Here is a 57,502-nt window from a genome sequence, read left to right on the forward strand (position 1 = left end):
CCCGCAAGCGCAGCTGAGGCGGCTCACCGCCCCACGGAAAGCAAGCATCCTGGAACGGAAATCAACCCCTTGTTTCATAGCAACAATGTTTGCGAAAACAGCATAAAAAACAGGATACTTCCCTGTTTATGGTCATACTGGCATTCCGTAAAGCCTGCATGGCAGGCTATTTACTATTTACAGCTGCAAAGAAGAAAGTGGGGAAGGTATTGGGATTTCAAGAGGATTATTTATTTTGGTCCGCGGTTAAAAATCTTTCGTCTCAATATAACTATCGGGTTATCACCATCTCTGACAATCATCAGGAAATCTGGCTCGAAAATTCGAAAGAAAAAAATTATCCTGTCATCAGGCTCATGCTCCGTGATTTGGATTGGGCAAGCTGGCTGAAAAGGGATATTGAACGGACTGTGCTGAATGGGGAGCAAATCAGGAAGAAGCTGTATCATAAGCCTCTTAAGGTATTGAATATCTATATCACATCACATGTTCCTGTGGATGATTATGATTTTGCAGATAAACCATTTGTGCACCGTAAAACAGAAGCGGAAACGTTTATATTGAATACGGATTCTTTTGGAGATAGATGGAGGCAGCTTGAAGAGCTGACCGGCATGCATCTGGATATCGTGGAATCAAAAATGGCGGCAGCTGAAGAAGATGACATTTCTTCCATAAAGCAGAGTGCTCTGACAGAAGCAGTCAAAAAGGCCAAAGAAGAGCAAATGATATTTGAGCGGGGAAAACCTGTTTTCACTTACATTTTTATAGCAATTGGAATTGCTGTATACTTTTTGATGGAGTGGGCTGGTTCAAGCACCAGGACTGATACACTGATTGATTTTGGTGCCAAGTACTCACCTCTTATTCTGCAGGGGGAGTGGTGGCGTTTTTTTACGCCGATGGTTATCCATATCGGAATGCTTCACTTGATCATGAATACTATTTCGCTTTATTTTATCGGTCCTGCTGTTGAGAAAATGTATGGAAGCAGCAGATTTTTGTTCATCTATTTATTAGCTGGTTTCTCTGGGACGCTTGGCAGCTTTTTGCTTAACCCTGCTTTATCTGCAGGTGCAAGCGGAGCCATATTTGGTTTGTTCGGTGCTCTTCTTTATTTTGGCATCAGCAACCCAAGACTGTTTTTCAGGACAATGGGTCTTAATGTTTTCATTTTAATCATTATCAATCTTGGCTACGGTTTTTCAAATGAAGGCATTGATAATGCAGCACATATCGGCGGTTTGATCGGCGGCTTTTTTGCGGCAGGCATCGTTCATCTGCCAAAGGATAAGCAGCCGTTCAGGCAGATATTATTTGCCGCTGCAGCTGCAGGGCTGATTTATTTCCTTCTTCAATATGGCTACGAGCATCAGGAAAGCTCTCCTGAGAATGACATGGCTGCTGTACAGATGGCGAGCGATGAAGTGAAAAAAGGAAATGTACCAGAAGCGAAAAAGCTGCTGGAAGGCTATGTGAATAGCTACGATGAGGCTCCATATTCCCATTTTATGCTGGGCAACATAAGCTTTGGCAAAGGGAATTATGAAGCAGCAAAGAAAGAATACCTAAAGGCGGCACAGCAGAACCCTGATATGTCTGAGGCTTACTATAACCTGGCGCTTAGCTATACCAAATTAAATCAATTTCAGGAAGCAAAAAAAGCTGCCGGAAAAGCAGTTGAAAGGAAGCCTTCGGAAGCTTCCTATAAGAAGCTTGAAGAAAATATCGATCATCTGCTTGATAATTCCTGACGGAGAAGTACTGGTGTTCCGTCGGAGGCAGTCAATAAAACAAGCAATTCACTTTTATTTTTAGAAAGAAGCAATTGGGGAATGGTGCTGCCTTCAGGGCTGATAACAGCGCCATTCTCTTTTTTTATTCCGAGGGCAATATTTTTATAAATGCCTTCCCACAGCTTGCCGATTATTTCTTCCCGCTTGGAGGGAGGAAAAGCGGAGAAAAAGACATTTTTTTGCTGCGGCAGATCGGTTAGGGATAATGTTGTATAGAGGTTTTCATTGATATGGAAAGCCTTCAGATTTTGATTCAGGTTTTTTTCTGCTTCAAGGGCTGCGGCCTTATCCAGTATTTCCTTCCACCTGATTTGTTTTGAGGATAATGGCTTTTCAAAATATTGATAGCCTGCTTCTGGAGGCAGTATTACATATAGGCTGCTATTGCTCATTTCCTGGGCGCTTCTATAGTTTGAACCCTTATGCACTTCAGCATAATGAAAAGTAATCGCCTGCAATTTGGAGCTATCTTTTTCCTTCCAGGTGCCCTCCTGATCCAAGGTTTTTTTATTTTGCCTCCATTCCTTGAGCACTCCCTGAAGCCTGCCATTCTGATAAAGCAGGGAAACATCCTGCCTTATATATGCTGAATGATTTAATTGGGAGGAAGATTTCAGCCGGACAGTGAGGGAGCTTTTTCCGGCTTTTTCAGATAGGAGATGTGTGCCTGCATAATCAAAGCTCAGCGAAGGATCGATCGGGAAAAACAGGATCGTTTCCTTTGCCTGCTGGCTATGAAAAAGATAAAGGACGGAAAAAAGCGAAGCCATCAGGATGAATGCTGCGGTTTTTAGCTGTCTTTTCATAGAAATCCTCCGTTTACAAGAGATATTGATATGTATGAGGACAGAGGGACAAGTATGTTGGAATTTGGATTTTACGCTAAAAAAAGAATATCTGTTATCCGGACTTGTGAGTTATGGAGTGTTCCGATATAATTTTAAGAGGAAATCGCTAGAAGCAAAGAGGGATTTTATGAAAACAATTTATGATATTCAGCAGTTTTTAAAAAGGTTTGGCACCTTTATTTATATAGGAGATAGAGTGGCAGAGCTTGAACTGATGGAGACGGAAATCAGGGAAATTTACCGGTCCCAGATGATGGACACAAAAGATTACCAAATGGCTCTCCTGCTGCTCAGGCAGCAGATCCAGATTGAAAGAGACAAAGAGAAACAATAGGGGTGAAGAAATGAACAAGTGGATTATGGGGATAGACTTAGGCGGTACGACAATAAAGCTTGCATTCATCAGTGTATATGGTGAAATCGTTCACAAATGGGAGATTCCTACAGATATATCTGAAAACGGAAAACACATTACAATTGATATTGCCAAAGCGATTGACGATAAGCTCAGTGAACTGGGCGAGTCTAAGAGTAAAATTGTTGGAATCGGCATGGGTGCGCCTGGACCTGTAAACTATGTGACAGGCTCCATTTATGAAGCAGTCAATCTCGGCTGGACCGATTATCCGCTGAAGGACCTGCTCGAGGTTGAAACCTCCCTGCCGGCTGTGATCGATAATGATGCAAACCTGGCAGCGGTTGGCGAGATGTGGAAGGGTGCCGGGAAAGGCGCCAAGGACATCGTCTGTGTCACACTGGGAACGGGAGTGGGCGGCGGAGTAATTGCCAATGGCATGCTGATCCACGGAATTTCAGGAGCTGCAGGCGAGATCGGGCATATTACAGTTGTTCCTGATGGCGGGGCACCTTGTAATTGCGGCAAAACAGGCTGCCTTGAAACCGTTACTTCTGCAACAGGCATTGTCCGTCTTGCAGCAGAAGCAATTAAAGAATCAGACGGAACCTCTCTGGCAGCAGAAAAAATTAAAAATGGAGAAATCCTTTCATCTAAATTAATTTTCGATTGTGCAGAAAAAGGAGATCAGCTTAGCCTTGCGGTGGTGGATAAGGTAGCAGGCTATCTTGGACTGGCTCTTGCTAATGTAGCAAATGTACTGAACCCTGAAAAAATTGTTATCGGCGGCGGTGTTTCAAAAGCTGGTGAAGTGCTGATTGCGCCTGTAAGGGAAGCCTTCAAGCGCCATGCCTTTACAAGGGTACGTGAATCGGCCGAGATTACTGCGGCTACCCTTGGCAATGATGCAGGAGTAATCGGTGCTGCCTGGCTCGTCAAAAATGCTTATATTGAATAGAATAGAGCTCCGCTATAAGGAGAAAATAACAAAGAAGCTTTCCGTTAATATGGAAAGCTTCTTTGTTTTTTGTTTATGGCCCTCAGTAAACCTGGAATCGAAAAAAGGCGAGAAGCCTTGTTTCAATACATGTAACAGAAAGGAGGGGGCATCCCTGAAGAATCTCATTATGCGCGGTTCATCGTTGTTATGGCTCACTGTTTTCACATTGTGGATGAAAACATATATTGCCTATAAAACAAGCTTTAATATCGATATAGACAGCATGATTCAGGAATTCATTTTACTTATTAATCCTTTGAGCTTTCTGCTGCTTGCTGCCGCTGTGAGTTTCTTTTTAAAAGATAAAAGGAAGAACATGTATCTGCTTCTGATGAATGTAGCCGTGACAGGAATTTTACTGGCCAATATTGTATTTTATCGTTTTTTCAATGACTTCCTGACCCTTCCTGTGTTATTTCAAACAAGCAATATGAGCGATCTTGGCGGCAGTGTAACTGAACTTGCCGAACCTTGGGATTTACTATATTTTTTGGATATTATATTTTTTGCTGTGATGAAAAAGTACAAAGCATCTGCTGTTTTGAAATTCCGCACTGTGAGCGGAAAGAGCTACCTGGTTTTTGCATTGTCGATTAGCGCTTTGAATTTAATTCTTGCTGAAACGGAGCGTCCGCAGCTGCTTTCAAGAACATTTGACAGAAAAATTCTCGTTAAGAACATCGGCACCTATAATTACCATTTATACGATGTGTATCTTCAGTCTAAGTCCTCCGCACAGCGGGCACTTGCAGATGGCAGTGAGCTGGCTGAAGTCAAAAATTATCTTGATGCAAATAGAAAAAAGAGCAGCCAGGATTTTTTCGGGATTGCGAAAGGAAAAAATGTCATCTGCGTTTCAATGGAGTCCCTGCAAAGCTTTGTGATCAATGAAAAGGCAATGGGAGAGGAAATCACCCCTTTCCTCAATCAATTCATCAAGGAAAGCTACTATTTCAATAATTTTTATCACCAGACAGGCCAGGGGAAAACCTCTGATTCAGAATTTATCGCAGAAAATTCCCTGTATCCTCTGGGAAGAGGAGCAGTATTTTTTACAAATTCACAGAACACCTATAAAGCAGCTCCGTCCATTCTAAACCATAGCGGATATTACACTGCTTCTTTGCATCCTAATAATAAGAGCTTCTGGAATCGCGATATCATGTATAAATCTTTAGGCTATCAGAGGTTTTATCATAGCCGGGATTATGTGATCAATGATGCTAATTCTGTCAATTGGGGTCTGAAGGATAAGGAATTCTTTAAGCAGTCCATACAGCATCTGAAAGGAATGCCGCAGCCTTTTTATGCAAAATTTATCACGCTGACCAATCATTATCCTTTTACACTTGGGAAAGAGGATCAATCCATTGGTGATATCGGGACAGGTTCAAAGACCCTTAATCGCTATATCATGTCTGTCCGCTATGCGGATGAAGCTCTTGGCCAGTTTATAACAGACCTGAAGGCATCCGGACTGTATGATAATTCGCTGATCATATTATACGGTGACCATTATGGGATTTCACAGAATCACCGTTCAGCCATGAAACAATTTCTTGGCCGAGAAATCACACCATATGAATCCATCCAGCTGCAGAGGGTACCGCTTTTTATCCGCATACCAGGAAAAGAAGGCAAAATCATGGATGCCATTGCAGGGCAGATTGATATACAGCCCACTCTTTTGCACCTTTTGGGAATTGAAACAAATCATAACATTTCGTTTGGAAATGATTTGTTTTCACCTAATCATGATGGAAGGGAAGTAATCCTCCGCGACAGCAGTTTCATTACGGACCGATATGTGTTTACAAAGGATATCTGTTACGACAGAAGGAGCGGCGGTGTTTTAAAGCATGATGACTGCAGGCTGTTTGAAGACAAAGCAAAGCAGGAGCTGCAATATTCAGACAGGATCATTTACGGCGATTTGCTTCGTTTTAATCATTAACTGTGTGCGGGGCCTGTTCCATCATTTTTCGCTTTCCGGTTTCATATGTTATTAAGGAAAAGCGGAGGGGATATTCATGAAAATCATGGGAAGGCCAGCCGATGCGTCAGAGTATTATCAGCTTCTTTTTGGAGTTCCTGCACAATTAATTGAAGATGCCAATCCGGGGCTTGGAGAAGGCGTCTCCTCTAGAGGCGGCCTGGTCATTCCGGGCTATACAGTGAGAAGGACTGCAAGTCAAAGCATGATGGAGGCAGCAGCCGCCAATCAGCTTTCACTTGATGCGCTGCTGGCTGTGAATGAAGGGAAAAAAGAAGCTGGCATATACATTCCCGAAAGAATCAGGGAACCTGTTATCATGACCAAAAAACCTTATGAATATGAACATTTGATATCAGATTTAAAAGCATTGAAGGAGTTCTATCCTTTTCTTAAAATAAAGGCCATTGGGAAAAGTGTGATGAAGCGTGAAATATTTGAGGTCCGCCTGGGCAGGGGGCCTAAGGTCATCCATTATAACGGGGCTTTTCATGCCAACGAGTGGATCACATCTGCCATATTGATGAAGTGGCTGAATGAACTTCTCCTGTCCATGGCGAATAGCACTCCGCTTTGTGGTTTGCGGTCCATGCCCTTTTACGATGACGTAACAATCTCCATTGTGCCAATGGTAAATCCAGATGGAGTAGAACTCGTCCATAAAGGGGAAACCGCAGCACAGGGCAAATTTGATGTAGCTGCCATGAATAACGGGTCAGGGGAATATTTGGCATGGAAGTCAAATATCCGTGGAGTTGACTTGAATAATCAGTTCCCCGCAGGCTGGGATATTGAAAAGCTCCGCAATGTCCCGCAGGCCCCTTCATTCCGCGATTATCCGGGAGATCGCTTCTTAACGGAACCTGAAGCCGTAGCAATGTGGAAACTGGCCAAGGAAAGCAGCTTTGACAAGGTTATCGCTCTGCACACCCAGGGAAAGGAGTTTTACTGGGGCTATGAATCGAAAGAACCGCATTACTCTTATTGCATTGCAAGTGAGTTCGAGCGGAAAAGTCCGTATCGCGCCGTTAAATATATTGACAGCCATGGAGGGTATAAGGATTGGTTCATCCAGGAATTCCGGCTGCCAGGCTTTACGCTGGAGCTTGGCTTTGGCATCAATCCGCTTCCGCTTTCACAAATGGAGGAAATATATAGAGACACATTAGGGATCTTAATGGCAGGATTATATATGTAGAGGACATGCAAATAATGAGGCTGGACCCATTTCAAATGGTGTCTCGATGAAAAAATAGTAAAAAAATCCCGTATTTTATTTCAGCGGCTTGAAGATTTTTGTTTTATAATGAAATCTATAAGTAAGCTGGGGGTGTGTTGAGATTTCATTATTTTGGTTATTGCTCAACAGGCGCCGGCAAAAAATGGGCGCCTTTTTTTACGAAAGCCACAGTGCTGTTATACTGCTCTATTGCTTCGTCTTGATCGTATTACTATCAGGATGCATGTTTCAGGGCCGTCTGGAAGATGATCCCAAGGATATGAAACCTGCTCCAAACATCCCCGTGCAGGCCGGCGATTTGAATGCTATTGCTTATGGATGGCTGGACTCCCATACGATTCTTTACTCTTCAGGGAAGAAAGTACATCAAAGGCAGGAGTTAATTTCCTGGAATATGAAGACGAACAAAAAAAGCGTTTTTTTTCGAAATGAAGCTCCCATATCGGATGTGAAAATCAGTCCCTCAAAATCATTTGTGCTGGTTAAATTGTCTTCTTCAAAAAAGAAGGCGGTCATTGAAATCCTGGATCACACAGGAAAATCCGTCTATTCTGCAGCAATTCCCTCTACAGAGCTTACCTATGAATGGAATCCTTACAGTGATGGTGTTTTGTTTATTTCCGGATTTAATGAAAATTGGACATACAGCAGTTATGTAGCGGACGTCACCCGCAAGAAAATGGACAAGGTTCCTTTTCCGCAGCCGTTTGCGCAATGGAGCTCTAAGGAAGAGCTGCTGTATTTGGACTGGGATAAAAAAAACCCCGGGCAGACAGCTCCGTTAATGAAAAGAAATCTTTCATCAGGAAAAACTGAAACCGTTATGCTGGACATAGGATATTTTAAAAAGTGGGGCAAAGGGCTAATGACCATAGCTGCCAGCAGTGAAAGCCCTGATAAGGCGGATTATATTTTTTACAATAATAAAGGCAAAGCATTATCCTCCATGTCTATGCCATTGCTCAAAACCTTTTCGGACTGGGTGATTCCCAAGATGGATGTAATCGGGAAAACAACTGAACTAATCACTTTCCGGCCTGAACGCGGGGGTGATGGCAGCGGGGCAGACAAACATTTCTCTTTAGTCAGTTTCAACTGGAAGACGGGAAAAGAAGAAGAGCTCATAAAGCATCAGGACAACGAGCCTTTGAGCTGTTCGCCAAATGGACAATGGTGTTTATATGGCACCCAATTAGAGAATATAATCAATATGAAGACGAATAAAAGCTATAAACTTTTTTCAAGGAAAAGAGGATGACTAAGAATGGCAATTGCAGATGTTACCGTTATACCAGTAGGAATGGAAGGTCCAAGCGTCAGCCAGTATGTGGCAGACATTCAGCGCATCTTAAAGAAGCATGAAGAAGAGGGTACGATACACTTCCAGCTGACCCCGATGAACACCATCATCGAAGGCAATCTGTCTGATATATTCACTGTGATACAGGAAATCCATGAATCTCCGTTTTCTAAGGGAGTTCCCCGTGTCGCAACATCAATCAGAATTGATGAGCGAAGAGATAAACCATCCACTATGGAAAGCAAAATGAAAAGTGTAAAAGAAAAGCTATAAGGAAAGAGGCGGCCATGACCGCCTCTTTCCTTATAGCCGAAGAACCTCTCTCTTTTAATGCGAAACCGGGAAACCATTATGAATGAGCGTCATGATGGTAAACCAGCCGAAAATTCCTGTGCTGATGACAGCAAACAGAAGACCAAGAATATTTTTGCTTTTAAGAGATTTTAAAATGCCTGCTAATGCCAATAGTGAAACAAGACCAAAGATAATAACCAATAGCATTTCATTAAGCCCCCTTGCGTTTCATAATGAGTCAGAGTCCTTTGCAGCACAAGGTCCATTTTGCGCTGTGAGGGAAAGCTGAAGAAAAATATGTAAAGAAGATTGCAATCACTTACATTTTACTGTTTTTTCTAAAAATTGTCCACATTAATCAAATACGAGTTTGGGCTCGCGGCATTAGCCCGCAGTATCCTGAAAGCCCCCGGCATCCGCCGCCTGCTTTATTTTAGATGGCCAGTCCCTTGTTTTTTGCGTGATCGGGGCAATAAGTCCATGGTTTTTATGCTTTTTGAAACTTTTTTATTTGACTAATGAAGAAACCGGGTACAGAATGTCTCTTAGGGAAAGATAAAAAGAATTCTGTTTGAAAAGGAGATGAAGAAGAACATGTTGATTATTCATGCATTTTTGAAGGTGGACCCAAACAAACGGCAAGATTTTTTGGCGCATACACAATCAGTGGTTTCAAGTTCCAGGGAAGAAGAGGGAAATATAAGCTATCAATTATTTGCGGACACCTCAATTAATAATGAGTTTGTTTTTTTAGAAGTGTGGAAGGATGAGAAAGCTATCGAAACCCATGAACAAACTGAGCATTTTAAATCGTTTGTCCAAGGTTTGGAACAATTCGTGCTTGAACCTTTACGTGTGGAGAAGTACCAGGCTGCTGCGAAATAGTAACGTTTGCTGTTATGATGCAGTTCGAGTTCGTTCTGATAAGCTTATTTATACAACTGGAGAGACTTAATAATGAAGCAGAAATATGCTCCTTTATTTGAGAATGTTTGTGCACCGATGACCAATTTTTCTTCCAATCCAGACGGAACGGTCCCTACTGGGGAAGTTGACTACTATGCCCGCTGTTCAAAGGGAGTCGGAATGGTGTTTAAAGCCTGTACATATGTAACTGAAAATGGAAAGATATTTTAACCTTCGTCGATGTGCAGGAACGCATTGATGAATTACAGAGGATTACCGATTCCCGCTGCCCGATCTATGCATCACTTTCAGCGGCAGGCATACCTATTGAAACGAATTGGACAAAAGTATAATATGTAATTCACTAGGCAGACACTCGATGTATATCATTTTGTGTCTGCCTTTTTCCTTTTTTTATCATAACAAAACTGGAATAGCTCTAATGAAAGCTACTCTAATTTTAAAAGCACGGGAAGAAAGGTTAATCATATCGAGCTGGGTAAAAAGGGCGTAAATGAATTCTATAAAATTATTGCAATTCAGAATGTAATCGATTACAATAATTTCATAAGATAGACATATGTCACTATACGTCCACAAGATGGACATTCGAAAGGAAATTATCTACTTATGGTAAGGATAGTTGATGTCGCTAAAAAAGCAAATGTTTCCACAGCTACTGTCTCCAGGGTAATCAGCAACTCAGGGACAGTGAAAAAAGATACAACAGAAAGAGTGTTAAAAGCGATCGATTCATTGAACTATCAACCTAATATTCTGGCAAGACAGCTTAGAAGACTGGAAACAAAAACGATTCTTGTAATTGTTCCTGATATCACAAATACATTTTTCTCCAAAGTGCTCCGTGGTATAGAAGCTGTAGCCATTGCAAACGGGTATCAAGTATTGCTGGGGGATGCCCAAAATGATGCTGATCGTGAAAGCGGGTATTTAAATATTCTTAAACAAAGAAAAGCGGATGGAATGCTGCTGCTGACAGCAAAAAACAATGGGCAAGCAATAGAAGAAATTGCAAAGCAATTTCCCGTTGTACTGGCATGTGAATATATTGAAGGATCACAAATACCGACTGTTTCAATTGATAATGTCAGTAGTGCAAGGAAGGCGACTAGACATTTAATTGAATTGGGCCATGAAAAAATCGGTTTTTTATCAGGCCCATTCAACAGCGTATTGGGCAGGGACCGTTACAAAGGATTTCAGCAGGCTTTGGCTCAGTCTGGTCTTCCGACTGACTCACTGTTGGTTCAGGAGGGCGATTTTTCATTTGAAAGCGGGATTAATTTAATGCAAAAGTTTTTAGCAATTGACGAGCCACCCACTGCTATTTTCGCTGCTAATGATGAAATGGCCATAGGAGCAATCAAAGCCATTAAAGCAAAGGGTCTTAGCGTGCCAGATGACATTTCAATAGTGGGATTTGATGATATAAAGTTCGCATCTATTTATGAACCCGCACTCACCACTATTGCCCAGCCGTCTTTTGAAATTGGCGAAAAGGCAATGGAACTTCTTCTCCAGTTAATTAACGATAATAGTATTGATAAAAAGCAATACATTTTAGAGGATAAACTGATTATAAGAGATTCCAGTAAAAAGTATAAAAAAGAAAAAAATTGAACATCTGTTTCAGGTGTAAAATTTTTTTAATATAATGTAATCGATTACATTTTGAAATTCATTATCCAATACTGAGTATTTTATCATCGGCTCCTAAAAGAGGGCTGATTTTGAAAAGACATCTAATCAAAGGAGGTGTTGCCGATTAGTTACTTATTCTAAACAATCGGCTAAAAATAAAAAAATAAAAGTGGAGGACATCCAATGAAAAAGAATTTATTCCTTTCTGTTATATTGATTTTTGTTCTTGCAGCAGCACTTATGGGTTGTGGTAATTCGGAAAAAACTTCAGGAGAGAAAGAAAGTACAAAAAAGAATGAAAATTATTCAGAGAAGACTTCCGGACCGCTGACAATCAATCCTAAAATTCCAGACTTGGAAGTCCAGGATAAGGGGCCGAATGGTGAAAAAGCAGTGTCTGCAAAGTCATTGCAGCTTACAGAAGAAGAGCTTCAGAAGATTAAAGATGGCAAGTATAAAGCTGCTATTGTCATGCATTACTCTGGGACTGACTATATGAAGGCAGCCGTAGGTGCGATGAAGGATACTTTTAAAAGAATGGGCATTGAAGTCATTGCCGTAACGGATGCACAGTTCAAAGCAGAAAAACAAGTAAACGATATTGAAACAGTATTAGCTAAAAAACCGGATATTATGATTTCAGTACCAGTTGACGCAGTTTCTACCGCACCGGCATATAAAAAGGCAGTTGCACAGGGAGTCAAATTAGTATTCATGGATGGAGCTGCAAAAGGCCTTAAGCCTGGAAAAGACTACATCAGCATTGTTTCAGGAGACAACTACGGAAACGGTGCACTTGCCGCTGACATCATGGCTGAAAAACTTGGTGGTAAAGGGAAAGTCGGAATCATTTATCACGATGTAAACTTTTTTGTTACGAAAAACCGCTCAGATGCTTTTGAAGCAAGAATCAAAGAAAAATATCCTAATATTAAAATTGTAGCGAAAGACGGTATTACAGATCCAAATAAAGGTGAAGAAGTAGCATCCGCTATGCTTACAAGAAATCCCGGCATAGATGGGATCTTTGCTCCATGGGACGTACCTGCCGAGGGAGTAATGTCTGCAATCCGTAACGCAGGCAAAGAAAAAGATGTAATAGTGACTACGGTTGACTTGGGAACTAACGTTGCAATCTCCATTGCTTCCGACGGAATTGTTAAAGGCCTTGGAGCTCAATTGCCGTATGATCAAGGCGTGGCTCAAGCCATTCTGGCAGGTTATGCCATTCTCGGCAAAGAGGCACCAGCTTATGTTGCCTCTCCAGCGATTAAAGTGACGAAGGATAATGTGCTGGATTCCTGGAAGCTGATCTATGGTACCGAGGCCCCATCTACTGTAAAGAATGCAATGAAATAAGTTAATTTGAATGACAACTATTTTATAGAGGCTGTCATAAAGCAGCCTCAAAAAAAAAAGAAGGTGAAAGAATGAATCAGCCTATACTTGAAATGAAGAACATATCTAAAGCGTTTAATGGAATTACTGTTCTTGATAATGTGGATTTCACTCTGAGAAAAGGTGAGGTTCACGCTTTGATGGGCGGAAATGGGGCCGGGAAATCAACATTAATGAAGATTCTCACCGGCATATATACTGCTGATAGCGGTGAAATATTGATAGAAGGAAAACCAGTAAGCATTAATAGCATTGACGATGCCAATAAAAATAATATCTCTATGATTTTCCAGGAGTTCAGTTTAATTCCAACATTGACGGTTGCTCAAAACATCTTTCTGACCCGTGAAAAAAGAACCCCGTTTGGTTTGCTTAATGATAAAGAAAGCGAGAAGAAAACAGAAGCGCTGCTAAAGGAATTAGGAGTGGATATTAAACCCTCTGATATTGTCCAAGAACTTGGTGTAGGATATTGGCAGATGACTGAAATCGCCAAAGCATTATCTCAAGAAGCAAAAATTTTAATAATGGATGAACCAACATCTTCTCTAACAAAAACAGAGACGGTAGTCTTATTCGACTTCATTAACAAATTGAAAGCAAAGGGTTATTCCATCATTTATATTTCCCACAGGATGGATGAAATTTTTCAAATATGCGACAGGATTACCATATTAAGGGACGGAAGATATATCACTACCGAAACATGCAGTGAAACTGATCTTGATACAGTCATTCAACATATTGTGGGCAGGGAGTTCGACAAGGCTTTTGAATGGCAAGAACGTCCATATTTAACAGATGTGCCGCCAATATTTGAAGTTAAAAACCTGAATGCCGGAGATAAACTTCAAGATATTAACCTTGCCATCCAGCCCGGTGAAATTGTGGGCATCGCTGGATTAATGGGAAGCGGGAGAACGGAATTAGTCCGCAGTCTTTTTGGCATTGACCCTATTGATAGCGGCGAAATTTACGTTGATGGCAAAAAAAGGCCTATTAAGAGTGCAGGGGATGCCATAAAAGCAGGAATTGCTTTAATTCCTGAAGATAGACGCATGCAAGGGCTGGTCCTTCAACATAGTGTGAAGGATAATATGATACTTCCGATCCTATCGAAAGTAAAAAGAGGATTATTTATTGATAATAAGAAATCAAATGAGATTAGTAATCAATTAGTTCAAAAGTTGAATATCAAAACGGATAATATTTTTAAAACATCCGGTTTGTTATCAGGCGGGAATCAGCAAAAAATTGTGCTTGCCAAGTGGCTGGCCAATGATCCCACCGTATTGCTTCTTGATGAACCGACAATCGGCGTTGATATTGGCGCAAAGACCGAGATTATAGATGTTATTAGAGAATTGGCTGAAAGCGGAAAAGCAATATTAGTTGTTTCTTCAGAACTTCCAGAACTATTAGCCATGAGCGATCGTGTCGTGGTTATGCATGAAGGGAAGATCAAAAAGGAGATAAAACGTAAAGAAATCAAATCAGAGGAGGATTTAGAGTATGCAATCCAAGGTTTCTAGCGAAGTAAAACAACCCTCAGTCTCCATATTAAAAAAATTCGACTGGCGGGACTACATAGTGTATATAGCCTTTGTTGGGGTATTAATCTACTTTTCAGTCACCCTTTTTGACCAAGGATTTTTAACATCAGGAAATCTATTAAATATCGTAAGGCAAACCGCAACAATTACATTAATGGCTCTTGCGATGACATTTGTCATCAGTTCCGGTGAAATTGACCTGTCTGTTGGTTCAATTGCTGCATTATCTTCACTGGCAGGAGCATTGGCTCTTCAGGCGGGATATGGAATATTTGGGGGATTGATTGCCGGTGTAGGTACAGGCCTTCTTGTTGGGATAGTTAACGGCTTGCTTGTAACAAAAGTAGCCATTCCTTCATTCCTTGTAACACTGGGTACAATGGGTGCAGTAAAAGGTATTGCGATGTGGGTCACTGACACTGCTCCGGTTCCTATTGTTGATGCAGATTTCAATTTCATTTTTGGATCTGGAGATATCGGTCCTATCCCTGTATTGCTTATTTGGACGCTGGTATTCGCCATTATCGCTCATATCTTGCTTCGTAAGACGTCATATGGGCGAAAAGTTTTAGCGACAGGCGGAAATGAAAATGCTGCAAGGTTCTCGGGAGTTAAAACAGCCAGGGTTAAGCTGATGGTTTTCGTTGGCACTGGCCTTATGGCAGGATTGGCCGGGCTTTTATATGCAGGCCGTATGAATGCGGGAAGATTTTCATTTGGTGAAGGAGATGAGCTCTCTGTAATTGCCGCTGTAATTTTGGGAGGAACAGCTCTAGCTGGCGGCGTCGGAACGATTATTGGAACGGTCATTGGTTCATTAATGATTGGCGTTATCAATAATGGCTTAATTATTATGGGCTTGGATGTCAGCCAACAGATGATCATAAGAGGTTTGATTATTATTTTGGCAGTAGCGCTGGGACGTAAAGCGGTAAGCAGATAAGAATGACCAGATACATTGTGTCATACAGACGCAAGTTTCCGTTTTTCAAATAAGTAGATTTAGGAGGATTAACATGACTATGCAAGCGGTATTCTTTCCAGGAGATAAAAAGGTAGAAGTTCGTCAGGTTGAAATTCCAAAGCCAGGCCCAGGAGAAGTTTTAATTCAAATGAAGGCTTCTGCGATTTGCCGCAGTGATATGAGTTTGTATTATGGTACATCCGTTTTTGAAGGGACAAAAACTGGTTTAGTCAGTCCGGGACATGAACCGGCCGGCATCATTACTCAGGTAGGAGATGGAGTTTCAAAATTCCAGGAAGGAGATCGTGTTGCCGTATATTTGGCCTTAGGATGCGGAGAATGTGCGCACTGTAAAAGCGGCTATAAAATGTTCTGCAAGGAGTTCAAGTGCATAGGTTTTGACGCGAATGGCGGAGATGCAGACTACATGGTTGTTCCTGCAGAAAACTGCATGCGCTTACCGGATGACATAAGCTTTGTAACGGCTGCCGTATCCACTGATGCTGTTGGTACACTATTCCATGCACAAAAGAGATTGGGCATCTCTGGAAGGGACAAGCTTGTTATCTTCGGAATGGGTCCTATGGGCGCAGCCGGAGTCATGATTGCACACGCGCTCGGTGCAACCGTAATTGCCGTCGATATGCTTGATGAGCGTTTGGAAATGGCAAAAGAGCTTGGCGCAGACTATGTTATCAATGGAAAAAACACGAACGTACAAGAGGAAATCGCTCGTATTACGAACGGGATTGGGGCTGATGCAGCCATCGATTGTTCAGGAAGCCCGTTCGCAGAAAATGACGCATTGGATTGTGTTCGGCCTCATGGACGTGTTGCCTTTGTCGGTGAAAGCAAGGAATCAACAATTAAACCGAGCCAGCAGCTAATCAGAAAACAAGTAACTTTAATCGGTTCATGGTATTTCCCTATCCAGGAATTTGATGAAATTGCCGAATTTATCGTTAGAAAAAAACTTCCGGTTGAAAAGCTGGTCACCCACAGATTTAAGCTGGAAGAAGCAGAAACAGCATTCCGCCTGTTTGATGAAAGAAAAACAGAAAAAGCGGTATTTGTTTGGGAGTAATAATTCCGTTTGCATTAACCATTCTATTAAACCTAAGGTTTTTAACCCTCAATCCTTCATTAAAAAGGTTTGAGGGTAATTATACATCACATTTGGAAAAGAGGTTATACAGATGAAAGGCATTTCTTTCAACACTTGGGCTTACAGCAGTTTTCCATCATGGGTTCCTTCATATCCGCTAGAGGAAGTCATCAAACGGCTATCTTCCTTCGGCTACGACGCAATCGAGATTGGCTGTGCTGCACCTCATGCCTGGCCGGACTATTTATCAAAGGAAAGAAGACAGGAGATTTTAAAGCTTTTAAAAGAAAAGAATTTAAAGGTTTCGTCCATGCTGCCTGCTCCGGGTGGCGGACCGGGGAATAACCCGAGCTCCCTTTTAGCTGAAGAACGGAAATTCACTATCAATCACTATAAAGATGTTGTCCGGTTGGCACATGACTGGGAATGTCCGACAGTGATGTGGATTGCAGGCTGGGCTTCTTTCGGGATGCAGCAGCAGGATGCTTGGAATTATAGCCTGGAAGGATTAATCGAAGTCGGAAACTATGCGAAAGATCTAGGTGTAACAATGGTAGTGGAACCTACCCCGGCAGACAGCAACTTAATTGAAACTGCTGATGATGCTTTACTATTGGCCGAACAAACTGGCTTATCAAATGTGAAGGTAATGTTTGATACGTTCCATGCTTTGTATCGAAATGACGTGCCTAGCGATTATGTATACCGTATGAAGGACAAGCTGCATCATGTCCACATAGCAGACAACGATCGCCTTCCTCCAGGGCAAGGAAGAGGAGATTTTGATGCTGTTATCAGAGCATTAAAGGATATTAACTATGATGGCTACCTGGCAATGGAAGTTGGTTTCCACACAAGACAAGCCGAGCCTGATTGGTATGCGAAAAAATCCATTGAATTCTTGAAAGCAAAAGTGAATGAGATTTTTAGTTAATTAACAATTAAATGGAGACTCTCTTAAGGATTGCCTTATTCAGCAAAGCTTTTTTAAACAAAGTATTAATCTATTCGTCTTGATATGTAATCGATTACAAGTGAACAACTTCATTTTATCGTTTCTCCTGGTATTTTAGGAGGTGGTTTATATCCCGAGGTAGTAGATTCTGGTTTTGGAATATTTATAGAGGGGAATTCTTGCTGAGTATCAGATGAATACCATAAGCAGAAGAGTGAACCTTACTACATGTATTTATTTAATTTCTGTTAATTGCACAGGGCCCATTTTTAAAAAAAATAATGATATGTTCACTAGAATTGAACTAGGGGGTTTATATGAAAAAGCTATTATCGGTATTCACTATAATGATGTTAATTGCAGTTCTGGCATTAGCAGGCTGCGGCCAAAAGAGCTCAACAGATTCTGGGGAGGAAAGCAGTCCGAAGACAAAAGAAGCAACAGCCACCACAGGTCCGCTAACGATTAACACTGAATTGCCTAGTGACCAGAAAATCCTAAGTAAAGGCCCACATGGGGAAACTGCGGTATCGGCTAAAACATTGCAACTCTCAGAACAGGACTTGAAAAAAATTAAACAAGGGAATTATACCGCTGCACTTGTTATGCACTATGCGGGTAATGACTGGGCCAAGGCACAAATCGACGGCTTGAAAGCTTCATTCAATAGGATGGGGATTAAAGTCGTAGCGGTTACGGATGCTCAATTTAAGGCGGAAAAGCAGGTTTCAGATATTGAAACAGTTCTAGCAAAGAAACCTGATCTTATCGTAAGTATTCCAGTAGACCCTGTCTCTACAGCAAGTGCATATAAGAAAGCAGCTGCAGCTGGAGTTAAACTCGTTTTCATGGATAATACACCAAGCGGTCTTGAAGCTGGCAAAGATTATGTGAGTGTTGTTTCTGCCGATAATTATGGAAATGGCGTTGCTGCAGCAGATATTATGGCTGAAAAATTAGGGAAGAAGGGGAAAATCGGTGTAATCTTCCATGAAGCGGACTTCTTTGTCACAAAACAGCGTACCGATGCATTTGAGGCAACACTAAAAGAAAAATACCCAGATATGAAAATCGTTGCACGTGGAGGGATCACTGACCCGAACCAGGGAGAAAAGGTAGCATCCGGAATGCTGACAAGAAATCCTGATTTGGATGGAATTTTTGTTGTCTGGGATGTACCGGCCGAAGGAGCATTAGCAGCTGTAAGAACAGCAGGAAAAAAAGATATTGTAATCACGACAATTGACCTTGGAACAAATGTAGCATTGGACATTGCACAGGGTGGGCCAATCAAAGGTCTGGGAGCACAGCTGCCATATGACCAGGGGATTGCAGAAGCTATCCTTGCTGGATATTCTTTATTAGGAAAAGAAGCACCTCCTTATGTAGCCGTGCCAGCTTTAACTGTAACAAAAGAAAATATTCTGGATGGATGGAAACTGGTTTACCATACTGAAGCCCCTAAAACTATTCAGGATGCAGCTAAGTAAATTTTATATCATTAATCTTTAAAACTTTACGATTTCGTAAATAGTTTAAGTGTTGGAAGTGGGTTAACTCTGTTCATTTTATAAACAGAGTTAACCCTTTTTGGCCCAATAAAGAATAGGGAAATAGATTTATTGAAATTTGTTTCTATGTATATCAGGGGCAATAGAAGGCAACCAATATAGTTCCTGATTCATTGAAAGGCGGCCCTTCTGTGTACAACAGACTCGTTAGAACAATCCCATACTTATTTACATTAGGAAAATTTGCACGATAAAAACGCACAAGGAGATGGTTACCCCCGAAAGTTAGACTTTTTCACACTAACTTTCGGGGTTCGGTACCTACTTGTGCGTTTTTCCCTGTATTCCCGGAAAACTTTAACGGACCGCCACAGCTTCTTCCTTCACGAAATCAATGTCAAACCCTAAATCCTTAAGCATCTGATGGTCAGCGGTACTTTCCTGGCCGGCGGTTGTCAGGTAGTCACCGACGAAGATGGAGTTTGCCGGATACAGTCCCAGCGGCTGCAGGCTTCTGAGGTTTACTTCCCGTCCGCCTGAGATGCGGATCTCCTTTGTTGGATTGATATAGCGCATCAGGCATAGCACCTTCAGACAATACCTTGGTTCAAGCTCATCGGTTCCTTGAAGAGGAGTGCCGTCAATAGCATGGAGGAAATTTACTGGGATGGAGTCAGCATCCAGTACCCTTAAGCTTCTTGCCATATCAACGACATCCTGTTTGGTTTCCCTCATTCCGACAATGACGCCTGAACACGGAGAAATACCGGATTGTTTAATAAGCTCAACGGTGTTTACCCTGTCCTGATATGTATGGGAGGTTGTAATGGATTCATGGTGGTTTTCTGAAGTGTTAATATTATGGTTGTAGCGGTCCACACCGGCTTCTTTCAGCCTGCTTGCTTGTTCAGGCTTGAGAAGCCCAAGACATGCACAGACTTTCAGATTGTACTTCTCTTTTATTTCCTCTACAGCGGATACAACGGTATCGACTTCTTTATTGCTAGGGCCTCTGCCGCTGGCAACGATACAATAGGTGCCTACGTTAAGGTTATAGGCTTGCTCGGCGCCCTTTAAAATTGAATCCTTGTCCATCATGCGGTATTTTTGGATCGGTGCTGTCGATACACTGGATTGGGAGCAATAACCGCAGTTCTCCGGACACAGGCCGGATTTTGTGTTGATAATCATATTTAATTTCACTTTGTTGCCATAGTAATGATGGCGTATGGTGTAAGCGCCCTGGAGAAGCTCCAGAAGTTGTTCGCCGGGACTTTCCAAAATCGATAAAGCCTCTTCATCGGTCAGTTCATAGCCATCCAAAACCCTAAATGCAAGTTGTTTCCAATCTCCCATTCCAAATTGCTCCCTTCTGATTTAAGCGACTTTTTTCACATTTCTGAATGTGCTTCTCGACAATATGGTTCTCTCCATACGGTGGGCAAAAAATGCTGCAGCTACAGACAGGATAATATCTTTTGGCAGCGGTGCCGCCATCCACAACCAGGCCATTTTATAAGAAAAACCTTCTGGCGCTCCCGCCCATAAATTATAAGCAAAGTACATCCAGTTCGTTCCAAACAAATAATTGACAGCCATCCCTATTAAAGAAGCGATCACATAGCTTGGCAGGGTTCTGTTTTTTTCAATCATTTTTCCTACGATGTATGCCACAAAAATAAAAGAAATGATAAACCCGAAAGTCGGTTTTATAATGATGGAGATACCGCCGGTAAATTGGGCGAATACAGGGGCCCCAACCATTCCAACCAGTGCATATACAATCATGGAAATGGCCCCGATCCTGCTTCCAAGGATTGCCCCGGCCAATATGGCGAAAAATGTTTGCAATGTAATCGGAACTCCGCCCACTACCAGGAACGACATATTCGCCCCTATCGCCATAAGGGCGACAAACACAGCCACAAGGGTTAAATCAATGGTTCTCATTTTTCCTTTCATGAAATAGTCTCCTTTTTAAAAGTTTTTTATAAATTCAGCATAATGGAATGATAAAATTAATGTCAACCAAATTTTAATTAAAGTTAACATATGTGATACTCTCAGATAAAATATACATTTCCATTTTCAATTAGTCTGCTGGCCATTAATAAAGATAAAGTGAAACTTTTTACGCCCAAAAATACAAAAGCAGCGAAGTCTATCAGTTGATGCTTGAAGGGATACAGCGAACCAAAGGATTATTTCAGTTTCAAAAAAGACGAGGGGGAAGCATTTCGGATAGAAAAGAAAATGAAAGAGCTCGAAAATCGTCCGTGTTATGAAAAAACCTGGGATACCGTCGCAGCCTTTGGTGGGGAAATCACAGGATTTATGATTATAAACGGCACGGAAGGCACAATCCTGTTACTGGTAAAAGACATCAGTCGCAACCGCCGGAGCGAAAAAATGAGGAATTTAATAAAATCGTTTAAAAGGGTTGAAATTTATAATGTAATCGATTACACTAATATCGTAGTCAGATGAATAAAAAACCTTATAAAACAACAAAATTTTTTATTCATCAATGTAATCGATTGCAGTAAACAGAAGATTTGTTTCTTTCGAAATTAATAGAATAATTTATTAGTAGATGTAATCGATTACATTTGATATCTAGTATTTCCGATTAGCGAATCTCGTTTTCAGCGTCAGAGAATACTCAGATAAAAGACATTTGTACTTAAAATCATCATTCGAAACGGAGGAGTAAAACAATGAAACTTGGCTATCAAACCAATACATGGGGCGGTGTGGTAGGACATCCTGCCGGGGTTACTTCGATAAGGGAACTGTATTATCTTGCAAATGGCTCAACTGAAGAGGCCCTGAAAGACATTTCGAAAGCCGGGTATGCAGGGTTTGAACTATTCGACGGAAACTTGATGCAATACAAGGATAAAAAAGAAGATTTTAAAGCTTTGCTTAAGCAATATTCATTAGAGTTCATCGGCGTTTATACTGGAGGAAATTTCATCTATCCGGATGTATTGGAAGAAGAATTGCAAAAAATCGAAGAAGTTGCCGCACTTGCTTCTGAGCTTGGTGCAAGACACCTGGTCATTGGCGGTGGCGCGGTCCGGGGAAATGGTATTAAAGAAAGCGATTACGCTGATTTGGCCAAAGCTCTTGATCAAGTGGCAGCGATTGCAGAAAAAAATAATCTCATTCCCAGCTATCACCCGCATCTGGGAACAAATGTGGAAGCACCGGACCAGCTGGACAAGCTTATGGCGCTTACAGATATTAACTTATGCCCTGATACCGCACATATCGAAGCAGGAGGCGGAGATCCGGTAGAGGTTATCAGAAAGTACGCGGACAGAATTAAATACGTCCACTTTAAGGATTTTGCAAACGGAGAATTTTTGCCATTAGGTGAAGGGCACCAGAAGTTCGATGAAATGGTGAAACTGTTAAACGAAAACAATTATGACGATTGGATTACCGTAGAACTTGACAGCTACGCGGATCCTGAAAAAGGGGCAGAAATCAGCCGCGAGTATTTATCAAAATTTGAAAAATAAGCTTGAATGCTTTTAGAGATAACCGTACTTAACAGATAAAGTTCAAATTTAGAGGAGGATATCAAAATGAAAAAATTAAACGTAGGTATGATCGGCGGAGGTTTCATGGGGAAAGCTCACTCACTTGCATATGCAGCAATGCCAATGTTCTTCTGGCCTGCTCCGGCTCTCCCGCACCGCCACACAGTAGTGGATGTAAGAGAAGAATTGGCGAAAGATGCAGCGGCAAGATTAGGGTTTGAACATTATTCAACTGATTGGAGAGAAGTTGTCAACAATCCGGAAATAGATGTCATCGATATCGTAACGCCAAACAATACACATGCTGAAATTGCAATCGCCGCAGCAAAAGCAGGCAAGCACATTATTTCTGAAAAGCCGTTGGCTCTTGGCGCTGCTGAAGCGAAAGAAATGCTCGACGCAGTTAAGGCTGCAGGCGTGAAACATGCGGTTGCCTTCAACTACAGAAGGACTCCTGCTGTTGCCCTGGCGAAAAAATACATTGAAGAAGGAAGAATCGGAAAAATCTTAAGCTTCCGGGGAACTTATTTGCAAGACTGGTCCGCTGATCAGAACTCACCGCTATCATGGCGTTTCCAAAAGAAAATTGCCGGTTCAGGCGCACTGGGTGACATCGGTACACACGTTGTAGATTTCGCACGTTACCTGGTTGGCGAAATTACAGATGTAAACGCAATGACGAGAACTTGGATTCCAGAAAGACCGGTCCAAACAGGCGGCATTGACAAACTTGGAACGGTAAAAAGCAACGATGCGGATGTTCCGAAAGGCAAAGTCGATGTAGATGACGAGTTCATCACAATGGTCAAATTTGAAAACGGAGCTATCGGATCCATCGAAGCAACCCGCAATGCATGGGGACGCAACAATTTCATTACATTTGAAATACATGGTGAAAAAGGATCTTTATTCTTCAATTATGAGCGCCGTGATGAACTGCAAGTAGCCTTCGCAGATGATCCAAGTGATGCAAAAGGTTTCAGAACAGTATACACAGGCCCATCGACACCGTACGGAGAAGCATTATGGCCAATCCCTGCATTGGGTATCGGTTACGGGGAAACAAAAATCATAGAAACTCATGATTTCTTTAAAGCAATTACAGAAGAAGGAACACAATTCTCTCCAAACTTCAACGACGGATACCGCATTGAGCTGATCGCTGATGCAATCCTTGACTCAGCCGATAAAGGCGAATGGGTGAATGTAAACGAATTGGAGAAAAAGTAAGGCATTAGCAATTTGAAGGCTGCTGCTCCGATGCGGCGGCCTTTCTTAAAAAAAGTACGAATTTACAATAACCGTTTAACGAAGGAGGATAAGGACCATGGAAAAAATTAAAGTCGGAGTCATCGGGATGGGTTTTATCGGACCTACCCATATAGAAGCCATCAGAAGGCTCGGATTTGTCGAAGTTGTCGCGCTGGCGGATTCCAGCCTGGAGTCAGCCGAAAAAAAGGCAGCTGATTTTGGCATTCCAAAAGCCTATGGAGATTATCGCGACATGCTGAAAGACGATGAAATTCAAGTCGTGCATAATTGCACACCCAATCACCTGCATTTCGCAATCAATAAAGCCATCATTTTAGCAGGCAAGCATGTATTATCTGAAAAACCGCTGGCCATGAACAGTGAAGAATCCGCAGAACTCCTGGCATTGGCCAAAAAACACAAGGTTGTTCACGGTGTAAACTTTAACTACCGTCAATACCCGATAGTTAAGCAGCTGGCCGCCATGGTCAACCATGAGCAGCTAGGGAAAGTTAATCTTGTTCACGGGAGCTATTTGCAGGACTGGCTTTTGTATGAGACTGATTTCAACTGGCGTCTCACACCAGAAGCAGGAGGCAAATCACGTGCCATTGCTGATATCGGTTCGCACTGGTGTGACACTGTTCAATATGTAACCGGAAAAAGAATTGTCGAAGTATTCGCTGATTTGGCCACAGTCATTCCTGTACGAAAAAAATCCAAATCAAATGAAGCCACTTTTGGCTTCGAAAACGATCAGGAACTCGAATATGAAGATGTTCCAATCAACACAGAAGACTATGCTTCAGTTCTGCTTAAGTTTGAAGATGGTTCAAGAGGCGTATTTACAGTTTCCCAGGTAAGTGCGGGCCGCAAAAATCGTTTAAGCTTTGAAATCAACGGAAGCAAAAGCTCTGCTTACTGGAATCAGGAAGAACCGGCAAAATTATGGATTGGGCACCGCGATAAACCAAATGAAAACATGCTTGCTGACCCATCTTTATTCTTGCTGGAAGCACAAAGTGGAATCCATCATCCAGGCGGACACAATGAAGGATGGCCGGATGCATTGAAAAATGCAATGCTGAATTTCTATTCATTCATACGCGATGGCAAAGATCCGGAACGTGATGAGGCTGATTTTGCTACTTTTGCGGATGGACATGTTTCCATGTGCATTACCGATGCTATCTTAACAAGCCACGAACAACAAAAGTGGATAAAAGTAAGCAGAGGCCAGGAGGGGGAATTATGAAATTAGGTGTATTTACGGTTCTTTATCAAAATCTGCCCTTTGAGGAAATGCTGGATAAGCTTGCCGGTATGGGCGTTGAAGCTGTGGAACTGGGTACAGGCAATTATCCGGGAAACAGCCATTGCAATCCTGACGAGCTCTTGGAAAGTCCTGAAAAGTTAAAGACGTTTAAAAAAGCTGTTGAAAGCAGGGGAATGATCATCAGCGGACTAAGCAACCATGGCAATCCGCTCCATCCCGATAAAAAGGCTGCTGCTGCTGCACATGAAACATGGAGAAAAACCGTATTGTTGGCTGAACGGCTCGAAATTCCTGTTATCAATGGATTTTCAGGCTGCCCGGGTGACCATGCCGAAGCGAAGTTTCCAAACTGGGTGACGTGCTCATGGCCGCCTGAATATACAGAGGTTTTGGACTGGCAGTGGAATGAAGTTGTAATTCCATACTGGAAAGAGGAAGCAAAGTTTGCCGAACAGCACGGAATCAAACAAATCGCTTTTGAAATGCATCCTGGTTTTGTCGTTTATAACCCTGAAACGCTTTTAAAATTAAGGGAACACGCAGGACCTTCCATTGGTGCCAATTTTGATCCGAGTCACCTATTGTGGCAAGGAATCAATCCTGTGGAAGCCATTAAAGTGCTGGGAAAAGAAGAAGCGATCTTCCATTTCCATGCCAAAGATACGTATTTGGACAAAGCAAATATCAGTGTGAACGGCGTATTGGACACGAAACATTATAGTGATATTTTAAAGCGTTCCTGGACATTCAGGTCAGTAGGGTATGGCCAGGATGAAAAGGCCTGGAAAGACATAATCAGCACTCTTCGCGCGGTTGGATATGACTATGTCGTTTCTATTGAGCATGAAGACATGCTGGCATCCGTTGATGAAGGATTGGGCAAGGCTATCTCTCTATTAAAAGGAGCGCTTTTCAAAGAGAAGCTAACCGAAATGTGGTGGGCATGATTCTTTCCGGGGATTCGATACAGGTACTTTCATCTAGGCGCCTGTCTCGAATCCCTGGGCCTGTCTGCCTTACCTTTAATAGGACTAAAAAACATCATCAGAAGTAAACATAAGATTCCGAGGTGAGTAAAATGAATGCGATTACAGAACAACAACAAAAAAGAGCCGGACTTCCCGGGAGAATGATTTTTGGCTTTGTTACGATTCTTATCTTCATGGCCGGCGATGGGCTGGAACACGCATGGCTATCTCCTTATTTGATTAACCACCAGGGATTGACTGTCCAGCAGGCAGCAACGCTTTTCACAGCATATGGAGCAATATTGGCGCTCGCTGCCTATTTCTCAGGAGTGCTAACAGAAATATGGGGTCCAAGAAAGGTCATGATAATTGGGCTGATCACTTGGCTGGCCGGCCAAATTCTTTTCATTGAATTGGGTTTAAAGCAGCATAATTACGCTGCGATGTTACCAACCTACGCACTGCGCGGGATTGGCTATCCTTTCTTTTGTTATTCGTTTTTAGTATGGGTAACCTATCGCAGTCCGCAGCGTATTCTGGCTTCAGCAGTCGGCTTTTTCTGGGCTGCATGGAGCGGCGGCTTATATGTAGTGGGAAGTTATTTTCCGGCTTTCATGACTGATAAGATTGGGTATATGGGCCTTTTGTGGAGTGCGGTTGCCTGGGTGCTTGTCGGCGGAATTGCAGGACTTATTATAGTCGGAAATGAAAAAGTCAGCGAGAATAACGGTGACGCAAAGGACAAACTCAAGAGCTTATTGAGCGGATTTACGATCTGTATTGAAAAACCAAAAGTGGCCATCGGGGGGCTGGTCCGGATCATCAATTCAGTTGGTGTAGGGGCCCTGCCAATTTTCTTTCCGCTTTACTTGGCTTCCGAATACAAATACTCTACAGGCGAATGGTTGACCATTTGGGGAACCTTTTGGCTGGCGAACATCATATTCAACCTGGTTATCCCATACATCAGCGACAGATGGCTCGGCTGGCGGAACACGGTCATGTGGCTGGGCAGCGTCGGCTGCGGCATAATGACCCTGGTATTATTCTATACACCACACGTTGTTGGCCACAATTTCTGGGCTATGACAGCAGTGGCCATTGTATTTGGAATCGTACTTTGCGGATTCGTACCGCTTTCTGCCCTGGTAGCTGCTTTGGCACCCGAACAAAAAGGTTCCGCCATGGCAATCGTAAGCTTTGGTGCCGGCATGTCCTATTTCATTGCACCGGCAATCGTTGGCCTGTTCATCAACAGCATTGGCGCAGAAGGACTTGCATGGGTATTCTCCATCCTATACTTTACCGGTGCTGTGTTAATGAAATTCATGAAACTTCCTTATGAAGAAAAGCAGGAAGAAGGCAAAGAAAAACTTTCTGAAAGAACTGCTCATGCGAATTAGGAAACCATGTAAATAAATCATTAATAGGATTCAACGACGTTTGAACCTTAACGGCTGTTCCGTTAAGGTTTTTTAGTGTGCCAGGCTGTTCATCAGCTAGACGGTGAAAGTCCGTTATGGGCGTTGATGTATATGAACCATGACACAGCCAATGAACTCTCTCGGAAAGCTGGACGGTCTTTTAAAAGAGTGGCGCTTTCCTTATTTAACCTCAACAGCACAAGAACAATAGGGAATTTAACAATAGACTAATTGACAAGATTACTGAATTTGATAATTTGGACAAAGCCATTAAGAGGGAAGTGTAGTGCATTAAGGAAGAGAAAAAGCTGTTAGCAATGTTTTCGGAAGGAAATAATCTTATCCACTGTTAGAGTTTCACCTAGGCTCAATACAAGCTTCCAAGGCTCACATTCCTGATATCCGTTCCTATTACTATCCTTCTTTTTAACCTGTATTCCATTCCTTTCCGCCATTTATTTCCCTTGTACTATCCCTTTATAGCAATTCTCCTTTAAAAACGGACAGGTAATGGTGTAAGATGAAATTTATACTAATGTTGAACTGGAGATGAGAAGATGAAATGGAATCAGCTGCCACTTGGCCCGCTGCAGACCAATTGTTATGTATTGTCCAATCAAGAAGAATGCATCATTTTTGATCCTGGGGAAGAACCGGATAAACTGATTAATTACATAGGCTCCAAAAAATTGAAGCCGCTTGCTGTGCTTCTGACACATGCCCACTTTGACCATATTGGCGCATTGGATAAAATACGCAGCCAATACAGCATTCCCGCCTACATCCATGAAAAGGAAGCCAAATGGCTGCTTGATCCTGCTTTAAATGGGTCTCAATCATTTATGCCGGAACATCCGCTGCGATGCCTGCCTGCAGAAGAAATTATCGCTGTCCAGGACGAGCTTACTATCGGAAGCTTTTCTTTTGAAATCCTTGAAACACCGGGACATTCCCCGGGAAGTGTTTCATACTACCTGAAAGAAGAAGGAATGGTCATATCAGGTGACGTTTTATTCAAGGACAGTGTCGGCCGTACAGACCTGATAGGCGGTAATGAAGCGCTGCTGATGAAGAGCATCCACAGCCGGCTGCTGACTCTCCCTGAAAACACCATTGTCCTTCCAGGCCACGGACCAGTAACAACTATAGAAGATGAAATGGAAACAAATCCATTTCTTAATGGCTTTTAACCAACTATCGGAACTGCAGTGATGCAGTTTCTTTTTTTGCTTTTTTAAGGCTCTAGAAGGATAGCTCCCTCCTGCAGCTATTAATAAATGTAATTATAAGGAAAAAATATATGGTATTATTTTTAAAAGGCTGTTTTCGTAAACTTTGTTGCTACCTGAACAAGGGGTTGATTTCCGCTTCAGGATGCTCGCTTTCCGTGGGGCGGGCGGTGAGCCTCACAAGCTACGCTTGCGGGGTCTCACCTTCCCGCTAATCCCACAGGAGTCTCGCACCTTACACTCCAATCAACCTAGTTTAACAACAGGTTCACTTCACAGAACAATTAAAAAACAACAATCTTTAAGAAAAGGGCCTTTTAAAAAGGAGTGATGGAAACTATTAAATTAGGAGACTGGACGTGAAAAATGGATAATTGAGGATGTATGTATTCTAAACGTTCACATTCCGATTGGAAGAGAATCAAAAACCATGGATATGGAAGAAGACATCAAAACTACTTTAAGCTTTTGGAGGCCCCTTATGAAAAAGGCTTTACTAATGATAACACTCATCTTCGCAATCTCTTTAACTGGATGCATAGGTCCCGGACTGGGTGACACAGAAACGAAGGTAGCCGGCAACTGCTATTTAGTGAAGTCAGGAAAGCTTAAAGCCAGCTTGATGAAAGAAGTTTCTGGAACAAAAGAAGGGATTATTCCTAATACGGTTACCGGATTGTATGTGTATGAAGATTATATTTTTGCACGTCAACAGCCTTATGATTTGGAAAAGAAGAAATTAGTAAAATCGGAAACTCATTACTTTGTACTTCATCATTCCAGTGGTGAAATGAAAGGGCCGCTCTCTTTAACCGAGTTCAAAAGTCTTCTGGAACGCATGGACGTCAAAACAAAAGTGAAATTTGAGAATGATAATATTGTCCATGTGAATATTAATTAGCTTTAATCATGGCTGGGCAGATCCAGCACTAACAGAAGAAGACCGAATTAAATCTTGCCCAAAATTTGAAAGCAGGGAGAATCATTATGAAAAAAACAGCACTCTTTTTATCAATCGCAGCTTTTTTAGGTGCGGGAAGCTATCTTATGTATGGAATAAATGAACACGATCAGCCATCGCCGAAAGAAGATGCTGCAAAGAAATCTGACATCTCGACATGGGTCTATCATACAAAGGTTCCGGAAGATTATATATGGAAAATTCACTTCGATCATGGCTTAAATAAAAACATTCTTACCAATGAAACGGCATATGTGTTGGATAATGAAAATAAACATGTTCCTGTCAGGCTGCAGTCAGGAGATTCAGGAACACTTACCATTAAGCCGCCGAAAGAAGGCTATAAAAAAGGAACTACATATAATTTATACACAGATAGGGATTTGGATAAAGAATTTATTGGAGACGAAAAGCAGCCGAAACTATACCGAATACAATTCACCGTAAGTAAAAGTGGAGCATAGGCAGATGGTAAAAATTCAGAATAATTCAACACCTTGTTACAGCGATATATGATTCCAGCCTGTTAGGAATCATATCTCTATGTATAGAAACTGTTTTAAGAGGGGAGAGTGCTCATGGAGACGGGCCGTTCGATAGACAGCATTTTAAAAGAAAAGGCGGCAGCAAGTAAAGATGGAATGATGACTTATAGAGAGTACATAGAGACAGTGCTTTATTCACCAGAGCATGGCTATTATATGAAGGAAAGGGAAAAAATCGGAAAAAACGGCGATTTTTATACATCCAGTATAATGAGTGATGGATTTGGAATAGCCCTTGCAAAGTGGTTTTCGTATAGTCTGAAAGAAACGGGTCTAAGTCCTTTCATTGCCGAAATTGGGGGAGGCACTGGAAATCTGGCATACAGCATCCTCTCTTATCTGAAAGAAAATGATAGAGAATTATTTTCATGTTTAACCTATATTGTGGCGGACAGCAGCCCCTATCATCAAAAACGGCAGAGGGAAAAGCTGAAAGGCTTCGATCATATCGTTTATGCAGAATCCATTGCAGAGTTGGAAAATTTCGAGGGGATTATATTTTCCAATGAATTATTCGATGCGCTGCCGGTCTATGTTGTTGAAAAAAAACAGGGTGTTATCCATGAAGTATTCCTGGAAATGAACAATGGGTTTCTGACCGAGTGTCTGAGGCCCTGCATAAATACGGAATTGATAGGGTATATAGAGAATCAGAATATCATCTTAGCTGAAGGGCAGCGAATGGAAATACCGCTTGATATGGTTGCTTGCCTACACTCACTCTCTCAAAAACTGAAAAAAGGGTTTTTGTTAACAATCGATTATGGATATACACATGATGAGTGGAAGGAAAACATACACTCAAAGGGCAGTTTGAGAGGATATTATAAGCATACGATGGTGAGTGATGTGCTGGAACGTCCCGGCGAGATGGATATAACGTCACATATTCATTTTGATGCACTTAAAAGCTTCGGGGCACAGTACGGATTGAGAAATGAAACGCTGCTTGGGCAGCATGAATTTCTGCTTCGCTGCGGACTGCTTGAGGAAGTGGCCGATCATCAAAACACGGATCCATTTTCAGCTGTTTCTAAACGTAATAGATCCATCCGCAGCCTGCTTCTTCCGGGAGGGATCAGTTCTTACTTCCGCGCCTTGATCCAGACCAAAAATATGCCGAAGATTGACAGGCTGTTTCCTTATTAAACATGAAAAGCTCCCTGCTGAATGCAGGGAGCTATGTATTGCATTTGTTTAGCCCGCAGGAAGATATGTCCCGCTAGTTCAACCGGCTTCATGAAGCAAACCGGGCAGGCTGGACTTTATTCCATGCCTGCTCCCGGAACCATCATAAAAGTGGACCAGTAGGTAAATCCGACAAAGAAAACGGTAAGATAGGCTCCGAACACATAAATATACATCCGCTCAGATAATCGCAAATAACTTAATAGAATAAAGAATCCAGTTTGTCCAAAGAAAATCAAGGCGGTTGTATACATATCACCTAAATAGAAAAATATGGCCATAATACCAGTCCAGAAACCAAGAACTCTGTACATGCGCTCCATCTGTATCCCTCCTTTGTGCCAATCATATCCATTCTAAATAATTATAAATTACAAGTTCGCAGGATGTAAAGACTTGATTGTATGCGCTTTATTATTTAAAGGCAAAAAATACAGATAATTCAAGTTTTTTTGACAGGCTGTTTTCGTAAACTTTGCTGCAATGGAACAAGGGGTTGATTTCCGCATTATGAGTCTCGCACCTTAAAACTCTAATCAAACCGGATGAACAATGGGAATGCTTCAGGAAAAACAATAATTTTCAGCTCTTTAAATTAAGCCATTTCACTAGTTATTTTCACATATCAGGAGGAAAGCGAAAAAATTTAAAAATAAATCTTGTACATATAAGGGTAAATGCTGTACAAATGTTATACATATGTTATACAATCTCCGTATACCTACTTAGATAATTAAATTTTAGAACGGAGGATGAACAATGAAAACATTAACTTTCTTTTCATACCCAAGCTGTACGTCATGCCGCAAAACAAAAAAATGGCTGCGGTCTAATCAAGTCACTTTTGAGGAACGTCATATCTTCAGGGAAACACCAACTCCGGACGAATTGCAGGAAATATTAAAATTAACAACAGAAGGGCTGGATGAGCTGCTTGCTACAAGAAGTGAAACCTTTAAGAGCTTAAACTTGGATTTGGATGACCTGAAATTGTCTGATGTCCTCCAGCTATTATCAAATGAACCGAAGCTATTAAGGAGACCGATTGTTACGGACGGGGAAAAGCTGATTATCGGCCATCACGAAGATGCACTAAAAAGCATGGTTCATATGAAAAATGAATTGAAAGTGAGTATGTAAAATGAATTCTCGGTCACTCGAGAATTTTTTTTTTGGGGAACGGGCAATTTTGCCTGCTGCTTTGACCCTTTGTGGTTTCCTAAAATAGATAAATAAAACCGCGGCTTTTATTAAAAGGCAATTTGAAGGAAATAGGGCAGATAGAAGGGATTTGGGAAAAATAAGGAGAATTAATAGACTATGATGTTTTTGAAAGATGTCGCTGAAAGTAATCATGAAGAGGAGTGCATGTGTGATAAAAAAAGAATTCGAACGTCCGACCGATTATTATGATAATCGTCTATATCCAATTGATGAAGAAATTTGCAGGCTGCTCCAGCAGAGGAAAGCTCTTTGTGAGGGTAGACCTGGCTTTCCGCCAGATAAGGCAATCACTGAGTGGGCCGGGAAATATGATATTTTTGAAGAGTTTCTGCAATCCATATTCGGATTGATGAGAATGGATTTTTTCTTCAAGCCCCAAGTTGAGCCATCTGGATTTATAAAACACCTGCCTGTATTAAAATCCTTTGAACACGAGGAAGAGATCTATACAATTACGTATATCAAACAATACACAAATGCCAGTGTACTGAACCTTCATATTGATTGGAATGAAAAAATAGATACCCCGCTTGAGATGATAAGAAAAAGACCCCGTGATTTTTTAGAATTACAGATAGATCAATACGATTGCCGTTCAGATGGTAGCGGCGGCGGACAAGGATTCCGCACCCATACATATATTATATCCCCAGCATTGCCGGACAACTTATCCGGGCTGGAACTGGTTTTCAATAAAAGAGATTCAATATTTATTGAAAGAGATATGGAAGACGACATAATCATAACCTTGGGATAAGGGCACTATGCTTGTGATTAAGGATTCAGATAAGAGAACCCTTACTTTATGCTTCAGTGACACCGAGAAAAATCATCGGTTTTTCTTGGTGTGTCTTTATTACGCCATTGATTTGGCATGCCTTTTTCCGCAGCATTCCACGGAGAACCGCTCACTCCACACCCTCGACGCTTAGCAGCAATCCTTTGCGTTTGGCTATTCATAGATGAATAGTTGTATTTTGCTTGCTGATAATTTTTTCTAATCGCTATACATAAGACATCTGTCATTCCGGCGGGTTTATGAAGATTGTAAGATAAAGGAAGGGTTAATGGAGGGGAGGACAAAGAGATGAAAGCAATTATTGTAAAAGAGTATGGCAATCCCGAGGTTCTAATCTATACAGATACAGATATTCCTGAAATAGGACCCTCTCAGGTGCTGATCAGGGTGGAAAAGACAAGTGTGAACTTTGCAGATATTAAAACAAGATACGGAAAAAAAGGAAGCAAAAAACTGCCTTATATCCCCGGGCTTGATACAGCCGGGGTGATTGTAAAGACTGGACGCGATGTCCGGAAATTCAAGGAAGGACAGAGAGTCATTGCTTTTCCTTTCACGGGGTCTTATGCAGAATATGCAGCTGCCGAGGAAAACCTCACCTTTGCCCTTCCGGAAAATATAGACTTTGATACGGCTGCTGCGTGTCCGACAGTCTCTTTTCTTGCATACAAACTTATTTGTGATATTGCCAAAATCCAAAAAGGAGAAAATGTTCTGATCCATTCAGCTGCCGGAGGAGCAGGAACAGCGGCCATCCAGCTGGCAAAAATTCTGGGAGCCGGAAAAGTAATTGGAACGGTTGGGAATGAAAGCAAAGCTAAAACCGCCCTTGAAGCAGGAGCAGATATGGTCATTTGTTACGAAAGAGAGCATTTTGCAGAAAAAGTCAATGATGCAACAAATGGGAAGGGTGCGGATATTATTTTGGACTCTATTGCAGGGCGGGTTACTGAGAAAAGCCTATCTTGCCTTGCTCCATATGGCAGGCTGGTTCAATACGGCAATAGCGGGGGCAAAGCAGGAAGCTTTCAGACAAGTGACCTTCATTCCAGCTGCCGGTCCGTTCTTGGATTCAGTCTTGGGACTACAAGAAAGCTCCGCCCTGAAATCCTTGAGGAAACAGCAGGACATGTGCTCCGCTATCTTTCTGAGGGCTCTTTGAAAATGAAAATCGGCCGTCGCTTTGCTTTAGAAGACGCTCATTTGGCACACGGGCTGATGGAAAGCAGGCTAAGTGAAGGGAAGATCCTGCTTGATATGAGGAAGTGAAGAATCATATTGATAAATATATAAACGTTTGACGAAAAAGGAAGAAGGAATTTTATGAAAAAGAAAGCGGTTTTAGCGGGGGGGACTGGATTTATAGGTGCCTTTCTTGAAAAGAAGTTCTGTGAAATTGGCTATGAAGTAAAGGTGATCTCCCGGCAGGCTCCACATATTAACTGGCAAGACACAGATGCCATCATCCGTGCGCTTGAGGAGGCTGAGATATTAATCAATTTGGCAGGCAAGTCTGTGGATTGCCGCTATAATAAAAGGAATAAAGAAGCGATTCTTCTTTCAAGGACGAAAACGACGAATATTCTCGGAAACGCCATATCTCAATGCAAAACCCCTCCTAAGCTCTGGATCAATTCCAGTACAGCCACCATCTACCGCCACGCGGAGGACCGCCCAATGACGGAGGAAGAGGGAGAGATAGGCTCTGGATTCTCTGTGGATGTTGCCAAGGCATGGGAACAAGCATTTTTTGCTTTTCAATTGCCTGAGACAAGGCAAATTGCCCTAAGAATTGCGATTGTTCTGGGGAAAGATGGAGGTGTGATGACTCCCTTTAAGAATATGGTCAAGTTCGGCCTCGGAGGCGCACAAGGACCTGGAACACAAAAATTCAGCTGGATCCATGTTGAAGATCTCTGCCGCATCATCACCTTTTTACAGGAAAAAGAATCTTTGAGCGGTGTATTTAATTGTTCCTCGCCGAACCCTGTCACGAACGCAGAGTTAATGGAAAACCTCCGGAAAGCCATGGGGGTTAAGGCCGGGCTTCCATCAGCAAAATGGATGCTTGAGCTTGGTGCTGTGTTCATTAAAACAGAAACAGAGCTCATTTTAAAAAGCAGATGGGTAATCCCTGAAAGACTGGTAAAGGAGGGGTTTGTATTCAAATACAGCCGCATTGATGATGCCCTTCATCAAATCCTCAGCTGATAAGCAGCAAGGCAGCTTGTGTAATCAAATTAGGATTTCTAAAGGATAAAGAGTCAAGCGGGAACATCTAAAACTATGATTAGAGGTAACATGGATGAACGTTCAATTGAAGGCTGTGACAAGAGAAAACTGGGAAGAAGCTTTGTCATTAAAGGTTAAAGCAGCACAGAGCCGCTTTGTTCCCGAACCAGCGGTATCACTTGCCAAAGTCTATATTAAACCAGACGGCGACAATGTCCAATACATTCCATTTGCCATCTATAATCAAAAACAAATGGTCGGGTTCATTATGCATGCATATATTGAAAATACAGCAAATATGTACTGGATTAATGGATTTATGATCGACGAAAAGCACCAGGGCAAGGGATACGGGAAGGCCGCTCTTGACGGGATGATTTCTTGGATCATCAAAACTTTTCCTGCATGCAAAGAAATCCGGCTGACTGTACATAGGGAAAATCATACGGCCATGGGACTATATGAAAAATATGGCTTTGTTCCTTTAGGAGAGGCAATTGGCGAGGAAGATGTATGGTCTCTGCCTGTCTCGAAGCTTTGATGAGAAAAAAGCAGAGATGAAAGCTAAGGTATGTTCTCTGAGATAGTACGAAAGCACATTTGATCTCTGCTGGCCAAATAAGAATTCATGGAGAAACTAATGACGCAAAATAACATCGTATTGGTTGTGAGTACATCAATTATTAACAATAATAATGACGTACTGCTTATAAAAGAAAACACGTTATCAGAGAAAAATAAGTGGAATTTTCCTTCTGGGCACATAGAGCAAGGAGAAGATATTCTTCTTGCTGCATGCAGGGAAGCAAAAGAAGAAACCGGCTATGATATCAGGCTGACACACACGACAGGAGTATACAATTTTATCAGCCGTACAAACCATCAGGTGATACTATTTCATTTTACCGGTGCCATTGCCGGAGGTTCACTAAAGCTTGAAGAAGACGAAATTACAGACAGTAAATGGATTCCGCAAGCGGAGATTTTAGAAATGGAAAACGGCGAACTCCGTAATCCTGGTGTTATGAAACAAATTGCACGATCTTTAATAGATAAGGAGTTATATCCTATAACTCTCTTCAAAGATCAATTAGTATCACTTTATTGAAGGCTGCCGTGCATCACATTAGCTTAACAAACATATTTCTATGAAGGAGTCTTTTATTGATTGGTATTCCCTGTCTAAAATACTCATAAATATATCAGTTTCATATTTACCCTCAATTAAGGCTCCTTCTCTTTCTACTCCTTCTTGTATAAAACCACACTTTTCATAACATTTGATTGCTCTCTTGTTATACTGGAGAACTCTCAAATCAACACGATGTAGTTGGAGTTCCTCAAATGCGTAACGGAGGACCAATTGTGTAATTTTTGTTCCTAATCCTTTGTTCCAAACAGTTGGGTCAAATAATCCAACAGCGTAACGTGCTCTATTATCTAATTTATTTACTGTTAACCGAGCCTGTCCTACAAAACGCCCTTCAAATTCTACACACCATTCTAGTTTATTGATTTTAATAGCATTAACAAATTTCTGAGCATCTTCCTTTGTTTTCGGTGATAAATTCCTTGTATCTCCACCATACATTCTTTCAAGTTCTTTATTTACTTCAATTTTTAAGTAATCAATTACATCACGCTCAATAGGTTGCCGCAACAACACTTTATCGCCTTTTATCATTGGTGCTTCGTTCATTTACCGACACCCCTTCAACTTTCTTCTTCAACATTACTGCTCCGTTACTTGAAGAACACATATTTCCATTATATGTTATTTTCTCGGCGTATCAATCATTCAATTGAAAAATAACGTTTTTTTAGGCACAACTCCGAGCGTACTGCTAGGTTTATTGATATTTGAAAAAGGGAATCGTTAACACATACACTTCATTTAACGTTGTCTGCACTTATGCAGAACATATGAATGATAAAAATTCACTTAACTAAGGAGAGATACCCTTGTCAAATCCTGAAAATCCATTAAACCAGTATTATAACGAAGATTTCCCAAAACAATATCAAGAACCGCCAGCTGTTCAGGGCGAGATGAACCCGCTTCCGGACTGCGGTGAAACAAGCTATAAAGGCTCCGGCAAGCTATTGAACAGAAAGGCCCTTGTTACAGGCGGAGACTCTGGTATCGGTCGCGCTGCAGCCATTGCATATGCACGTGAGGGAGCAGATGTTGCCATCAATTATCTTCCAGAAGAACAGGCAGATGCAGAAGAAGTGAAAAAGCTTATTGAAGCAGAAGGGAAAAAAGCCGTGCTGATTCCCGGCGATCTTAGTGATGAATCTTTTTGCAGAGAGCTTGTCGAAAAGGCGTACAAAGAATTAGACGGGCTGGATGTACTGGCGCTTGTTGCCGGCAAGCAGCAAGCTGTTGAAGATATCGCAGAGCTGTCTACAGAGCAGCTGCGAAAAACATTTGAAGTTAATGTCTTTTCATTATTTTGGACGGTACAGGCAGCATTGCCGTATTTGCCAAAAGGTGCTTCCATAATCACCACAACCTCAGTACAAGGCTATAACCCTAGCCCTAATCTGCTGGACTATGCATCAACAAAATTCGCGATTACCGGGTTTACCCGCGGATTGGCGAAACAGCTTGGATCAAAGGGCATTCGTGTTAACTCTGTTGCCCCCGGCCCAATCTGGACACCATTGCAAATTTCAGGAGGGCAGCCAAGCGAAAAAATCCCTGCTTTCGGACAAAACACACCGCTCAAGCGTGCTGGCCAGCCAGTGGAATTAGCGGGTGTATATGTATTCCTTGCTTCAGAGGATTCAAGCTATGTGACAGCCCAAGTGTATGGTGTTACAGGCGGAATCGAACTGGCATAAAACTTAAAACAGCTTTGGAGTCCCTGGCCTCAAAGCTGTTTTTTTATGTTTTCATGGAATCTTCCCATTACTGCAGTATGATAATACCTGCCGTCGGAAAGAATTTTATCATTTTTTAAGATGCCTTCCACTTCAAATCCATGCTTGCGATAAAGGGAAATGGCCTTTTCATTAGTTTCCAGCACATTTAACGTCATTTTTTTAATCCCGTTCACGTCTGCCCAGCAAATCGATTCTTTCAATAAATTTTTCCCTATAGCATAGCCCCAATACTCTCTTAAAACACATACTCCGAATTCTGCCTTATGAGAATATCTCTTTAATTGATTTCCCTCGCATCTTGAAAAGCCGACAATCTTATCCTGCACCTGAGCAACAAGAAATAGATTTTTTTTACTTTCAGAGTCTCTTTTAATGATTTGTTCAAAGCCTGGCGGATCAATGAATGCCTCACCTTTTTCTCTATCTAAGTTTTCTGTTTCACCATCAATCTGCAGCCTCAATTGAGACAAATCCCCGGCATCTTTTTCACTTGCAGACCGGATTGTATAATTCATTCCATTCACGCAGAATTCTTGTTTGTTTATAATCATCATTATCTCCTTTTTCAACTTTGTTTCTAATAAGCTGTTTTCGAAAGCTTTGCTGCTACGGAACAAGGGGTTGATTTCTGCTACAGGATGCTCGCTTCCCGCTAGTCCCGCAGGAGTCTCGCACCTTTCGCTCCAATCAACCACATTTAATAATGAGATCGCCTCACAGAACTCAGAAAAAACAACAATTTTTATGATAAAAGAAGTTCCATAACGCTGAATCCATTTGGCTTCTGGCTTTTCCGATCCTCAACAAAGATATTCTCCATCTTCATCGTGATTTCCTGTTGTGCTAATTGAATGAGTGCTGTATGGAAATACTATCCTTACACATAAAAAAATAAGGAGGGCTATCATGCCAAAAAAGAACGAAGCAGCTGCCGGGACTGCGGAGGAAAAAGAAGCTTCCGGGTCAGGAAAAGAACATACAAAGAATGCAGATAATACGAGCCGCCTATTGGGAGAGGTACTAACCTACCTTTCAGACGATGAAGTGGAGGAAATAGATATCGAATATCTCCTGGACCACACTGAGTGCCTCAGGGATTGGTGGGATCAGTACCGTGAAAACAACAGAAAGCAAATTGAAGAAGAAATTAAGAATTCCCTGAACAAGCTGCCTCTTAACGAACTGGAAAGCATCCGCGAAAAAATTAAAGAGAAAACAAACTGATGGCAAGTAAATAACATGTCTTAATGAATGCATTCTCTAGGAGGGAATGCATTTTTTTCTGTAAATAAATGGTTAATCATGTTAAAGTAGTACCACGGGAATATGAAAAAAAGGTAATCTTTATAAAGCGATTAAAGGGTGTTTCGAGTTATCAGAAATGGGGCCGAGGATTTGAAAAAAATAAAACTGTCTTCTATTATTTTGTTTCTGTTCACATTTTTTTTAACCTTTCAAGGAGCCAGTGCTGCTGAATTCTATTTTCCGAAGGGAAAAGGTGAAGTGCCGGCAAAGGCTAAGGAATTTGCGGAGAATCATTTTAAAGAAATAGTTGTGGCCACTATACAAAATGATAATCCTTCTTATTATTTCCTCACAGATAATACTGAAGATATCAAATTCGGTGATTTGCTCCCCACCTATTCGATGACGAGGAAGTTCAAAAAAAGTACAGATGATATAAAGGAGCCCCACAAGGGATTAATACAGGCCAATGAATGGATTTCCGTTGTTTATCAGGAAGGCAAACCTGTTAATGTGATTGGGACATATAAAAATGAAGATAATAAATATGAATTCTCTACTTTCGGATATGGAAAGAGTTTGGCGGAAAGTCTTGCCGGATTAAAGCCAAGTCCTGACAAAAAAATTTTTTATGAAATGCCGAGAAATGCCTGGTATCTGTATCAAAACGGCAAGGTAAGCGGGTTAAATGATTCAGCAAAAAAAATACTTCCTGCAGCTGTGACTGTCATACAATTCAGGAAAGATATCATCGAAAGATATAAAGATGCGAAGCCTATTTTAGATGCTAACGGAAATGACAGTTCTGTCGGAGGAGGCGACGGGGGAGACACATCCCAAGACCTGGATGAGCACAAGACTCTCAGCCCTGTTGTCTTGTACGGAAGCATCAGCCTGCTCGCTGCACTGGCAGTAACTGCTTTTGTCATCATTCGAAATAAACGGAGCAGATCCTCAGAAATAAAATAGATACAGAAACTCATCATATTCACAAAGCTAACAGATAAACATATTTAAAAGTAACTAACCCGCACAGCATTTTAGTTATTGGCTCTGTTAATGTTGATTTTTGATATAAATGAAGGAAACCCCTTAGTAAAAGGTTTCCTTCATTTAAACTAACGTTATTTTTTATTGTATATCGGTACTTCCCATTTTTTTCGACAAGCTATTGAAATTGAAAAGAGGCAAAAGTTGCAATGATCGCCTGTGTAAACAAACTCTTACACTGGATTTATGCAATCCTAAAAAGGAATGAGGAGTTCCTGGACATGGCTTAATCCACAAGAAAAAACATCTTATAAAAAACCTTCCAATTAATGTTTGGAGGGTTATTTGGCGTGTCTTCAAAAAGTATAACACGGATAATAAGAAGTTCTTGTCTCCTATTAGCTGGTTGGAGTTGAAGAAGAAACTTAAAAGGAATCAAATATAAAGAATCCTAAAATAACTTAATTGATATAATCTATTTTCACTTTGTTTTATAGTATTTTTATGGTATTTTTGGTAAAAGGAGGGGAAATATTGTGAATATTAAGAAATTCACTGTACTGGTTATTGCGATACTGTTTTTTACTACAACTATTTTTTTTCAAAAAACATCTGCCAATAGTTCAACTCGAAATGCAACTGAGGTAGTTCCGAATGGCTATAAGAATCGACTGGAAAGCTTACATATAGGTAGGTCTAATAAAATATCTAACAAAATATTCACAGAAACTAAAAAAAGAGAACTTCAAAATGAAATAACCAACCGTTCAGATGAATATAAAATTGTAAATGCAGGATTAACCTCTAATCCCACACATACTTTATATTTCAGTTTAAACGGAAATAATAACCATTTTTATATTCAAATTTTCAAAGGTCATCTTGACCTTCGTAACAATCATCAGATAATTGAGAAACAGGAAAAATGGAGATTAATACCAGAGCCACAATTGTCAATTGAACCACAACAGAAAAAATATATTATAGCTGTTTCGGAAATGAATTATAAAAATAACCCATTCACAATCATTATCCAAAGTTATGATGTACAAACAGACTCTTATGCAACACCTTATACAAAAGCAGAGATTTTAAACTTTGCAAATGCCTTACAAGCAGATGCAATTCTTAAGGTTATAACATCTCAGACATTGTGAAATCTTGACTTAAACTATAGGGTGCTTCTTATTCTCACAACGCTTTTGAGTAGTTTAGTAATTTGGTCTGGTTCGTCTGTCTAGTTTCAACTGATTAATAACGCTATTTGTTCTGATTTGGCTGCTTTAAAAATAACAAATGGGTAAAATTGTATTTTATGATATTATTTTAATAAATACTCATTTAACAAACAGGCATGATTATTTAATAAGTTTTATGAACTTTAGTGGAAGCATCATTAGTGAAATGCTTTATTACAACTATTTAAGGAAGGATAGAATATGAAAAATAACTTTCAAATCGTTGCGTTACAAGAGAAGGAGTTTAATAACCTATTTTTAATGAATGAAGAAGAATTAAAAAGTATCGGGGCAATTAAAATGATTGCAAATAATAAGCCAGGATATCCATGCAGGATAAGCTTGAAGGATGCAGAGGTAGGGGAAGAGGTTATCTTATTGAATTACCAATATCATAATGTTAATTCCCCTTATAAAGCAAGTGGACCTATATTTATACGAAAGGGAGCAATTACTGCTAAGCTAGATGTCAATGAAATTCCGCATATGTTACATCATAGGTATCTATCTGTACGCGGCTACAATGCTGACTCAATGATTGTAGAGGCAAAGGTTACAGAAGGTATAAATTTAAGAGAAAATATAGATGAAATTTTTGATAATAAAGAAGTTGAATATATTCACATTCTTAACGCTAAACCAGGATGCTATAACTGCCTTGTTAATAGAGTGTGAAGAAGTTGGAAATGCAAACTGCTATTATCCTATAAATAAACTGAGCAAAATGATAATTGGATCTTATAAGAGCTTAGATGACCCGTTTCTTCGGCAATTTGGAAGCTTTTATTGAATAATGAAAACAGCCACTACTTTATGGAATGGCTGTTTTTTATACTTCACGGAGAAATTTGATTGTAATATGATTTGGGTTCTGACAAGCACTAAGACACACCTGAATTTTCCGTTCTTTTTCCGCCATTTTTTTTGCTTTGTTGCATTATTGGTTGATGTTTGGACTTTGATTAGTGCTTATATGACACGCCGCTGCCAATTCGCCAAATAAAAGCAGTAATCTAAAGGCTTGAGTATTTCTCCAAGCTAACTTCCATTAAGTGAAACTCAACTGGATATTTATGTTAAAGTAGATGTAAAGTTTATGTAGAAATACACAAAAACTAAACAGGTTATTTTAAGAAAAAGAGATAAAAAAATAGTGAGAGGTCGATTATTATGTTAGAAGTAAGACCATTAGAGAGTATAGATTATGAATTGATTAAGGAAGCAGAAAAAGTTATTGAAAAGAATTATAAATATGAACGACATCACATCGATTCAGCGGTGAGGACAAAAATGGGAAATGTATACTCGGCGGTACACGTTGAAGCAAATGTAGGAAGAATTACAGTATGTGGCGAAGCAATGGCTATTGGTAAGTCTATATCCGATCATTAAAAATAGTAGAAATACTCTTTGATTGTCTTATAAAATAGTGAGGGTCATAATTATGAAATATAAAACTAAATTAATTGTGCTGATATCTCTTTATTTAATCTGGATTATAGGTACTGCAATACCCGTAATGTTCCCCTTAGGAAAAGATTATAATGAAGAGCAACCCGAGTACCATTATTATTCTTTTACAGTCCTCAAAATAGGTTTTTTTACAATTCCACTATTTTTCTTATGCACTCCAATTAGAAGATACTTCATTCCAATGTTTCTATTTTTGTGTTTTACAGCTTACTTATTAATACTTTGGATTTTTGAACATTCATTTCACCCCAGGATAATTTAATGACAAGACCTAAAATATATTAAAGCTAAGATTTTAGCTGAAAAGGAGCGAAGAATATGTTCTTGTTATGGATTGCTGGATTCCTAGCTGCTGTGATTTGTGTTATTGGAGTAGATAATTACATTCATAAGAAAAGTAACTCACACTTTGAGGATGTTGATAAAGGAATTAAAAACGCTACAAGTGCATAGCAGACTTATACTGAGAGTGCACACAATGTCAAGAAAGAACACTATGAAGGGTTCAGCGGACGCGGCAATTAAATAATAATAAAAAAGCAACCGTTTCCCTTATAGAAACAGTTATTTTAATTATATTAAACCAATGGGTGTGTTAGTCAGATAGTTTTCAATGATAATACAGATTGATGATTATTCATCAAGAAAGTTCCTCTTTATCAGATAATTTTATGGAGAATGGATGTAGAAGTATAACTATGATTAATAAGGCGATTGACAATAATACTACGATAGAAATTGATAAATCAAATACTATGGAAAATATTATTGAAATAATCACAAGAGGGAGAAGGAACGAAATTGTAGTATATCTTGATGCTTTCCTTTCGTATTGAATTTTTCCACAATGATTACATTTCATACTTTTATGGAATGTTAATAATTGTTTTACGGTATAGTACCAAGACCATTCATTGCCACAGTTCTGACAAATGGGCACTTCGATTTCCTCCTAGTCAATTGAACGTGATTTTTTTATATAGCACTAAGGTTCCAATTCTATTAACTCTTCTCTAAATGGAATTATAAAAATCCGAGAAATAACCCTCTTATTTATTAATACTTTCAGTACCCCCTTAAATCGGTTTTTAAGCTTTATAATATAAACTATTTCTTCTTTAACTATCGGTGCTTTAGTTGAAGAAATACCTACAAGAAGAACTCATTAATTAGGAGCAACTACTGTTTCGATGGTGGCTAAAAAATGGTCGATGTCTTCATCATTGATGGAGAGAAGTTTTCTGACTTTAAGGGGTTTTGTAAGGAATTTTCAAGTGCAGTTCTCTTTGGGAAATATGAATGGAACGAAAGTCTAGATGCGTTTAATGATATTTTGCGTGGGGGCTTTGGAGATATAGAATTTGGAGAAGAATACACAATTATTTGGAGAAATTCTGTTAAGTCAAAAAGAGATTTAGGATACGGAGAAACAATTATTAAACTGAGTGAAAGATTGAAAAATTGTCATCCCACTAATAAAGAAAATGTGACTCAAGAAATAAAAAATGCAAAGATGAACAAAGGTCCAACTATATTTGACTGGATAGAAGAAATTATCCTTGATAACAGTAATGTAACACTGATTAAAGGGTAATCCTTGTTCAGGTAACAAGTGCCGCGACCAGACAAACAATATACACGCAAAATAATTTTTGACTTAAATCACTTTGGCATAATGTGATGGGCCTGAATATTTATAAGAAAGAAAAACCACCGTACATAAATTTGTTCGGTTGTTTTGTTTTGAATAAAAAATAAGTCCCTACATAAATGGTTAAATCTCAATGACTCATTTTCTTCCTTGTCTCAAAAATATAGATGCTGCATTTAAGTTGTTGTGATTTTTAGGGTTGATGTATCAAGGGTTTGTGTCAATCTCTGCCTCACTTTATATGAAGAGTTACATGCTGCAGGTGCAGCGCAGTATGAATGATTTTAAAATAAATCAAGAAAAAAGAAGGAATGTCGGAGATTTTGCCGAAATATATAGTTATTCAAATAAGGAGGTGTAAAATGGTTGGAATCCATTGAAAAAACAGCAGATCATATATTATCAAGCGCTATCCGCTTGTCTGCTTCTGATATCCACATTCTTCCCCGCAAGGAAGGCCCGCTCGTCCAGTTCCGCATAGATAACAAGCTGTATCCCCAGGAAGTACTCACCCAGGATGAATCGGACAGGCTCATATCCCATCTTAAGTTTCTTGCATCGATGGATATAGGCGAAAAAAGAAGGCCGCAGAGCGGTGCAATCACCATGACTTTGGACAACAAAGCGGTCGGCCTCAGGCTGTCGACACTTCCCGCATCTTATTCAGAAAGCCTTGTGATCCGTTTGATCCCGCAGCATGCAATCCTTCCTCTTGAACGTTTATCGCTCTTTGGCAGCACTGCCAATAAACTCATCGCTCTCCTTAAACACTCCCATGGCATGATCATCTTTACCGGTCCAACTGGAAGCGGCAAAACGACCACCCTTTACTCCCTGCTCCACCACGCAAAAGAAATCATCAACCGAAATGTCATCACACTTGAAGATCCCATAGAAAATGAATCTGAAAAAGTGCTGCAGGTGCAGATTAATGAAAAAGCCGGCATTACGTATTCAGTCGGGCTTAAGGCTGCATTGAGGCATGACCCGGATATAATAATGGTCGGTGAAATCCGGGATGCGGAAACAGCCAAAATCGCCGTAAGGGCAGCGCTGACAGGGCATCTTATATTGACGACCATGCATACACGTGATGCAGAAGGAGCGGTTTACCGCCTGATGGAATTTGGCGTAAACTGGCTTGAAATACAGCAGACACTTATTGCTGTAACTGCACAGCGGCTATTAGAGCTAAAATGCCCTTTTTGCAAAGGGGTGTGTACAGAAGAATGCGAGGACAAAAAAAGAAGCAAGCGGGCAAGCGTGTATGAATTGCTGTACGGAAAAGAGCTTACCCGTGTGCTGCAGACAGCGAAGGGCGAAAAAGGAAAAATAAAGTATCGTACACTTAAGGACGAAATCAGCAAGGCAGTGGCCATGGGCTATGTAAAACAAGCGGAATTTGACCGGCTGGTGCATGAAGATGAAGCGAAGTAAATGGAATATGAAGGAACAGGCACTGTTATTAACGAGGCTCGGCGATTTGCTGGAAAATGGATATCCGCTCTCACAGGCGCTGCACTTTCTGAAACTCCAGGAAACGAAGAAAAAGTCGGCAGATTTAGAAAACGCCCTTTTAAGCCTGCGGGACGGAAATCCGCTTCATTCTGTGTTAAGCGAGCTTCGCTTTCATCCCCAATTAATCAGCTACATATTTTATGCGGAACACTATGGACAGCTGGCAAAGGCGCTTAAAGATGCAGGATCCTACTGGCAGAAACGGGCTCAGGATATGGAGAAAATCAAGAATTTGCTTTTTTATCCGATTTTCCTGCTCGTGTTTGCAGGCAATGTTTTTTATGTGCTTCAGAAGGTCCTGATCCCTAAATTCCAGGTTCTCTTTCAATCGATGGACGCCAAAGAAAATGCATTTATGAATCTGGTTCTCAGCTTTACAAAAATCCTCAAGGAAGTTCCATGGATACTGGGCATTCTTCTATTCATCATTCTGCTATTAAGGCAGTTCTGGTTCAGGAAGCTTTGCCCCTTGAAACAGAGGAGCCTCATGCTTCGCATCCCCATTGCCGGTTCTTTCATCCGGTTATTCGAAACCCACTTTTTTGCCAGCCAATTCAGCGGTTTGCTGTCTGGCGGGCTCTCCATTAATGAAAGCATCACATTATTTTCAAGAAATCAGCAGCAGCCGTTTTACAATAAGCTTTGCACCAGGATACGCGAAGAATTGACGGAAGGAAAATCCCTCGAGAAAATCATAGGGGAGATGCCTTACTTTGAGAAGCATCTTGGCATTATTACCGCAAACGGGCAAAAGCATGGACGGCTGGATCAGGAGCTGTTTCATTACAGTTCCTATCTGCTGAAGAAAATAGAAGAAAGGATGGCCATGATTGTAAGGATCATACAGCCTTTGCTGTTTTCTATTATCGGATTACTGGTTGTTTCCATTTATCTGGCCGTACTCATGCCGATGTTTTCATTGCTTGACGGAATTTAAGGAGGAAAAACGATGAATGAAAAAGGTTTTACCCTTATTGAAATGCTCATTGTATTATTAGTCATCTCCATTTTGCTGATTATAACGGTCCCGAATATCACCAAGCATCAATCAACCATTCAGACAAAGGGATGCGAAGCCTTTTCGAAAATGGTGCAGGCTCAGGTTGAGGCCTATCAGATCGACCATAATAAGCTTCCCTCTGGAGTTGCCGAGTTAAAAACAGAAGGCTATCTGAAGGAAACCACCTGTCCAAATGGGTCAGCGGTTACTATTGATACAAGCGGACAGGTAAGTGTTTCGGATAATGGCGGAAAATGATATTTGCCTAAAGAAAATGAAGTATGAAGGTGGCTACACGCTCGCTGAGATGCTGATCGTTTTAAGCATCTTCATCTTAATCTATTCTGTCTCCTGGGGGCTTTATCCGAGGTTTATGGACCATCAGGAAACAAGGCAATTCCTCACTGATTTAAACGATGATATTTTGTATGCCCAGCAATACGCCATCAGCCACCAGGCATATACCAGTTTTGCGATAGATTCGGCTCTTTCAAAATATCAGATATATACGATGGAAGACGGAGTTGTAAAAAGCAGGGAGATTCCGCATGATGTTGATTTTGTAAAGGGGACCATGAACTTAATTATTTATTTCACCTCCAACGGCAATGTATCCATAGCAGGTGCCTGGTTTATTTTTACCCCTGATGGCACATACAAATTGACCCTTAACATTGGCAAAGGAAGGTTCCGAATTGAAAAACTCTAGCGGCTACATTTATCTGGAAATGCTCGCTTCATTTTTTCTATGCGTCTTCCTGGCAGTGTCTATCTTACCGATAATGAGCAAAATCCGGCATGACCGGAGTGATCTTTTCATGAAGACAGAAGCTTATCATCTGCTTTATGAGCAGCTTGATGCGTATATGGATGGAGAGGGACAGGCATCAGGCAGTCTTAAAAGCAGAGGGCACAGCTATATATTAACCTGGAGGGAATCTTCGGTGTCCCAGGGGATGATGGAAGGGTGCATAACATATAAAAAAGCAAACGGGCGGGAAGAAACATTTTGTGATGCTGCGAAAAGATGACGGATTTACCATGGCGGAGATGCTGGCATCTCTTGTTGTTCTGCTGTCCATTTCGTCTCTTGTTCTGCAGATGGCTGCCTTTCTTCATACCAGCCTTGGATCCAGGAGCAGCATCAACCCCAGGGAATGGGAAATTTGCATTAACCAGATAAAAAGGGAAGTCAGGCAGTCAACAAGCCAGGAGGCATCCGGTGACACGGTGTATTTAGTCGTCGGCAGCGATGTGGTAAGCATCGAGAAATACCAGGATAAGTTAAGAAGGAAATTGAACGGTGCAGGCTATGAGGTTCTTTTGCAGAACATAAAAAGCTTTTATGCAAAAAAAGAGGGGAAGTCGATTGTTTTGACAGTGACAGACAAGGAAGGGGCTTCCTTTTCAAGAATTCTGAGGCCCTATATAACGAGCAGGAATGAATAATCAAAAAGGCATGGTTTTTCCGATCATGATGGTGGTTGCTGCAGCTTTCATTTCAGCAGCACTATTTGCAATCGACCGGTATGTGCCTGATAAGAAGTTTCACAAAGAGACAGAAGAAAAGCTTGTGAACGACCATTTACTGAAGCTTGCAGCCAAGGATCTTTCTATCATGCTGCCCAAGGATATTACAGGGAAAATCAGCACCGGAATTTTCTTTTATCAAAATGGGGACGTGTATTATCAGGTGAAAAAACAGAGCCCGCAAATCGTTCAGACTACGCTTTTTGCCACTACAAAATCCGGCCGCAAAAGTGAATCCGTTTTTATTTTTAATCTATCTTCGGCCAAAATCACTGAATGGAGGGAGAGGTAGCGTGTAATAAAAAGCTGGCGATTTGTGCATACTTGCTAATGGGTGATAAAGATGTCAGCGAATGATTATATTAAATTTTTAACGCAGCAGTTTGTGATGTATACAAATGTGCCAAAAAATCAGCGCAAAGAGCAAAAACAGATGAAAAAGGAAAACAAGCAGCCCTTTATGAGCACTTGGTTTGGCGTTGTGCCTTTTGCTTTAAGAATGCTGATTAAAAGGAAGTAAACATGCCCTTTCCTGCCGAAAGGGTATGTTTAATTGAAAAAACCGGAAAACAGGCGACTATCCCTGCTAACCGGTCTTTTTTATGCATGGATTTTTTGCCTGTAAAAGGAATCTGTTAAATAAAATAATCCGCCATTTACAATGGAGATGTCGATTTTCGGTTCATATTGAGCACGAAGCGCTTCTTTTTCTGTATAATAACTTTCATTTTTTTCTTCCATATCTTCATAGAAATGCTCCAGAAGCTGAAGATCTGCATTCCAGCGGTTTATCGCTTCTTCTGCCCAGGAATGGTCATCAGTTTCCACATAATTTTTCCGGATGAAGGTATCCAGGCGCGACAGCCCGCTTTTATGCTTGATAAGCGGCGAAAGCGTAAAAGAAAAATCCGGAATTTTCGGTGTCATTTTTAAGGAGAGGACTTTATCATGAAATTCATCCAGCACTTCTCCTGAGATTAAATTGAGGGCAACAGATAAGAAGACATCCTTCTTCCTGTCGCACTGATAAGAAACCTTCACATTCAAATTCAGCCAAGGAAACAGGGAGTGTTTAGCAGTTCCCTGCTGCTGGATGTCTTCATAAAGTCTGATGAATCCGGCGAGCTCCTTTGTAGAAGCAAAAATCTGGTGAAGACGCGGCGAACCGAAGTGTATCACTTCGCCTTTAAGATCTTCTGGTGCCTGGGCTGAATCCGTGATTAATGTCAGCTTCTGAGGGTTGGGCTCGCCTCCGGTTTTTTCAAGATAGTGCCAATAGAAAGGACGGTTCATCAGCGCTTTATCCATTTCCACCGTAAGCTGGACAACAAGATGGGAGCTGTGGTCCTCGAGAATTTCACACTGGTTGGACTGGAAGTACTTTTTTAGGAACTCATGGATTTCCTGCTGCTGCAAAGTGATCACCATCCTTCATTTCCTGCGCAAATTTAATAAGCGACGAAAGATTTTCCATTTTAATTTTCATTTCTCCTTCTGTCCGGGACTCCCCGACAACGTCTACCAGATATTCCTCTATGTTTCCGATATCCAGTTTTGTCAGGATATCATCAAGCTCGCCGATTACCTTTTCAAATAAATTGATTTTTTCATACAAAAGCTTCAGGATATGTTCTTCGACTGTATCCTGGGTGGCAAAGTTATAAATTCTTACATCTTCTTTTTGCCCAAGCCTGTGAATACGGCCGATTCTTTGTTCAAGCCGCATCGGGTTCCAAGGGAGGTCAAAATTGATCAGATGATGGCAAAATTGAAGGTTGATCCCTTCGCCGCCTGCTTCTGTTGCAATCAACACCTGTGTCCGGTTTTGGAAGAGCTCGCGCATCCAATCCTTTTTGCCTCGTTTGAAGCCGCCCCTGAAGGGAACCGAATTGATGCCATGCTGCTGCAGATACCACTGAAGATAAAGCTGTGTTGCCCGGTATTCAGTGAAAATGATCACTTTATCATTAATTTTCTGTATCAGCTCCAGTGCCTTCTCAGCCTTGGAGTTCCGTTCTGTTTCATTCACCAGTGTGAATAAATGATCAAGTCTTGCTGAAAATTCCTCCGGAGGATTTTCATATTTGCCTTTCATCTTCTTTAATGTATAAAAAACCGCTTCCCGGCTGCTGCACGCTTCTCTTTGCAATGTGAGCGACGAAAAGGCACTTCCGGTTTTTTCTCCTGAGTCCGGCTTGAAATTCGTGACTCCATCATATAGGGCACGCTCTGTAGGCGACAGCTCGATGATGATGGTTTCCACAATCCTTTTGGTCCACTCGATGCCGGTATCGGCCCGGCGGTTTCGAATCATGACGGTATTTACCAGTTCTTTCAGATGTTCATCATCATTCAGGCTTCTGCCTTTGCCTTTATATTTCTCGGCAAACAGGGCGGCATTGCCCAGGTGGCCCGGCTTCAGGAGGGAAACAAGATGAAAGATTTCCTCGGGTTTATTCTGAATCGGTGTTGCCGTCAGAAGCAGGCAAAACTTCTTCTTCAAATTCTGTGCAAACTCATAGTTTTTAGTTTTATTGTTCTTGAGTTTATGTGCTTCATCAATAATGATCATATCGTATTCCTGCTGAAAGATGATGTCGCGGTGCGGATCTCGCTTTGCCGTATCGATCGAAGACACCACACAATCACAGGCTTCCCACACATAGCTTTTTTTCTGGGCAACTGCAGGAATGTGGAACTTGGTATTCAGTTCAAACGCCCATTGGCTGACAAGGGAAGCGGGTACAAGAATCAGGACTTTTTTAACCAGGCCGCGGATCATGTATTCCTTTAATATAAGCCCTGCTTCAATCGTCTTTCCAAGCCCTACCTCATCGGCAAGGATCGCTTTGCCATTCATTTCTTCCACTACCTGTTTTGCTGCCTCAAGCTGATGGGGAAGCGGGACTAATTGCGGCAGATGCTTTGGCGCCTGCAGACCTTCAAAATCCGGGACAACGAGCCGCCTTTCGATATCTGCGGCCAGTTTATACAAGTCCCAGTTCGCCCATGGCCCGTCTTTTTCAATCTTTTGTAAAAACTCTTCTCCCCAGTCTTGATCGAAGCTTATTTCAATCTTCATGGTCTTGCCCCCTAAGCAGAATGAATAATGAGATATCTATAAAATTGAGCTAAACACGAACATTAGAAGGTTGAAAAATAAAATTAGTAAGTTGTTTGCGTTTTCAAGATAAAAGTTATTGCGGAAAAAACATTCTTAATGGTAGGATGGGAATAGAATTTGAGTTTTACAAATTTTCATACTGGCAGAAAACATACCTGCAGTTTCTAAATGATTGGATTGCTGGTTTTCTCATAGTATGTACAATGGGTCTTTAAAATATAAGCGGATGAAGGCATGGGGAGAGACTGCATGGCGCAGCGCCGAAGGAGCAAGCTTAACAGCGAATCTCTCAGGCAAAAGAACTCTTGCTGGACGCAGCTCTGGAGAGAGTCCGCGTTACGGGACCACCAAAGGGGAAAGCCTACTAAAGGTAAACTTTCAGGTTTCAGGACAGAGAATTATGCCCAAAGAGGGCAGCTCTGTCCTTTTTTATGCCCTTTTTTCTAAGAAAGCTGAAACGTTGTATGAGCCGCAAAAGAAAGATTTTTAATCTTATTTTTAAGGAGGCAGCATTTTGACAGAATTAAAAAGAACACCATTATTCGAAGTGTACCGTGAGAGCGGGGGCAAAACGATTGATTTTGGCGGGTGGGAATTGCCTGTCCAGTTTTCCGGAATAAAAGAAGAGCATGAAACCGTCCGTACCAAAGCAGGACTATTCGATGTATCTCATATGGGTGAATTTGAAGTGAAGGGACCCGGAAGCATTGAATTTCTTCAGAAGATGCTGACAAATGATATCCTGAAGCTGCAGCCCGGCGGAGCCCAATATACGGCCATGTGCTATGAAAATGGCGGAACTGTTGATGATTTGATCGTATATAAAAAATCGGATGAAGAATATCTTCTGGTAGTCAATGCTGCTAATATCGATAAAGATTTTGATTGGCTTCAGGCAAGCAAAATAGAGAATGTTGAATTGACAAATGTTTCTTCCCATTATGCCCAGCTTGCACTTCAGGGCCCGGCAGCGGAAACCGTGCTTCAAAAATTATCTAAAAATACTGATTTGAGTGAAATAGGGTTTTTTAAATTCAAGGAAGATGTTGACTTGAACGGAATCACAGCCCTGGTTTCAAGAACGGGCTATACAGGCGAGGACGGATTTGAAATTTACTGTGAAAGTGCATCCGGTCCAGCTCTTTGGCGGGAGATCCTTGCTGCAGGCAAGGAGGAAGGCATCCTTCCTATTGGGCTTGGAGCCCGGGATACGCTCCGGTTTGAAGCCAATCTTGCTCTATATGGACAGGAGCTTACAGCTGATATCACTCCGATTGAAGCGGGAATCGGCTTTGCTGTCAAAACCGATAAAGAGGCAGATTTCTACGGGAAATCTGTTTTAAAGAAGCAAAAAGAAGAAGGAGCCCCAAGAAGAAGCGCTGGAATTGAAATGATAGACAGAGGGATTCCGCGCCATGGCTACCCTGTATTTTCCGGGGGAGAGCAGATTGGTGAGATCACTACAGGCACCCAGTCTCCGACACTGAAGAAAAATGTGGGACTTGCCCTATTAAAAAGGGAGTTCACTGAAATTGGCACAGAAGTGGAAGTCGAAATCAGGTCAAAAAGATTAAAAGCTAAAGTCATAGCGACACCTTTTTATAAAAAACCGAGAAAATAGAGGGGAATGAATGATACATGACGCATCGCTATCTGCCGATGACAGAGCAAGACAAAAAAGAAATGCTGGCTGAAATCGGTGTTTCAGCCGTTGATGAGCTTTTCAGCGACATACCGGAAAAAGTCCGTTTCCAGGGTGAATATAACATCAAACCGGCCAAAGCCGAATCATCTCTCATTAAAGAGCTTACAAGAATGGCTTCGAAAAATGCCGACACAAAAAGCTATGCATCATTTCTTGGTGCAGGTGTTTATGATCATTATGCTCCTATTATCGTTGATCATGTTATTTCACGTTCAGAGTTTTATACAGCATATACACCATACCAGCCGGAAATCTCACAGGGAGAGCTGCAGGCCATTTTTGAGTTCCAGACCATGATCTGTGAGCTGACGGGAATGGATGTTGCCAATTCCTCCATGTACGATGGCGGCACCGCTCTTGCCGAAGCGGCGATGTTAAGCACCGGGCATACGAAAAGAAAGAAAATCCTTCTTTCCAGTGCTGTGCACCCTGAGTCACGGGAAGTGGTCAAATCATACGCAAAAGGCCAGAATGTGGAGGTCATTGAAATTCCTTTCAGTGACGGAATCACCGACCTTGAGGCATTAAAAGAGCAGATGGCGGATGATATTGCAGGAGTTATCGTGCAGTATCCGAATTTCTTCGGCCGTATTGAGCCGCTGAAAGAAATAGAAGAAATTGTTCATTCTGTGAAATCCATGTTTATTGTTTCATCGAATCCGCTTGCACTCGGGGCATTGACGCCTCCAGGCAAATTCGGGGCCAATATCGTAGCGGGTGATGCCCAGCCATTCGGGATTCCCCAGGCTTTTGGCGGTCCGCACTGCGGCTATTTTGCCGTAACGAATAAATTAATGCGGAAGGTTCCAGGGCGTCTTGTCGGCCAGACAGTGGACGAAGACGGAAAACGCGGATTTGTGCTTACCCTGCAAGCAAGAGAACAGCATATCAGGAGGGACAAGGCAACATCCAACATTTGCTCAAACCAGGCCTTGAATGCCCTTGCTGCCTCAGTAGCCATGACAGCACTTGGCAAAAAAGGCGCGAAGGAAATTGCTGTGCAAAATATCCAAAAAGCCTTTTATGCGAAGAAAGCACTGAAGGAGAAAGGCCTGGAAGTTATCTTTGATGGCCCGTCATTCAATGAATTTGTCGTTAAACTTCCTGCATCATATGAAGATATCAATCAAAAATTATTTAAAAAAGGCATCATCGGCGGTTTCGATTTGGGCCGGATCTATCCTGATCTAAAAGATCACATGCTTGTTGCGGTCACAGAATTAAGGACGAAAGAGGAAATTGACGCTTTTGCCAAAGAACTGGGGGATAGCCATGAATAACCAAGATCAGCCGTTAATTTTTGAATTAAGTAAACCAGGAAGAATTGGCTATAGCCTGCCTGAAATGGATATTGAAGAAGCAAAGCTTGAAGACTTGCTTCCTGAAGGATATCTAAGGGAAGAAGAAGCAGAGCTTCCTGAAGTTTCAGAGCTGGACATCATGCGCCATTATACAGCTCTGTCCCACCGGAACCATGGTGTTGATTCAGGCTTTTATCCGCTCGGTTCATGTACAATGAAGTATAATCCGAAAATCAATGAACAGGCAGCCCGCATCTCAGGCTTTGCCCATATCCATCCGCTTCAGGATGAAGGAACCGTCCAGGGAGCGCTTGAATTGATGTATGACCTGCAGGAACATCTTATTGAAATCACTGGCATGGATCAGGTAACCCTGCAGCCTGCTGCTGGTGCTCACGGGGAATGGACAGGTTTAATGATGATCCGTGCTTTCCATGAAGCAAATGGAGACCATGGGCGCACTAAGGTAATCGTCCCGGATTCTGCGCATGGAACAAACCCTGCTTCAGCAACAGTAGCCGGCTTTGAGACGGTTACTGTAAAATCCGATGAAAATGGACTGGTCGATCTTGAGGATTTAAGAAGGGTCACTGGTCCTGATACAGCAGCATTGATGCTCACCAATCCAAATACACTGGGCTTGTTTGAAGAAAATATTCTTGAAATGGCTGCAGTCATCCATGAAGCAGGAGGAAAGCTGTATTATGACGGAGCCAACTTGAATGCAGTACTGTCTAAGGCACGTCCTGGCGACATGGGATTTGATGTGGTGCATTTAAATCTGCATAAAACATTTACAGGCCCTCATGGCGGCGGCGGACCCGGCTCTGGCCCGGTCGGTGTGAAAAGCGACCTCATCCCATTCCTGCCAAAACCTCTTGTGGTAAAGAAAGACGGAGGGTACGGCTTTGATCATGACCGCCCGCAGTCGATCGGCCGTGTAAAGCCTTATTACGGCAACTTTGGAATCAATGTCAGAGCATATACGTATATCCGTTCCATGGGGCCGGATGGACTTAAGGCTGTCACAGAAAATGCGGTCATTAATGCGAATTATATGATGCGCAGGCTGGCTCCGTACTATGACCTGCCGTTTGATAGGCATTGCAAGCATGAATTTGTCATCAGCGGAAGACGCCAGAAAAAGCTCGGCGTACGGACGCTTGATATTGCAAAAAGGCTGCTTGATTTTGGATACCATCCGCCAACCATCTACTTCCCGTTGAATGTGGAAGAATGCATGATGATTGAACCGACGGAAACAGAATCCAAGGAAACCCTTGATGCATTTATCGATGCGATGATCCAGATAGCCAAGGAAACAGAAGAAAACCCTGAAATCGTGCAGGAAGCACCGCATACGACCGTCATTAAACGGCTGGATGAAACACTTGCTGCCAGAAAGCCGGTCCTCAGGTATTTAAAGCAATAATAGAGGTAAAGGCTGACTTGCCTTAAACAGGTTAAAGATGCCTTCCTTGCTGAGTATCCAGTTTAGTTTATACTAAACTGGATATTTATGTTAAAATTGATAAACGGATTGTGAAGTTACATACAGGGAACACATTGAATTTTCAAGAAAAAAACCTATAAAAGAGAGAGCTTGCAGTCAGTGGAAAAAAATAAGGGGGTTAATGTATGGGATTTTGGTATTTCCTTATATTATTTTCAGGACTATTTTTAGTCATCAACGGTCTGCTTGGCAAAAAGAGATTTAGTCTGGTACTTATTGGATTGCTATGTATTTCGTTTTCAGTATTTATGTTTATCCCGGGAAGCGATGAAATCATTTCTGAATTATTCCATTTGAATTAAGGAAACAGTTGTGGCTTGATTTTACATATCCACATATGAAATGCCGCTGTTCTTCATGCATGATGATTGAACCGCCGGAAACAGAATTCAAGGAAACCCTCGTCGGCCAAAAATCCGTACTTATTCCATGTTTTTTTTGCTTTTTCACGTATGGAAAAACAACAGGTACAAGGGAATTGTTGAAAGCCGTCTGTTTTCATGGAATGCGGCATGTGATATGTTTATTTTATCAAAATTTTCCAAATGAATAGTGATTCCGTTAAAACATAAAAGAAATGGGGAACTAAGTTGGTACAAAGCACACAAGATATATATTCACCGCCAAAACATATCGTTTCAGCAGCGACTATTGTATTGAATGAACAAAAGGAAATTCTATTAATTAAGGGACCCAGAAGAGGCTGGGAAATGCCAGGCGGACAAGTGGAAGAAGGAGAATCCTTGAAAGATGCTGCAATAAGGGAAACCAAGGAGGAGACAGGTATTGATATTGAAGTC

60 protein-coding genes, 2 pseudogenes and 2 riboswitches (1 of these 64 cut by a window edge) are annotated in these 57,502 nt (G+C 41.3%); of the genes and pseudogenes, 52 read left to right on the forward strand and 10 right to left on the reverse strand.

What is annotated here, in order from left to right:
* The first annotated feature begins 128 nt into the window (after positions 1-128).
* On the forward strand, positions 129-1,754 hold the full coding sequence (locus tag BIV59_RS04450) for a rhomboid family intramembrane serine protease (RefSeq protein ID WP_083392044.1): 1,626 nt from the start codon (positions 129-131) through the stop codon (positions 1,752-1,754).
* Here BIV59_RS04450 and BIV59_RS04455 read toward each other — a convergent pair.
* On the reverse strand, positions 1,733-2,602 hold the full coding sequence (locus BIV59_RS04455; RefSeq protein ID WP_071350253.1) for a hypothetical protein: 870 nt from the start codon (positions 2,600-2,602) through the stop codon (positions 1,733-1,735). The genes BIV59_RS04450 and BIV59_RS04455 overlap by 22 nt on opposite strands.
* Positions 2,603-2,771: 169 nt before the next feature.
* On the opposite strand from BIV59_RS04455, the gene BIV59_RS04460 reads away from it, so the two are divergent.
* The 6 genes from BIV59_RS04460 to BIV59_RS04485 all read left to right on the forward strand — a co-directional run bounded on the left by BIV59_RS04460 (position 2,772) and on the right by BIV59_RS04485 (position 8,805).
* Positions 2,772-2,978 carry a YqgQ family protein gene (locus BIV59_RS04460; protein WP_071350331.1) on the forward strand — a complete coding sequence of 69 codons (207 nt, stop codon included), beginning with the start codon at positions 2,772-2,774 and terminating at the stop codon, positions 2,976-2,978.
* Positions 2,979-2,988: 10 nt separating this feature from the next.
* Positions 2,989-3,957: an ROK family glucokinase gene (locus tag BIV59_RS04465; RefSeq protein WP_071350254.1), complete on the forward strand. Its 969-nt coding sequence runs from the start codon at positions 2,989-2,991 to the stop codon at positions 3,955-3,957.
* A gap of 169 nt (positions 3,958-4,126) precedes the next feature.
* Positions 4,127-5,953, forward strand: coding sequence for an LTA synthase family protein (locus BIV59_RS04470; RefSeq protein WP_071350332.1), 1,827 nt, complete (start codon positions 4,127-4,129; stop codon positions 5,951-5,953).
* Between the two features lie 76 nt (positions 5,954-6,029).
* Positions 6,030-7,190, forward strand: coding sequence for a M14 family metallopeptidase (locus BIV59_RS04475; protein WP_071350255.1), 1,161 nt, complete (start codon positions 6,030-6,032; stop codon positions 7,188-7,190).
* Positions 7,191-7,455: 265 nt separating this feature from the next.
* A complete protein-coding gene (locus BIV59_RS04480; protein WP_071350256.1) occupies positions 7,456-8,490 on the forward strand; it encodes a YqgU-like beta propeller domain-containing protein in 1,035 nt (344 codons plus the stop codon).
* Between the two features lie 6 nt (positions 8,491-8,496).
* Positions 8,497-8,805, forward strand: coding sequence for an MTH1187 family thiamine-binding protein (locus tag BIV59_RS04485; RefSeq protein ID WP_071350257.1), 309 nt, complete (start codon positions 8,497-8,499; stop codon positions 8,803-8,805).
* A gap of 54 nt (positions 8,806-8,859) precedes the next feature.
* Here BIV59_RS04485 and BIV59_RS04490 read toward each other — a convergent pair whose 3' ends face one another.
* The gene (locus BIV59_RS04490; protein WP_071350258.1) at positions 8,860-9,033 is read right to left on the reverse strand and encodes a DUF2759 domain-containing protein; all 174 of its coding nucleotides are present in this window, start codon (positions 9,031-9,033) and stop codon (positions 8,860-8,862) included.
* Positions 9,034-9,420: 387 nt separating this feature from the next.
* On the opposite strand from BIV59_RS04490, the gene BIV59_RS04495 reads away from it, so the two are divergent.
* The 9 genes and pseudogenes from BIV59_RS04495 (at position 9,421) to BIV59_RS04535 (ending at position 18,859) form a co-directional block, all read left to right on the forward strand.
* The gene (locus BIV59_RS04495) at positions 9,421-9,711 is read left to right on the forward strand and encodes a putative quinol monooxygenase (RefSeq protein WP_071350259.1); all 291 of its coding nucleotides are present in this window, start codon (positions 9,421-9,423) and stop codon (positions 9,709-9,711) included.
* Positions 9,712-9,783: 72 nt separating this feature from the next.
* A pseudogene (locus BIV59_RS04500) lies at positions 9,784-9,960 on the forward strand (NADH-dependent flavin oxidoreductase); the annotation flags it as partial.
* A gap of 402 nt (positions 9,961-10,362) precedes the next feature.
* A complete protein-coding gene (locus tag BIV59_RS04505) occupies positions 10,363-11,373 on the forward strand; it encodes a LacI family DNA-binding transcriptional regulator (RefSeq protein WP_071350261.1) in 1,011 nt (336 codons plus the stop codon).
* A gap of 204 nt (positions 11,374-11,577) precedes the next feature.
* Positions 11,578-12,753, forward strand: coding sequence for a substrate-binding domain-containing protein (locus BIV59_RS04510; protein WP_071350262.1), 1,176 nt, complete (start codon positions 11,578-11,580; stop codon positions 12,751-12,753).
* Positions 12,754-12,824: 71 nt separating this feature from the next.
* On the forward strand, positions 12,825-14,324 hold the full coding sequence (locus BIV59_RS04515) for a sugar ABC transporter ATP-binding protein (RefSeq protein WP_071350263.1): 1,500 nt from the start codon (positions 12,825-12,827) through the stop codon (positions 14,322-14,324).
* Positions 14,305-15,288, forward strand: coding sequence for an ABC transporter permease (locus BIV59_RS04520; RefSeq protein WP_071350264.1), 984 nt, complete (start codon positions 14,305-14,307; stop codon positions 15,286-15,288). Before BIV59_RS04515 ends, BIV59_RS04520 begins: the two co-directional genes overlap by 20 nt.
* Before the next feature lie 73 nt (positions 15,289-15,361).
* Complete coding sequence (locus BIV59_RS04525; protein WP_083392046.1) at positions 15,362-16,393, forward strand: zinc-dependent alcohol dehydrogenase family protein; 1,032 nt, start codon at positions 15,362-15,364, stop codon at positions 16,391-16,393.
* A 112-nt stretch (positions 16,394-16,505) separates the two neighbouring features.
* Positions 16,506-17,348, forward strand: coding sequence for a sugar phosphate isomerase/epimerase family protein (locus tag BIV59_RS04530; RefSeq protein ID WP_071350265.1), 843 nt, complete (start codon positions 16,506-16,508; stop codon positions 17,346-17,348).
* Positions 17,349-17,686: 338 nt separating this feature from the next.
* Positions 17,687-18,859, forward strand: a complete 1,173-nt coding sequence (locus tag BIV59_RS04535; protein WP_071350266.1) for a substrate-binding domain-containing protein — start codon at positions 17,687-17,689, stop codon at positions 18,857-18,859.
* Between the two features lie 378 nt (positions 18,860-19,237).
* On the opposite strand, the gene bioB is transcribed toward BIV59_RS04535, so the two are convergent.
* Positions 19,238-20,236, reverse strand: a complete 999-nt coding sequence (gene bioB, locus BIV59_RS04540; RefSeq protein ID WP_071350267.1) for a biotin synthase BioB — start codon at positions 20,234-20,236, stop codon at positions 19,238-19,240.
* A 21-nt stretch (positions 20,237-20,257) separates the two neighbouring features.
* The gene (locus BIV59_RS04545; protein ID WP_071350268.1) at positions 20,258-20,842 is read right to left on the reverse strand and encodes a biotin transporter BioY; all 585 of its coding nucleotides are present in this window, start codon (positions 20,840-20,842) and stop codon (positions 20,258-20,260) included.
* A gap of 755 nt (positions 20,843-21,597) precedes the next feature.
* On the opposite strand from BIV59_RS04545, the gene BIV59_RS04555 reads away from it, so the two are divergent.
* From BIV59_RS04555 to BIV59_RS04595, 9 genes are all read left to right on the forward strand, one after another.
* On the forward strand, positions 21,598-22,407 hold the full coding sequence (locus BIV59_RS04555; RefSeq protein ID WP_071350270.1) for a sugar phosphate isomerase/epimerase family protein: 810 nt from the start codon (positions 21,598-21,600) through the stop codon (positions 22,405-22,407).
* Between the two features lie 66 nt (positions 22,408-22,473).
* On the forward strand, positions 22,474-23,658 hold the full coding sequence (locus tag BIV59_RS04560; RefSeq protein WP_071350271.1) for a levoglucosan dehydrogenase: 1,185 nt from the start codon (positions 22,474-22,476) through the stop codon (positions 23,656-23,658).
* Positions 23,659-23,755: 97 nt separating this feature from the next.
* Positions 23,756-24,934 carry a Gfo/Idh/MocA family protein gene (locus tag BIV59_RS04565; protein WP_071350272.1) on the forward strand — a complete coding sequence of 393 codons (1,179 nt, stop codon included), beginning with the start codon at positions 23,756-23,758 and terminating at the stop codon, positions 24,932-24,934.
* Positions 24,931-25,902 (forward strand): sugar phosphate isomerase/epimerase family protein, encoded by a 972-nt coding sequence (locus tag BIV59_RS04570; RefSeq protein ID WP_071350273.1) that lies wholly within the window; start codon positions 24,931-24,933, stop codon positions 25,900-25,902. Before BIV59_RS04565 ends, BIV59_RS04570 begins: the two co-directional genes overlap by 4 nt.
* A 131-nt stretch (positions 25,903-26,033) precedes the next feature.
* On the forward strand, positions 26,034-27,326 hold the full coding sequence (locus tag BIV59_RS04575) for an MFS transporter (RefSeq protein ID WP_071350274.1): 1,293 nt from the start codon (positions 26,034-26,036) through the stop codon (positions 27,324-27,326).
* 578 nt (positions 27,327-27,904) lie between these two features.
* Positions 27,905-28,537, forward strand: a complete 633-nt coding sequence (locus tag BIV59_RS04580) for an MBL fold metallo-hydrolase (protein ID WP_071350275.1) — start codon at positions 27,905-27,907, stop codon at positions 28,535-28,537.
* 520 nt (positions 28,538-29,057) lie between these two features.
* Entirely contained in the window at positions 29,058-29,477 is a 420-nt protein-coding gene (locus BIV59_RS04585; RefSeq protein ID WP_139194302.1) for a hypothetical protein, read from the forward strand.
* Positions 29,478-29,563: 86 nt separating this feature from the next.
* A complete protein-coding gene (locus BIV59_RS04590; RefSeq protein ID WP_071350277.1) occupies positions 29,564-30,001 on the forward strand; it encodes a hypothetical protein in 438 nt (145 codons plus the stop codon).
* Positions 30,002-30,115: 114 nt separating this feature from the next.
* A complete protein-coding gene (locus tag BIV59_RS04595) occupies positions 30,116-31,231 on the forward strand; it encodes a class I SAM-dependent methyltransferase (protein ID WP_083392047.1) in 1,116 nt (371 codons plus the stop codon).
* 116 nt (positions 31,232-31,347) lie between these two features.
* On the opposite strand, the gene BIV59_RS04600 is transcribed toward BIV59_RS04595, so the two are convergent.
* Positions 31,348-31,593 carry a DUF2626 domain-containing protein gene (locus BIV59_RS04600; RefSeq protein WP_071350278.1) on the reverse strand — a complete coding sequence of 82 codons (246 nt, stop codon included), beginning with the start codon at positions 31,591-31,593 and terminating at the stop codon, positions 31,348-31,350.
* A gap of 436 nt (positions 31,594-32,029) precedes the next feature.
* Between BIV59_RS04600 and spx the strand changes: the two genes are divergently transcribed.
* The 6 genes from spx (at position 32,030) to BIV59_RS04630 (ending at position 36,633) form a co-directional block, all read left to right on the forward strand.
* Positions 32,030-32,410: a transcriptional regulator Spx gene (gene spx, locus BIV59_RS04605; protein WP_071350279.1), complete on the forward strand. Its 381-nt coding sequence runs from the start codon at positions 32,030-32,032 to the stop codon at positions 32,408-32,410.
* 232 nt (positions 32,411-32,642) lie between these two features.
* Positions 32,643-33,251 (forward strand): hypothetical protein, encoded by a 609-nt coding sequence (locus BIV59_RS04610; RefSeq protein WP_240501851.1) that lies wholly within the window; start codon positions 32,643-32,645, stop codon positions 33,249-33,251.
* A gap of 330 nt (positions 33,252-33,581) precedes the next feature.
* On the forward strand, positions 33,582-34,562 hold the full coding sequence (locus tag BIV59_RS04615; RefSeq protein WP_071350280.1) for a quinone oxidoreductase family protein: 981 nt from the start codon (positions 33,582-33,584) through the stop codon (positions 34,560-34,562).
* Between the two features lie 54 nt (positions 34,563-34,616).
* Positions 34,617-35,504: a TIGR01777 family oxidoreductase gene (locus tag BIV59_RS04620; RefSeq protein WP_071350281.1), complete on the forward strand. Its 888-nt coding sequence runs from the start codon at positions 34,617-34,619 to the stop codon at positions 35,502-35,504.
* A gap of 94 nt (positions 35,505-35,598) precedes the next feature.
* A complete protein-coding gene (locus BIV59_RS04625) occupies positions 35,599-36,066 on the forward strand; it encodes a GNAT family N-acetyltransferase (protein ID WP_071350282.1) in 468 nt (155 codons plus the stop codon).
* A gap of 99 nt (positions 36,067-36,165) precedes the next feature.
* Entirely contained in the window at positions 36,166-36,633 is a 468-nt protein-coding gene (locus BIV59_RS04630; RefSeq protein WP_071350283.1) for an NUDIX hydrolase, read from the forward strand.
* An 18-nt stretch (positions 36,634-36,651) separates the two neighbouring features.
* Here the strand turns inward: BIV59_RS04630 and BIV59_RS04635 are convergent, their stop codons facing one another.
* Positions 36,652-37,224: a GNAT family N-acetyltransferase gene (locus BIV59_RS04635; protein ID WP_071350284.1), complete on the reverse strand. Its 573-nt coding sequence runs from the start codon at positions 37,222-37,224 to the stop codon at positions 36,652-36,654.
* A 263-nt stretch (positions 37,225-37,487) separates the two neighbouring features.
* Here BIV59_RS04635 and BIV59_RS04640 point away from each other — a divergent pair, with 263 nt between their 5' ends.
* Positions 37,488-38,372, forward strand: a complete 885-nt coding sequence (locus BIV59_RS04640; RefSeq protein ID WP_071350285.1) for an SDR family oxidoreductase — start codon at positions 37,488-37,490, stop codon at positions 38,370-38,372.
* Between the two features lie 29 nt (positions 38,373-38,401).
* On the opposite strand, the gene BIV59_RS04645 is transcribed toward BIV59_RS04640, so the two are convergent.
* Positions 38,402-38,965 (reverse strand): GNAT family N-acetyltransferase, encoded by a 564-nt coding sequence (locus BIV59_RS04645; RefSeq protein WP_071350336.1) that lies wholly within the window; start codon positions 38,963-38,965, stop codon positions 38,402-38,404.
* Positions 38,966-39,320: 355 nt separating this feature from the next.
* Here BIV59_RS04645 and BIV59_RS04650 point away from each other — a divergent pair, with 355 nt between their 5' ends.
* The 6 genes and pseudogenes from BIV59_RS04650 (at position 39,321) to BIV59_RS24200 (ending at position 43,813) form a co-directional block, all read left to right on the forward strand.
* Entirely contained in the window at positions 39,321-39,638 is a 318-nt protein-coding gene (locus tag BIV59_RS04650) for a hypothetical protein (protein ID WP_071350286.1), read from the forward strand.
* Positions 39,639-39,809: 171 nt separating this feature from the next.
* Complete coding sequence (locus BIV59_RS04655; RefSeq protein ID WP_071350287.1) at positions 39,810-40,628, forward strand: hypothetical protein; 819 nt, start codon at positions 39,810-39,812, stop codon at positions 40,626-40,628.
* 557 nt (positions 40,629-41,185) lie between these two features.
* Complete coding sequence (locus BIV59_RS04660) at positions 41,186-41,806, forward strand: hypothetical protein (RefSeq protein ID WP_071350288.1); 621 nt, start codon at positions 41,186-41,188, stop codon at positions 41,804-41,806.
* A 282-nt stretch (positions 41,807-42,088) separates the two neighbouring features.
* Entirely contained in the window at positions 42,089-42,562 is a 474-nt protein-coding gene (locus BIV59_RS04665; RefSeq protein WP_071350289.1) for a DUF1203 domain-containing protein, read from the forward strand.
* Positions 42,563-43,057: 495 nt separating this feature from the next.
* A pseudogene (locus tag BIV59_RS04670) lies at positions 43,058-43,273 on the forward strand (cytidine/deoxycytidylate deaminase family protein); the annotation flags it as partial.
* 405 nt (positions 43,274-43,678) lie between these two features.
* Positions 43,679-43,813: a hypothetical protein gene (locus BIV59_RS24200; RefSeq protein ID WP_276205121.1), complete on the forward strand. Its 135-nt coding sequence runs from the start codon at positions 43,679-43,681 to the stop codon at positions 43,811-43,813.
* Between the two features lie 187 nt (positions 43,814-44,000).
* Here BIV59_RS24200 and BIV59_RS22680 read toward each other — a convergent pair whose 3' ends face one another.
* Positions 44,001-44,300 carry a TIGR04104 family putative zinc finger protein gene (locus tag BIV59_RS22680; protein WP_083392048.1) on the reverse strand — a complete coding sequence of 100 codons (300 nt, stop codon included), beginning with the start codon at positions 44,298-44,300 and terminating at the stop codon, positions 44,001-44,003.
* Between the two features lie 264 nt (positions 44,301-44,564).
* On the opposite strand from BIV59_RS22680, the gene BIV59_RS04675 reads away from it, so the two are divergent.
* The 9 genes from BIV59_RS04675 (at position 44,565) to BIV59_RS04715 (ending at position 49,579) form a co-directional block, all read left to right on the forward strand.
* Positions 44,565-44,954, forward strand: coding sequence for a barstar family protein (locus tag BIV59_RS04675; RefSeq protein WP_071350290.1), 390 nt, complete (start codon positions 44,565-44,567; stop codon positions 44,952-44,954).
* A gap of 423 nt (positions 44,955-45,377) precedes the next feature.
* Positions 45,378-46,448, forward strand: a complete 1,071-nt coding sequence (comGA, locus tag BIV59_RS04680; RefSeq protein WP_071350291.1) for a competence type IV pilus ATPase ComGA — start codon at positions 45,378-45,380, stop codon at positions 46,446-46,448.
* Complete coding sequence (comGB, locus tag BIV59_RS04685; RefSeq protein WP_071350292.1) at positions 46,435-47,466, forward strand: competence type IV pilus assembly protein ComGB; 1,032 nt, start codon at positions 46,435-46,437, stop codon at positions 47,464-47,466. The genes comGA and comGB overlap by 14 nt, the downstream gene beginning before the upstream one ends.
* Positions 47,467-47,478: 12 nt before the next feature.
* A complete protein-coding gene (gene comGC / locus BIV59_RS04690) occupies positions 47,479-47,787 on the forward strand; it encodes a competence type IV pilus major pilin ComGC (RefSeq protein WP_071350293.1) in 309 nt (102 codons plus the stop codon).
* A complete protein-coding gene (gene comGD, locus BIV59_RS04695; protein WP_170846082.1) occupies positions 47,762-48,238 on the forward strand; it encodes a competence type IV pilus minor pilin ComGD in 477 nt (158 codons plus the stop codon). Before comGC ends, comGD begins: the two co-directional genes overlap by 26 nt.
* A gap of 109 nt (positions 48,239-48,347) precedes the next feature.
* Complete coding sequence (locus BIV59_RS23165) at positions 48,348-48,560, forward strand: hypothetical protein (RefSeq protein ID WP_139194304.1); 213 nt, start codon at positions 48,348-48,350, stop codon at positions 48,558-48,560.
* Positions 48,544-48,978: a competence type IV pilus minor pilin ComGF gene (comGF, locus tag BIV59_RS04705; protein ID WP_071350296.1), complete on the forward strand. Its 435-nt coding sequence runs from the start codon at positions 48,544-48,546 to the stop codon at positions 48,976-48,978. Before BIV59_RS23165 ends, comGF begins: the two co-directional genes overlap by 17 nt.
* Positions 48,971-49,351, forward strand: a complete 381-nt coding sequence (comGG, locus tag BIV59_RS04710; protein ID WP_071350297.1) for a competence type IV pilus minor pilin ComGG — start codon at positions 48,971-48,973, stop codon at positions 49,349-49,351. Before comGF ends, comGG begins: the two co-directional genes overlap by 8 nt.
* 51 nt (positions 49,352-49,402) lie before the next feature.
* The gene (locus BIV59_RS04715; protein ID WP_071350298.1) at positions 49,403-49,579 is read left to right on the forward strand and encodes a YqzE family protein; all 177 of its coding nucleotides are present in this window, start codon (positions 49,403-49,405) and stop codon (positions 49,577-49,579) included.
* An 80-nt stretch (positions 49,580-49,659) separates the two neighbouring features.
* On the opposite strand, the gene BIV59_RS04720 is transcribed toward BIV59_RS04715, so the two are convergent.
* On the reverse strand, positions 49,660-50,475 hold the full coding sequence (locus tag BIV59_RS04720; protein ID WP_071350337.1) for a YqhG family protein: 816 nt from the start codon (positions 50,473-50,475) through the stop codon (positions 49,660-49,662).
* On the reverse strand, positions 50,453-52,141 hold the full coding sequence (locus tag BIV59_RS04725) for a DEAD/DEAH box helicase (RefSeq protein ID WP_071350299.1): 1,689 nt from the start codon (positions 52,139-52,141) through the stop codon (positions 50,453-50,455). The genes BIV59_RS04720 and BIV59_RS04725 overlap by 23 nt, the downstream gene beginning before the upstream one ends.
* Positions 52,142-52,409: 268 nt before the next feature.
* Positions 52,410-52,498, forward strand: a riboswitch (glycine riboswitch).
* Positions 52,499-52,501: 3 nt separating this feature from the next.
* Positions 52,502-52,579: riboswitch (glycine riboswitch) on the forward strand.
* Between the two features lie 118 nt (positions 52,580-52,697).
* Here BIV59_RS04725 and gcvT point away from each other — a divergent pair.
* The 5 genes from gcvT to BIV59_RS04750 all read left to right on the forward strand — a co-directional run.
* Positions 52,698-53,804 carry a glycine cleavage system aminomethyltransferase GcvT gene (gcvT, locus tag BIV59_RS04730; RefSeq protein ID WP_071350300.1) on the forward strand — a complete coding sequence of 369 codons (1,107 nt, stop codon included), beginning with the start codon at positions 52,698-52,700 and terminating at the stop codon, positions 53,802-53,804.
* A gap of 17 nt (positions 53,805-53,821) precedes the next feature.
* Complete coding sequence (gcvPA, locus tag BIV59_RS04735; protein WP_071350301.1) at positions 53,822-55,168, forward strand: aminomethyl-transferring glycine dehydrogenase subunit GcvPA; 1,347 nt, start codon at positions 53,822-53,824, stop codon at positions 55,166-55,168.
* Positions 55,161-56,621 carry an aminomethyl-transferring glycine dehydrogenase subunit GcvPB gene (gene gcvPB, locus BIV59_RS04740; RefSeq protein WP_071350302.1) on the forward strand — a complete coding sequence of 487 codons (1,461 nt, stop codon included), beginning with the start codon at positions 55,161-55,163 and terminating at the stop codon, positions 56,619-56,621. The genes gcvPA and gcvPB overlap by 8 nt, the downstream gene beginning before the upstream one ends.
* Positions 56,622-56,827: 206 nt before the next feature.
* The gene (locus BIV59_RS23520; RefSeq protein ID WP_170846083.1) at positions 56,828-57,004 is read left to right on the forward strand and encodes a hypothetical protein; all 177 of its coding nucleotides are present in this window, start codon (positions 56,828-56,830) and stop codon (positions 57,002-57,004) included.
* 288 nt (positions 57,005-57,292) lie between these two features.
* Positions 57,293-57,502, forward strand: partial view of an NUDIX hydrolase gene (locus BIV59_RS04750; RefSeq protein WP_071350304.1) — the beginning only. Its footprint extends 222 nt past the window's final position; the window shows 210 of its 432 coding nt (coding positions 1-210); it begins with the start codon at positions 57,293-57,295; the stop codon falls past the right edge of the window.

It is taken from the genome of Bacillus sp. MUM 13, assembly GCF_001866725.1.
Lineage (GTDB): Bacteria > Bacillota > Bacilli > Bacillales > DSM-1321 > Peribacillus.

Excerpts from the sequence above, each read along its gene's own strand:
- BIV59_RS04450 (WP_083392044.1), top strand. The coding sequence starts at position 129 with ATGGTCATACTGGCATTCCGTAAAGCCTGCATGGCAGGCTATTTACTA.
- BIV59_RS04455 (WP_071350253.1), bottom strand. The coding sequence starts at position 2,602 with ATGAAAAGACAGCTAAAAACCGCAGCATTCATCCTGATGGCTTCGCTT.
- BIV59_RS04460 (WP_071350331.1), top strand. The coding sequence starts at position 2,772 with ATGAAAACAATTTATGATATTCAGCAGTTTTTAAAAAGGTTTGGCACC.
- BIV59_RS04465 (WP_071350254.1), top strand. The coding sequence starts at position 2,989 with ATGAACAAGTGGATTATGGGGATAGACTTAGGCGGTACGACAATAAAG.
- BIV59_RS04470 (WP_071350332.1), top strand. The coding sequence starts at position 4,127 with ATGCGCGGTTCATCGTTGTTATGGCTCACTGTTTTCACATTGTGGATG.
- BIV59_RS04475 (WP_071350255.1), top strand. The coding sequence starts at position 6,030 with ATGAAAATCATGGGAAGGCCAGCCGATGCGTCAGAGTATTATCAGCTT.
- BIV59_RS04480 (WP_071350256.1), top strand. The coding sequence starts at position 7,456 with ATGTTTCAGGGCCGTCTGGAAGATGATCCCAAGGATATGAAACCTGCT.
- BIV59_RS04485 (WP_071350257.1), top strand. The coding sequence starts at position 8,497 with ATGGCAATTGCAGATGTTACCGTTATACCAGTAGGAATGGAAGGTCCA.
- BIV59_RS04490 (WP_071350258.1), bottom strand. The coding sequence starts at position 9,033 with ATGCTATTGGTTATTATCTTTGGTCTTGTTTCACTATTGGCATTAGCA.
- BIV59_RS04495 (WP_071350259.1), top strand. The coding sequence starts at position 9,421 with ATGTTGATTATTCATGCATTTTTGAAGGTGGACCCAAACAAACGGCAA.
- BIV59_RS04505 (WP_071350261.1), top strand. The coding sequence starts at position 10,363 with ATGGTAAGGATAGTTGATGTCGCTAAAAAAGCAAATGTTTCCACAGCT.
- BIV59_RS04510 (WP_071350262.1), top strand. The coding sequence starts at position 11,578 with ATGAAAAAGAATTTATTCCTTTCTGTTATATTGATTTTTGTTCTTGCA.
- BIV59_RS04515 (WP_071350263.1), top strand. The coding sequence starts at position 12,825 with ATGAATCAGCCTATACTTGAAATGAAGAACATATCTAAAGCGTTTAAT.
- BIV59_RS04520 (WP_071350264.1), top strand. The coding sequence starts at position 14,305 with ATGCAATCCAAGGTTTCTAGCGAAGTAAAACAACCCTCAGTCTCCATA.
- BIV59_RS04525 (WP_083392046.1), top strand. The coding sequence starts at position 15,362 with ATGACTATGCAAGCGGTATTCTTTCCAGGAGATAAAAAGGTAGAAGTT.
- BIV59_RS04530 (WP_071350265.1), top strand. The coding sequence starts at position 16,506 with ATGAAAGGCATTTCTTTCAACACTTGGGCTTACAGCAGTTTTCCATCA.
- BIV59_RS04535 (WP_071350266.1), top strand. The coding sequence starts at position 17,687 with ATGAAAAAGCTATTATCGGTATTCACTATAATGATGTTAATTGCAGTT.
- bioB (WP_071350267.1), bottom strand. The coding sequence starts at position 20,236 with ATGGGAGATTGGAAACAACTTGCATTTAGGGTTTTGGATGGCTATGAA.
- BIV59_RS04545 (WP_071350268.1), bottom strand. The coding sequence starts at position 20,842 with ATGAAAGGAAAAATGAGAACCATTGATTTAACCCTTGTGGCTGTGTTT.
- BIV59_RS04555 (WP_071350270.1), top strand. The coding sequence starts at position 21,598 with ATGAAACTTGGCTATCAAACCAATACATGGGGCGGTGTGGTAGGACAT.
- BIV59_RS04560 (WP_071350271.1), top strand. The coding sequence starts at position 22,474 with ATGAAAAAATTAAACGTAGGTATGATCGGCGGAGGTTTCATGGGGAAA.
- BIV59_RS04565 (WP_071350272.1), top strand. The coding sequence starts at position 23,756 with ATGGAAAAAATTAAAGTCGGAGTCATCGGGATGGGTTTTATCGGACCT.
- BIV59_RS04570 (WP_071350273.1), top strand. The coding sequence starts at position 24,931 with ATGAAATTAGGTGTATTTACGGTTCTTTATCAAAATCTGCCCTTTGAG.
- BIV59_RS04575 (WP_071350274.1), top strand. The coding sequence starts at position 26,034 with ATGAATGCGATTACAGAACAACAACAAAAAAGAGCCGGACTTCCCGGG.
- BIV59_RS04580 (WP_071350275.1), top strand. The coding sequence starts at position 27,905 with ATGAAATGGAATCAGCTGCCACTTGGCCCGCTGCAGACCAATTGTTAT.
- BIV59_RS04585 (WP_139194302.1), top strand. The coding sequence starts at position 29,058 with ATGAAAAAGGCTTTACTAATGATAACACTCATCTTCGCAATCTCTTTA.
- BIV59_RS04590 (WP_071350277.1), top strand. The coding sequence starts at position 29,564 with ATGAAAAAAACAGCACTCTTTTTATCAATCGCAGCTTTTTTAGGTGCG.
- BIV59_RS04595 (WP_083392047.1), top strand. The coding sequence starts at position 30,116 with ATGGAGACGGGCCGTTCGATAGACAGCATTTTAAAAGAAAAGGCGGCA.
- BIV59_RS04600 (WP_071350278.1), bottom strand. The coding sequence starts at position 31,593 with ATGGAGCGCATGTACAGAGTTCTTGGTTTCTGGACTGGTATTATGGCC.
- spx (WP_071350279.1), top strand. The coding sequence starts at position 32,030 with ATGAAAACATTAACTTTCTTTTCATACCCAAGCTGTACGTCATGCCGC.
- BIV59_RS04615 (WP_071350280.1), top strand. The coding sequence starts at position 33,582 with ATGAAAGCAATTATTGTAAAAGAGTATGGCAATCCCGAGGTTCTAATC.
- BIV59_RS04620 (WP_071350281.1), top strand. The coding sequence starts at position 34,617 with ATGAAAAAGAAAGCGGTTTTAGCGGGGGGGACTGGATTTATAGGTGCC.
- BIV59_RS04625 (WP_071350282.1), top strand. The coding sequence starts at position 35,599 with ATGAACGTTCAATTGAAGGCTGTGACAAGAGAAAACTGGGAAGAAGCT.
- BIV59_RS04630 (WP_071350283.1), top strand. The coding sequence starts at position 36,166 with ATGACGCAAAATAACATCGTATTGGTTGTGAGTACATCAATTATTAAC.
- BIV59_RS04635 (WP_071350284.1), bottom strand. The coding sequence starts at position 37,224 with ATGAACGAAGCACCAATGATAAAAGGCGATAAAGTGTTGTTGCGGCAA.
- BIV59_RS04645 (WP_071350336.1), bottom strand. The coding sequence starts at position 38,965 with ATGATTATAAACAAACAAGAATTCTGCGTGAATGGAATGAATTATACA.
- BIV59_RS04650 (WP_071350286.1), top strand. The coding sequence starts at position 39,321 with ATGCCAAAAAAGAACGAAGCAGCTGCCGGGACTGCGGAGGAAAAAGAA.
- BIV59_RS04665 (WP_071350289.1), top strand. The coding sequence starts at position 42,089 with ATGAAAAATAACTTTCAAATCGTTGCGTTACAAGAGAAGGAGTTTAAT.
- BIV59_RS24200 (WP_276205121.1), top strand. The coding sequence starts at position 43,679 with ATGTTCTTGTTATGGATTGCTGGATTCCTAGCTGCTGTGATTTGTGTT.
- BIV59_RS04675 (WP_071350290.1), top strand. The coding sequence starts at position 44,565 with ATGGTCGATGTCTTCATCATTGATGGAGAGAAGTTTTCTGACTTTAAG.
- comGB (WP_071350292.1), top strand. The coding sequence starts at position 46,435 with ATGAAGCGAAGTAAATGGAATATGAAGGAACAGGCACTGTTATTAACG.
- comGC (WP_071350293.1), top strand. The coding sequence starts at position 47,479 with ATGAATGAAAAAGGTTTTACCCTTATTGAAATGCTCATTGTATTATTA.
- BIV59_RS23165 (WP_139194304.1), top strand. The coding sequence starts at position 48,348 with ATGAAGACAGAAGCTTATCATCTGCTTTATGAGCAGCTTGATGCGTAT.
- comGF (WP_071350296.1), top strand. The coding sequence starts at position 48,544 with ATGCTGCGAAAAGATGACGGATTTACCATGGCGGAGATGCTGGCATCT.
- comGG (WP_071350297.1), top strand. The coding sequence starts at position 48,971 with ATGAATAATCAAAAAGGCATGGTTTTTCCGATCATGATGGTGGTTGCT.
- BIV59_RS04715 (WP_071350298.1), top strand. The coding sequence starts at position 49,403 with ATGTCAGCGAATGATTATATTAAATTTTTAACGCAGCAGTTTGTGATG.
- BIV59_RS04725 (WP_071350299.1), bottom strand. The coding sequence starts at position 52,141 with ATGAAGATTGAAATAAGCTTCGATCAAGACTGGGGAGAAGAGTTTTTA.
- gcvPA (WP_071350301.1), top strand. The coding sequence starts at position 53,822 with ATGACGCATCGCTATCTGCCGATGACAGAGCAAGACAAAAAAGAAATG.
- gcvPB (WP_071350302.1), top strand. The coding sequence starts at position 55,161 with ATGAATAACCAAGATCAGCCGTTAATTTTTGAATTAAGTAAACCAGGA.
- BIV59_RS23520 (WP_170846083.1), top strand. The coding sequence starts at position 56,828 with ATGGGATTTTGGTATTTCCTTATATTATTTTCAGGACTATTTTTAGTC.